General features: G+C 66.9%; 55 protein-coding genes, 1 tRNA gene and 2 pseudogenes (2 of these 58 cut by a window edge). 37 read left to right on the top strand and 21 right to left on the bottom strand.

The annotated features are described in order from the left end of the window. From EAH84_RS11295 to EAH84_RS11280, 4 genes and pseudogenes are all read right to left on the bottom strand, one after another. Positions 1-219: pseudogene (locus tag EAH84_RS11295) on the bottom strand (JAB domain-containing protein) (its annotated part extends 75 nt beyond the left edge of the window); the annotation flags it as partial. A gap of 51 nt (positions 220-270) precedes the next feature. Next, positions 271-528 carry a DUF6953 family protein gene (locus EAH84_RS11290; protein WP_140871997.1) on the bottom strand — a complete coding sequence of 86 codons (258 nt, stop codon included), beginning with the start codon at positions 526-528 and terminating at the stop codon, positions 271-273. After that, positions 525-728, bottom strand: a complete 204-nt coding sequence (locus tag EAH84_RS11285; protein WP_140871995.1) for a YodC family protein — start codon at positions 726-728, stop codon at positions 525-527. The genes EAH84_RS11290 and EAH84_RS11285 overlap by 4 nt, the downstream gene beginning before the upstream one ends. A gap of 245 nt (positions 729-973) precedes the next feature. Next, positions 974-1,384, bottom strand: a pseudogene (locus EAH84_RS11280) (UPF0758 domain-containing protein); the annotation flags it as partial. Positions 1,385-1,422: 38 nt separating this feature from the next. On the opposite strand from EAH84_RS11280, the gene EAH84_RS11275 reads away from it, so the two are divergent. The 14 genes from EAH84_RS11275 (at position 1,423) to EAH84_RS11210 (ending at position 12,378) form a co-directional block, all read left to right on the top strand. After that, positions 1,423-4,635 (top strand): YdbH domain-containing protein, encoded by a 3,213-nt coding sequence (locus EAH84_RS11275; RefSeq protein WP_241656566.1) that lies wholly within the window; start codon positions 1,423-1,425, stop codon positions 4,633-4,635. Continuing rightward, on the top strand, positions 4,632-4,868 hold the full coding sequence (locus EAH84_RS11270; RefSeq protein WP_241656565.1) for a YnbE family lipoprotein: 237 nt from the start codon (positions 4,632-4,634) through the stop codon (positions 4,866-4,868). Before EAH84_RS11275 ends, EAH84_RS11270 begins: the two co-directional genes overlap by 4 nt. Further along, positions 4,868-5,242 carry a YdbL family protein gene (locus tag EAH84_RS11265; RefSeq protein WP_194150391.1) on the top strand — a complete coding sequence of 125 codons (375 nt, stop codon included), beginning with the start codon at positions 4,868-4,870 and terminating at the stop codon, positions 5,240-5,242. Before EAH84_RS11270 ends, EAH84_RS11265 begins: the two co-directional genes overlap by 1 nt. A gap of 171 nt (positions 5,243-5,413) precedes the next feature. Further along, positions 5,414-5,728 carry an AtpZ/AtpI family protein gene (locus EAH84_RS11260; protein WP_161978381.1) on the top strand — a complete coding sequence of 105 codons (315 nt, stop codon included), beginning with the start codon at positions 5,414-5,416 and terminating at the stop codon, positions 5,726-5,728. Between the two features lie 10 nt (positions 5,729-5,738). Continuing rightward, entirely contained in the window at positions 5,739-6,488 is a 750-nt protein-coding gene (locus EAH84_RS11255) for a F0F1 ATP synthase subunit A (protein ID WP_170209860.1), read from the top strand. Positions 6,489-6,510: 22 nt separating this feature from the next. After that, positions 6,511-6,735, top strand: a complete 225-nt coding sequence (locus tag EAH84_RS11250; RefSeq protein ID WP_140871989.1) for a F0F1 ATP synthase subunit C — start codon at positions 6,511-6,513, stop codon at positions 6,733-6,735. A gap of 24 nt (positions 6,736-6,759) precedes the next feature. Continuing rightward, complete coding sequence (locus tag EAH84_RS11245) at positions 6,760-7,242, top strand: ATPase (RefSeq protein WP_140871987.1); 483 nt, start codon at positions 6,760-6,762, stop codon at positions 7,240-7,242. A 10-nt stretch (positions 7,243-7,252) separates the two neighbouring features. Further along, complete coding sequence (locus tag EAH84_RS11240) at positions 7,253-7,846, top strand: hypothetical protein (protein WP_140871985.1); 594 nt, start codon at positions 7,253-7,255, stop codon at positions 7,844-7,846. A gap of 71 nt (positions 7,847-7,917) precedes the next feature. Then, on the top strand, positions 7,918-8,403 hold the full coding sequence (locus EAH84_RS11235) for a hypothetical protein (protein WP_140871983.1): 486 nt from the start codon (positions 7,918-7,920) through the stop codon (positions 8,401-8,403). A 252-nt stretch (positions 8,404-8,655) separates the two neighbouring features. Beyond that, positions 8,656-10,005 carry a TldD/PmbA family protein gene (locus tag EAH84_RS11230; RefSeq protein ID WP_140871981.1) on the top strand — a complete coding sequence of 450 codons (1,350 nt, stop codon included), beginning with the start codon at positions 8,656-8,658 and terminating at the stop codon, positions 10,003-10,005. Then, positions 9,998-10,783, top strand: coding sequence for a 3'(2'),5'-bisphosphate nucleotidase CysQ (locus EAH84_RS11225; RefSeq protein WP_140871979.1), 786 nt, complete (start codon positions 9,998-10,000; stop codon positions 10,781-10,783). The genes EAH84_RS11230 and EAH84_RS11225 overlap by 8 nt, the downstream gene beginning before the upstream one ends. Before the next feature lie 88 nt (positions 10,784-10,871). After that, a complete protein-coding gene (gene dapB, locus EAH84_RS11220; RefSeq protein ID WP_140871977.1) occupies positions 10,872-11,600 on the top strand; it encodes a 4-hydroxy-tetrahydrodipicolinate reductase in 729 nt (242 codons plus the stop codon). Between the two features lie 10 nt (positions 11,601-11,610). Beyond that, the gene (nth, locus tag EAH84_RS11215) at positions 11,611-12,258 is read left to right on the top strand and encodes an endonuclease III (protein ID WP_140871975.1); all 648 of its coding nucleotides are present in this window, start codon (positions 11,611-11,613) and stop codon (positions 12,256-12,258) included. A gap of 43 nt (positions 12,259-12,301) precedes the next feature. Further along, positions 12,302-12,378, top strand: a tRNA-Arg gene (locus EAH84_RS11210). A gap of 57 nt (positions 12,379-12,435) precedes the next feature. Here the strand turns inward: EAH84_RS11210 and EAH84_RS11205 are convergent. Then, positions 12,436-12,714: a hypothetical protein gene (locus EAH84_RS11205; RefSeq protein ID WP_140871973.1), complete on the bottom strand. Its 279-nt coding sequence runs from the start codon at positions 12,712-12,714 to the stop codon at positions 12,436-12,438. Between the two features lie 251 nt (positions 12,715-12,965). Here EAH84_RS11205 and EAH84_RS11200 point away from each other — a divergent pair, with 251 nt between their 5' ends. The 4 genes from EAH84_RS11200 to EAH84_RS11185 all read left to right on the top strand — a co-directional run bounded on the left by EAH84_RS11200 (position 12,966) and on the right by EAH84_RS11185 (position 16,282). After that, complete coding sequence (locus EAH84_RS11200; RefSeq protein WP_140871971.1) at positions 12,966-13,646, top strand: pyrimidine 5'-nucleotidase; 681 nt, start codon at positions 12,966-12,968, stop codon at positions 13,644-13,646. Next, positions 13,643-14,470, top strand: a complete 828-nt coding sequence (gene dapD / locus EAH84_RS11195) for a 2,3,4,5-tetrahydropyridine-2,6-dicarboxylate N-succinyltransferase (protein ID WP_140871969.1) — start codon at positions 13,643-13,645, stop codon at positions 14,468-14,470. The genes EAH84_RS11200 and dapD overlap by 4 nt, the downstream gene beginning before the upstream one ends. A gap of 61 nt (positions 14,471-14,531) precedes the next feature. Next, positions 14,532-15,521 (top strand): class II fructose-bisphosphatase, encoded by a 990-nt coding sequence (glpX, locus tag EAH84_RS11190; RefSeq protein ID WP_140871967.1) that lies wholly within the window; start codon positions 14,532-14,534, stop codon positions 15,519-15,521. Next, the gene (locus EAH84_RS11185) at positions 15,518-16,282 is read left to right on the top strand and encodes a CPBP family intramembrane glutamic endopeptidase (protein ID WP_140871965.1); all 765 of its coding nucleotides are present in this window, start codon (positions 15,518-15,520) and stop codon (positions 16,280-16,282) included. Before glpX ends, EAH84_RS11185 begins: the two co-directional genes overlap by 4 nt. Here the strand turns inward: EAH84_RS11185 and EAH84_RS11180 are convergent. The 5 genes from EAH84_RS11180 to EAH84_RS11160 all read right to left on the bottom strand — a co-directional run bounded on the left by EAH84_RS11180 (position 16,254) and on the right by EAH84_RS11160 (position 22,965). Beyond that, a complete protein-coding gene (locus tag EAH84_RS11180; protein ID WP_140871963.1) occupies positions 16,254-17,015 on the bottom strand; it encodes an ABC transporter permease in 762 nt (253 codons plus the stop codon). The two genes, EAH84_RS11185 and EAH84_RS11180, sit on opposite strands and share 29 nt — an antisense overlap. A 79-nt stretch (positions 17,016-17,094) precedes the next feature. Then, positions 17,095-18,030, bottom strand: a complete 936-nt coding sequence (locus EAH84_RS11175; protein WP_140871961.1) for an ABC transporter ATP-binding protein — start codon at positions 18,028-18,030, stop codon at positions 17,095-17,097. Positions 18,031-18,095: 65 nt separating this feature from the next. Continuing rightward, positions 18,096-18,809 carry a DsbA family protein gene (locus EAH84_RS11170; protein ID WP_140871959.1) on the bottom strand — a complete coding sequence of 238 codons (714 nt, stop codon included), beginning with the start codon at positions 18,807-18,809 and terminating at the stop codon, positions 18,096-18,098. Beyond that, positions 18,806-20,161, bottom strand: coding sequence for a M48 family metalloprotease (locus tag EAH84_RS11165; protein ID WP_140871957.1), 1,356 nt, complete (start codon positions 20,159-20,161; stop codon positions 18,806-18,808). The genes EAH84_RS11170 and EAH84_RS11165 overlap by 4 nt, the downstream gene beginning before the upstream one ends. Before the next feature lie 116 nt (positions 20,162-20,277). After that, positions 20,278-22,965: an Rne/Rng family ribonuclease gene (locus EAH84_RS11160; protein ID WP_140872021.1), complete on the bottom strand. Its 2,688-nt coding sequence runs from the start codon at positions 22,963-22,965 to the stop codon at positions 20,278-20,280. A gap of 514 nt (positions 22,966-23,479) precedes the next feature. Here EAH84_RS11160 and EAH84_RS11155 point away from each other — a divergent pair. From EAH84_RS11155 to EAH84_RS11130, 6 genes are all read left to right on the top strand, one after another. Continuing rightward, entirely contained in the window at positions 23,480-24,733 is a 1,254-nt protein-coding gene (locus EAH84_RS11155; protein WP_140871955.1) for an N-acetylmuramoyl-L-alanine amidase family protein, read from the top strand. A gap of 84 nt (positions 24,734-24,817) precedes the next feature. Continuing rightward, positions 24,818-25,198 (top strand): VOC family protein, encoded by a 381-nt coding sequence (locus tag EAH84_RS11150; protein WP_161978380.1) that lies wholly within the window; start codon positions 24,818-24,820, stop codon positions 25,196-25,198. Then, positions 25,198-25,893: a helix-turn-helix transcriptional regulator gene (locus EAH84_RS11145; RefSeq protein ID WP_140871951.1), complete on the top strand. Its 696-nt coding sequence runs from the start codon at positions 25,198-25,200 to the stop codon at positions 25,891-25,893. Before EAH84_RS11150 ends, EAH84_RS11145 begins: the two co-directional genes overlap by 1 nt. A 222-nt stretch (positions 25,894-26,115) precedes the next feature. Beyond that, positions 26,116-28,650 carry a penicillin-binding protein 1A gene (locus EAH84_RS11140; RefSeq protein ID WP_140871949.1) on the top strand — a complete coding sequence of 845 codons (2,535 nt, stop codon included), beginning with the start codon at positions 26,116-26,118 and terminating at the stop codon, positions 28,648-28,650. Positions 28,651-28,700: 50 nt separating this feature from the next. Then, a complete protein-coding gene (prfB, locus tag EAH84_RS11135; protein ID WP_140871947.1) occupies positions 28,701-29,828 on the top strand; it encodes a peptide chain release factor 2 in 1,128 nt (375 codons plus the stop codon). Continuing rightward, positions 29,825-30,547 carry a class I SAM-dependent methyltransferase gene (locus EAH84_RS11130; protein WP_140871945.1) on the top strand — a complete coding sequence of 241 codons (723 nt, stop codon included), beginning with the start codon at positions 29,825-29,827 and terminating at the stop codon, positions 30,545-30,547. Before prfB ends, EAH84_RS11130 begins: the two co-directional genes overlap by 4 nt. Before the next feature lie 149 nt (positions 30,548-30,696). Here the strand turns inward: EAH84_RS11130 and EAH84_RS11125 are convergent, their stop codons facing one another. Beyond that, the gene (locus EAH84_RS11125; RefSeq protein WP_140871943.1) at positions 30,697-31,080 is read right to left on the bottom strand and encodes a JAB domain-containing protein; all 384 of its coding nucleotides are present in this window, start codon (positions 31,078-31,080) and stop codon (positions 30,697-30,699) included. Positions 31,081-31,174: 94 nt separating this feature from the next. Here EAH84_RS11125 and EAH84_RS11120 point away from each other — a divergent pair, with 94 nt between their 5' ends. The 7 genes from EAH84_RS11120 to EAH84_RS11090 all read left to right on the top strand — a co-directional run bounded on the left by EAH84_RS11120 (position 31,175) and on the right by EAH84_RS11090 (position 38,117). Further along, on the top strand, positions 31,175-31,969 hold the full coding sequence (locus EAH84_RS11120; protein ID WP_140872019.1) for a thymidylate synthase: 795 nt from the start codon (positions 31,175-31,177) through the stop codon (positions 31,967-31,969). Between the two features lie 75 nt (positions 31,970-32,044). After that, the gene (locus tag EAH84_RS11115; RefSeq protein WP_140871941.1) at positions 32,045-32,584 is read left to right on the top strand and encodes a hemerythrin domain-containing protein; all 540 of its coding nucleotides are present in this window, start codon (positions 32,045-32,047) and stop codon (positions 32,582-32,584) included. 41 nt (positions 32,585-32,625) lie between these two features. Next, positions 32,626-33,105 carry a dihydrofolate reductase gene (locus EAH84_RS11110; protein ID WP_140871939.1) on the top strand — a complete coding sequence of 160 codons (480 nt, stop codon included), beginning with the start codon at positions 32,626-32,628 and terminating at the stop codon, positions 33,103-33,105. Positions 33,106-33,153: 48 nt separating this feature from the next. Continuing rightward, positions 33,154-34,077, top strand: a complete 924-nt coding sequence (locus EAH84_RS11105) for a bifunctional riboflavin kinase/FAD synthetase (protein WP_140871937.1) — start codon at positions 33,154-33,156, stop codon at positions 34,075-34,077. Between the two features lie 201 nt (positions 34,078-34,278). After that, entirely contained in the window at positions 34,279-37,212 is a 2,934-nt protein-coding gene (gene ileS / locus EAH84_RS11100) for an isoleucine--tRNA ligase (protein WP_140871935.1), read from the top strand. Next, positions 37,205-37,714, top strand: a complete 510-nt coding sequence (gene lspA / locus EAH84_RS11095) for a signal peptidase II (protein ID WP_140871933.1) — start codon at positions 37,205-37,207, stop codon at positions 37,712-37,714. The genes ileS and lspA overlap by 8 nt, the downstream gene beginning before the upstream one ends. Beyond that, positions 37,707-38,117: a DUF3035 domain-containing protein gene (locus EAH84_RS11090; RefSeq protein WP_140871931.1), complete on the top strand. Its 411-nt coding sequence runs from the start codon at positions 37,707-37,709 to the stop codon at positions 38,115-38,117. Before lspA ends, EAH84_RS11090 begins: the two co-directional genes overlap by 8 nt. Positions 38,118-38,166: 49 nt before the next feature. Here EAH84_RS11090 and EAH84_RS11085 read toward each other — a convergent pair whose 3' ends face one another. From EAH84_RS11085 to EAH84_RS11065, 5 genes are all read right to left on the bottom strand, one after another. Beyond that, positions 38,167-38,982, bottom strand: coding sequence for a TorF family putative porin (locus tag EAH84_RS11085; RefSeq protein ID WP_161978379.1), 816 nt, complete (start codon positions 38,980-38,982; stop codon positions 38,167-38,169). A 197-nt stretch (positions 38,983-39,179) separates the two neighbouring features. Then, positions 39,180-40,460 (bottom strand): mechanosensitive ion channel family protein, encoded by a 1,281-nt coding sequence (locus EAH84_RS11080; protein WP_241656563.1) that lies wholly within the window; start codon positions 40,458-40,460, stop codon positions 39,180-39,182. Beyond that, entirely contained in the window at positions 40,457-41,671 is a 1,215-nt protein-coding gene (metC, locus tag EAH84_RS11075; RefSeq protein ID WP_140871927.1) for a cystathionine beta-lyase, read from the bottom strand. Before metC ends, EAH84_RS11080 begins: the two co-directional genes overlap by 4 nt. Before the next feature lie 104 nt (positions 41,672-41,775). Then, entirely contained in the window at positions 41,776-42,615 is an 840-nt protein-coding gene (sseA, locus tag EAH84_RS11070; protein WP_140871925.1) for a 3-mercaptopyruvate sulfurtransferase, read from the bottom strand. 30 nt (positions 42,616-42,645) lie between these two features. Next, positions 42,646-44,187 (bottom strand): cryptochrome/photolyase family protein, encoded by a 1,542-nt coding sequence (locus tag EAH84_RS11065; protein WP_140871923.1) that lies wholly within the window; start codon positions 44,185-44,187, stop codon positions 42,646-42,648. Between the two features lie 29 nt (positions 44,188-44,216). Between EAH84_RS11065 and queF the strand changes: the two genes are divergently transcribed. The 3 genes from queF (at position 44,217) to EAH84_RS11050 (ending at position 48,430) form a co-directional block, all read left to right on the top strand. After that, positions 44,217-44,663, top strand: a complete 447-nt coding sequence (gene queF, locus EAH84_RS11060) for a preQ(1) synthase (protein WP_140871921.1) — start codon at positions 44,217-44,219, stop codon at positions 44,661-44,663. 165 nt (positions 44,664-44,828) lie between these two features. Then, a complete protein-coding gene (locus EAH84_RS11055; RefSeq protein ID WP_140871919.1) occupies positions 44,829-47,099 on the top strand; it encodes a glycosyltransferase family 4 protein in 2,271 nt (756 codons plus the stop codon). 47 nt (positions 47,100-47,146) lie between these two features. After that, positions 47,147-48,430, top strand: a complete 1,284-nt coding sequence (locus EAH84_RS11050; RefSeq protein WP_140871917.1) for a glycoside hydrolase family 130 protein — start codon at positions 47,147-47,149, stop codon at positions 48,428-48,430. Between the two features lie 19 nt (positions 48,431-48,449). On the opposite strand, the gene EAH84_RS11045 is transcribed toward EAH84_RS11050, so the two are convergent. Further along, positions 48,450-50,441 carry an OPT family oligopeptide transporter gene (locus EAH84_RS11045; protein ID WP_140872015.1) on the bottom strand — a complete coding sequence of 664 codons (1,992 nt, stop codon included), beginning with the start codon at positions 50,439-50,441 and terminating at the stop codon, positions 48,450-48,452. A 158-nt stretch (positions 50,442-50,599) separates the two neighbouring features. Here EAH84_RS11045 and EAH84_RS11040 point away from each other — a divergent pair, with 158 nt between their 5' ends. Then, the gene (locus tag EAH84_RS11040) at positions 50,600-51,391 is read left to right on the top strand and encodes a DUF2189 domain-containing protein (RefSeq protein ID WP_140871915.1); all 792 of its coding nucleotides are present in this window, start codon (positions 50,600-50,602) and stop codon (positions 51,389-51,391) included. A gap of 49 nt (positions 51,392-51,440) precedes the next feature. Beyond that, a complete protein-coding gene (locus EAH84_RS11035; RefSeq protein WP_140871913.1) occupies positions 51,441-52,757 on the top strand; it encodes a homoserine dehydrogenase in 1,317 nt (438 codons plus the stop codon). 12 nt (positions 52,758-52,769) lie between these two features. Here the strand turns inward: EAH84_RS11035 and EAH84_RS11030 are convergent, their stop codons facing one another. The 4 genes from EAH84_RS11030 to EAH84_RS11015 form a co-directional block, all read right to left on the bottom strand. Then, the gene (locus tag EAH84_RS11030) at positions 52,770-53,270 is read right to left on the bottom strand and encodes a hypothetical protein (protein WP_140871911.1); all 501 of its coding nucleotides are present in this window, start codon (positions 53,268-53,270) and stop codon (positions 52,770-52,772) included. After that, positions 53,267-53,632, bottom strand: coding sequence for a hypothetical protein (locus EAH84_RS11025; RefSeq protein WP_194150390.1), 366 nt, complete (start codon positions 53,630-53,632; stop codon positions 53,267-53,269). Before EAH84_RS11025 ends, EAH84_RS11030 begins: the two co-directional genes overlap by 4 nt. 65 nt (positions 53,633-53,697) lie before the next feature. Then, the gene (locus EAH84_RS11020) at positions 53,698-54,138 is read right to left on the bottom strand and encodes a CoA-binding protein (RefSeq protein WP_140871909.1); all 441 of its coding nucleotides are present in this window, start codon (positions 54,136-54,138) and stop codon (positions 53,698-53,700) included. An 85-nt stretch (positions 54,139-54,223) separates the two neighbouring features. Next, positions 54,224-55,174, bottom strand: coding sequence for an Mrp/NBP35 family ATP-binding protein (locus tag EAH84_RS11015; protein ID WP_140871907.1), 951 nt, complete (start codon positions 55,172-55,174; stop codon positions 54,224-54,226). A gap of 69 nt (positions 55,175-55,243) precedes the next feature. On the opposite strand from EAH84_RS11015, the gene hflK reads away from it, so the two are divergent. Continuing rightward, on the top strand, positions 55,244-56,282 hold the 5' portion of the coding sequence (gene hflK, locus EAH84_RS11010; protein ID WP_140871905.1) for an FtsH protease activity modulator HflK. The gene runs 65 nt beyond the window's last position; the window shows 1,039 of its 1,104 coding nt (coding positions 1-1,039); the start codon lies at positions 55,244-55,246; its stop codon lies off the right edge, out of view.

Here is a 56,282-nt window from a genome sequence, read left to right as displayed (position 1 = left end):
GAGCCGCTTGCCTGCCTCCGCGATCGCGCGCGTGATCTCGATGTCGGCGCGGCTGGGGGACGGGTCGCCCGAGGGGTGGTTGTGGACCAGGATGATCGCCGCCGAGCCGAGGTCGATCGCGCGGCGGATCACCTCGCGGACATGGACCGCGGCCTGGTCGATCGATCCCTCGCTCATCACCTCGTCGCGGATCAGCCGGTTGCGGGTGTTCAGCCGCAAACAGGTTGTGCTAACTGCGAAAAATATCGCGGTTCGGCGGTTTAGTAGCCTTTACTGCTGGCGGCCCGGCTGATCCGAGGGTAATCGGTCGCGCCAGAACTTCTGCGCGCGCTCGTAAACTGCGTTCGGCGTCAGCTTATTGAAGCTGGCCAGCACCGCCTTTCCGACGCAGACGTTTCCATTAGCATCATAGTAGGCGAGGGCGGTGTCGTGTAGGTGAAGCAGATGCGAAGCGGCCTCTTCTTGATAGAGAAACCGCTTCGCTTCAAACTCCGCCAGCATCCACTTAGCAGCCTGATCGAGTGTCATTTTGCCGGGGGCGCATAAGCGATTAGCATATGTTCGCCAAACGAGCCGTGATCCGGCGAGGCGCCTTTGAACCAGCGGCACCAGTATTCGTCTGGTTTTTGCTGATAATGCCCTTTGCCACCGGGGACAGCATCGATGGTCATTGGCGGACCACCAGAAACAACCTGAACCACATCACCCTTTTTGAATTTGCTCGCCATTCCAGACCCCTGTTATTAACGGTTGCGACATGGGGAGCGATGTCGCTTGCTACAAGCTATGGGCGACCTCGTGGTTTAACGATATTGGACGGCTGCCTAAAGCAGATCGTCGCTATTTGGCGTACTCTACTTTCAGGAAATTGCGCCCGAAATCCATTCATCGCGATTTGGTATGTTCAACGTAATCTAAGTCACTGAACAACAATGGATATTTCCGTCCGTCGCGTTGAACGGGACGGCATTTAGGTATTGAGATGGAGGACGCGAAACCGCTCGATGCCGTGGTGCGCCATATCGGCGCGGAGGTAATCGAGCAGCGCCTGCCAGTTGGCGAGGACGGGCTTGTCCTGCGTCTCCGCCTTCAGCAGCCGGATCGCGGCGGCATGCGCGATCTTGATCGCCGCGATCGAGGTGTCGCCCATGCCCTTGACGCGTGCGAGCGCGTCCGCATCGGCGGTCAGCACCCCACCGATCCCGCCGAATTCGCGCAGCAACGCCTTCGCCAGCGGCTTGGTATCGCGGCGCGGGATCGCGAGCGCGAGGAGATATTCGACGAGTTCGTAATCCTGCAGCGCGTCGCCACCGCCGTCGAGCAACCGCTGGCGCAGCCGTGCGCGGTGGCCGGCGGTGTCGTCGGGGGGCGGGGCATCGGCCATGGCGGGCCGAGGCTAGGCGCGCCGATCGACGCGCGCAATTGCGCGCGGGCGAGCGCCGTGCCTATGGTCGGATGATGGTGGCGTATGGTGTCGATGATGATGACGAGGCACCGCCGCGCCGTAGGCCCCGGCGCGGGTTGGGGCGCGGGTTGGGGCGCGGGTTGGGCCGCGGCGCGCGCATTGCGTCGGGCGTCGCGCTGGTGCTGCTGGTCGCACTCGCCGCGCTGTGGCTCGCGCGCAAGCCGATCGCGAGCGGCGTCATCGCCCGGACGTTGGCGGCAAAGGGCGTGCCCGCGCGCTACGGGATCGCGAATCTGGGGTTCGGTCGCCAACGGCTGACGCATGTCGTCATCGGCGATCCCGCGCATCCCGATCTCGTCGCCGACTGGGTCGAGACGCGTACCAGCGTCGGCCTGTCGGGTGCGTCGGTCACCGGCGTCCGCGCGGGGCATGTCCGGTTGCGCGGTACGCTGGTCGACGGCAAGCTGTCACTCGGCGCGATCGACAAGCTGTTGCCGCCGCCCTCGGGCAAACCCTTCGCACTCCCCAAGCTCGACGTCGCGGTCGATGATGCGCGGATGCGGCTCGCGACGCCCGCCGGCGTGGTCGGGCTCAAACTCAGCGGATCGGGGCGGCTCGACGACGGGTTTTCGGGGCAACTCGCCGCGGTGGCGAACCGGCTGACCCCCGGCGGGTGCGCGGTGGAGCAACCGCGCGCGGCAGTAGCGGTGACGATCACCCGCGAATCGCCGCACCTCGTCGGCCCGGTCCGCGCGGCGCAAGTCTCATGCACCGCGGCGACCGTCCGCGCGCTCGCGGCGAATGTCGACGCGACACTCTCCCCCGCGCTCGATCGCTGGCGCGGGAACGTCGACCTCGTCACCGGCGTGGCGGGTGGCGCGGGGATCTCGGCGGCGGCGGTGCGCGGAACGGTTGCGTTCGCGGGGACCGCCGCCAAGACCAACGGGACGCTCGATATCGCAGCTGCCAAGGTGCGGACGCCGCGCGGCACCGCACAGCGCGTGGCGCTCGACGGCGCGTATGAGGTCGGCGACGCGAGCGGGTTTGAGGGGCGCGTCGGGGTCGAGCATGCCGCGATCGCCCCGACGATGCTCGCCATACTCACGAGCCTCAATGTCGGCGCAGGGACACCGATCGCGCCACTCGCCACCAAGCTCCGCGGCGCGATGACCGCAGCGGCGCGCGATGTGTCGGGGCACGGCACGATCGCGGTGCATCTCGCGGGTCAGCGCGGCGCGGCGCGGGTGTCGGCCTTGTCGCTCACGTCGGCGAGCGGCGCGGTTGTCGCGGCGTCGGGGGCAAGCGGCATCGCCTACGGCTGGCCCAACGGCGGGGTGCGGATCGACACCGACCTCGCGCTGTCGGGCGGCGGCTTGCCCGACGCGCGGGTCGCGCTGCGCCAGCCGCGGGCGGGCGCGCCAGTGACTGGTCGCGCGATCATTGCGCCCTATGCCGCGGGGGCTGCGCGACTGGCGCTCGCCGCGGTCGATTTCACCGCGACCCCGGGCGGGGCAACGCGGATCACGACTCGCGCGACGCTGTCGGGGCCGCTCGGCACGGGCAGCGTCGATGCGCTGTCGGTGCCGATCGACGCGCGCTGGAACGGGCGCGGCGTGCTCGTCGTCGATCCTGCCTGCGCGCCGGTATCGTTTCGGCACTTGTCGATCGCGGGGCTGACGCTGGATCCCGGGGGGCTGACGCTATGCCCGACCGGCGGCGCGCTCGTCCGCATCGCGGGCGGCGGTGTCGATGGCGGCGCGCGGATCGCCGCTGCGCACCTGACGGGGCGGCTCGGCACGACCCCGGTCACGCTCGCGGCGCGCGGCGCTGGGGTGACGATCGGCCAGCGCGGCTTCACATTGTCGGGGGTCGCGACCCGGATCGGCAGCCCCGATCGCGTGACCCGGCTCGATTTCGTTACGATCACAGGCAGGCTGGCGGGCGGCGCGGTGACCGGCAATTTCGCGGGCGGCTCCGGGCAGATCGCCAACGTCCCGCTGCTGCTTGCCGACGCCGGAGGGAACTGGACGCTGCGCAACGGTGCGCTGCGGCTCACCGGCGCGCTCGGCGTCAGCGATGCGCAGGCCGATGCGCCCCGCTTCAAGCCGATGGCGGCGCACGACGTCGCGCTGTCGCTCGTGGGCGGGCGAATCGCCGCGACGGGCACGCTGTTCGAACCGACGCAGCAGGTCAAGGTCGCCGACGTCACGATCCGTCACGATCTCGCCAGGGGCAGCGGCGATGCCGACCTCGCGGTGCCGGGGATCACCTTCGCCAAGGATTTCCAGCCCGACCTGCTGACCCCGGTCACTTTCGGCGTCATCGCCGACGTCGCCGGGACGGTGACGGGTAGCGGCCATATCGTCTGGTCGCCCGCCGGTGTCACCTCCACCGGCGCCTTCTCGACCGATTCGACCGATCTCGCCGCCGCGTTCGGTCCGGTGACGGGGCTGAAGGGAACGATCCGGTTCACCGATCTGCTGAATCTCGAAAGTGCGTCGGGGCAGGTCGCGACGGTCGCGTCGATCAACCCCGGCATCCCGGTCACCGACGGGCGGATCGTGTACCAAACCTATCGGGGCAGCCGCGTGCTCGTCGACAGCGGCACCTGGCCGTTCGCGGGGGGCACGCTGACGCTCGATCCGACGCTGCTCGATTTTTCGGCGCCGAACGCGCGGCATCTCACGTTCCGCGTCAAGGGCATGGCGGCGGACCAGTTTCTCCAGCAGTTCGATTTCAAGAATCTCGATGCGACGGGTATTTTCGACGGCGTGATGCCGATGGTATTCGACGAGAAGGGCGGCAATATCGTCGACGGTCATCTGACCGTCCGCGACGGCGGCGGGTCGATTCGCTATGTCGGCGATATCAGCCAGAAGGACCTGGGCTTCTGGGCGAACCTCGCCTTCGGGGCGCTCAAATCGCTGAAATATCGCAGCCTCGACATCGTGATGAACGGGCCGCTCGCGGGCGAGATGGTGACCGAGGTCCATTTCGCCGGGATCAGCCAGGGCGAAGGCGCGAAGACCAACTTCATCATCCGCCGCCTGCAGAAACTGCCGTTCGTCTTCAACATCCGGATCAAGGCGCCGTTTCGCGGGCTGCTCGATTCGGCGCAATCGTTCTACGATCCCAAACGGCTGATCGAACGCAACCTGCCGCAGCTGATCGAGCAGCAGCAGAAGAAGACAAACCCCGTTCAGACCCCCGACAGCAGGATTGTGCCATGACCGTAACCGGATTGACGAACCAGCAAAGGATCACGACCTATCCGATGATGAGACGGACGATCACGGCGGGCCTGGCGCTCGCGATGACCGTAGCCCCCAGCGGCTGCATCAACGTCACCGCGCCCGACAAGCCGATCGAGATCAACCTGAACATCAATGTGACCCAGGAAGTGGTCTATCGCCTCGACGGCGATGCGAAGTCGTTGATCAAGCAGAACCCGGGGATTTTTTGATGAAGACGATGCTCACGGCCCTCGCGGCCCTATCGATCGCAACGGTATCGACCGCGGCGCTGGCGCAGCGCGATCCGGCCTATGCCGCGGCGCGGTCGGCGGGTGAGGTCGGCGAACAGCCCGACGGCTATCTCGGTGTCGTCGGCGGCGGCACGCCCGCGCTCAAGGCGCTGGTCAGCAACATCAACATCCAGCGCAAATCGGCCTATACCCAAAAGGCATCGTCGAGCGGCGCGACGGTCGAACAGATGGCGTTCACCAGCGGCTGCAACCTGATCGCGCAGACCGACCCGGGCGAAAAGTACAAGGCGCCCGACGGCACGTGGAAGACGCGCACCGCCGCCGCCCCCGAGCGCGATTCGCGCTGCATCTGATGTGATGCCGCGGTGATCGGCGCCCCTCCCCGTAGGGGGGCGGGACGCACCGGTTGACTTGGCTTGCCCCCTTTTCTAAACGGGCGCCGCAATCGAAGGGTCTCGCTCTTCGCAGCCCTTCGCGTCGTCGGCTCGTTTCCGACGGCGTTTCTTTATCAGGATGTTTTCGCGTTGGCCGATGACCGCCACAACGGACCCGATGACCTCGACGCCCGCATCGCGCGCGCGCAGGCCGAGCATGATACGGGTGCGACGCGGGCCGAGGCGCGCGCGGAAAGCCGCGGCTGGGCGGTCGGAATCGAATTCGTCGGCGTGGTCCTGGTCTCGGCTGCGATCGGCTGGGGCATCGACAATTATGCCGGACTGGGCACCAAGCCCTGGGCGATGATCGCGATGCTGGTGCTCGGCTTCGTCGCGGGTGTCTATCGCGCGATGCAGACCACCGCGCAGTTCGACGCCGATCCCTCCACCGGCAGCAGGAAGTAAGGCGAGCGTTATGGCCGGCCCGATGGAACAGTTCGCGATCAAGGTGTACAAGCCGATCAACGCCGGCGGGTACGACGTGTCGTTCACCAATTCGTCGACGTGGATGGCGGTCGCGCTCGTTGCGATCGCGATCTTCCTCTATGTCGGCACCGCGCGTCCGCAGCTCGTCCCCGGGCGCTGGCAGGCGGCGGTGGAGTATGTCTACGACTTCATCACCACGATGCTCGACGACAATGTCGGGCCGGAGGGGCGCGCGTTCGCGCCGTTGCTGTTCGCGGTCTTCATCTTCGTGCTGGCGTGCAACCTGTTGGGGCTGCTGCCGTGGATCGGCGCCTTCACCCCCACCAGCCATATCGCGGTGACGTTGGGGCTGGCGGTGCTGGTGTTCGGGATCGTGTGCGTCGTCGGCTTCTGGAAGCACGGGCTGCATTTCTTTACGCTGTTCTGGCCCAAGGATACCTTCTTCCTGCTCGCCGCGTTCGTCGCGCTGATCGAGTTACTGTCGTTCCTCAGCCGCCCGTTCACGCTGGCGATCCGGCTGTTCGCGAACATGACCGCGGGTCACGTGCTGCTCAAGGTGTTCGGCACGTTTGTCGTCGCGCTCGGGTCGTTCGGCGCGCTGCCTTATGTCTTTGGGGTACTGCCGCTCGCGGTGAACGTCGCGCTGTCGGCACTCGAAGTCCTCATCGCGGTGGTGCAGGCCTATGTCTTCGCGCTGCTCGCCTCGATCTATCTCAACGACGCCATCAACCTCCACTAAATCAAGACAAGGGAAATAGACCATGGATCCTCAGGCATATCGCGTCATCGGCGCCGGGCTCGCCGCGATCGGTGCGGGCCTCGCCGCGATCGGCGTCGGCAACATCTTCGGCATGTACCTCAACGGTGCGCTGCGTAACCCCGAGGCCGACGCCAAGATGGGCGGCCGCCTGATCTTCGGCTTCGCGGTGACCGAGGCGCTCGGGCTGATCGCGGCGGTCGTCGCGCTCGCGCTCGCCTTCTCGTAAGACCGGGATAGCAGGCGCCAGCCGATGCCTCAGTTCGAGATCGCCAACTTCGTACCGCAGCTGTTTTGGCTCGCGATCTTTTTCGCGATCCTGTACTTCGCGGTCGTTCGTCCGACCCTGCCCAAGCTCGGGCGGGTGATCGACGCGCGCGAAACCCAGGTGACCGGCGATCTCGACACTGCCGCCAATGCCAAGGCGCAGGCGGACCGGATGGCGTCCGACTATGACGAAGGCGTCGCCGCAGCGCAGGGCGATGCGCGCGCCCGCGTCGTCGCGGCGCAGGCGTCGGCGGCGAAGCAGCTCGAAGCCAAGCTCGCCGAATCGAATGCGGTGATTGCGGTACGCACTGCGGCTGCGGAGGCCGACATCGCCGCTGCACGCCAGCATGCGATGGCCGAGATCGAGGGTGTCGCTGCGGACGCCGCGGGCGATATCGTCGAGAAGCTGACGGGCACGCGTCCCGATCCGTCGCAGACCGCCACCGCCGCGCGCACGGCGCTGGGCTGAGGAATAGGGCATGGCCATCAGCAGCTTCATCCTGACAGCGGGGCCGATCGCGTCGGGCAACGACAATGCGGTCGCGTTGACCCAGGCCGACGGTACCCATGGCGAAGGCCCGACGCTGCTCGGGCTTGGCGCGGAAGGGTGGGTCTATGTGGGCCTCACCATCTTCCTGCTGCTCGCGATCTTCGTGGCGAAGGCACCCAAGCGCGTCGCCGAGATCCTCGACCAGCGGATCGCGGATACCCATCGCCAGCTCGACGAAGCGAAGCAGATCCGTGCCGAGGCCGAAGCACTCCTCGTCGAGGCCAAGCGTCGCCAGGCGGCGAGCGCGGGCGACGCCGAGGCGATCGTCGCACATGCCGAGGCGGAGGCCAGTGCCTTGCTCGCCAAGGCCGAAACCGATGCGGCCACGCTGATCGAACGTCGCGGCAAGATGGCCGAGGATAAGATCGCCGCCGCCGAGCGCGCCGCGCTGGTCGCGGTGCGCGCCAGGACCGCCGAGGCCGCGACCACCGCCGCCGCATCGATCATTGCCGAGCGCCACGGCGCGGACGCCGACAAGCGGCTGATCGATCGCACCATCGCCGGGCTCGGCCGCGTCAACTGACCGGTGGCGCTCTGGTGAGTGCCGACGAATAGCGGTAAGGCTCGCCGCGTTCATCAGCGCGAGTACCGCCCATGTCCGTGTTCCTGATTCTCGCAATCGTCACGAGCGCGCCGCAACAGCCCACCGATAGCCAGCGATCCGCGAAGGACGCCGCGGCGGCATTCACGCTCGATTCGGTCGCCCCGCCGCCGGGCGATGCCACGACGACAGCCGACGATACGGCTGCCGCGCCGCCCGCGGCCGACGAGCCCGCAGCCCCGCCATCGCCGTCTCCTAAACCAGCGAAATTCGTGGCAAGCCCGACGTCGCCATCATGGCTCGATATTCCCATCGCCTCGCTGATCGCGAATCCGACAATCAAAGCAGTGCTCGATCGCGACCTGCCGGGGCTCACCGCCGACGAAAACCTGGCGAAGTTCGAGGGCAAGAGCTTGCGCGAATTCCAGCCGCTGACCGGTGGGCAGCTGACCGATGCGTTGCTTGAAAAGGTCCAGGCGGACATTTCGGTTGCACCACCGCCGCCACCCCCGGCCAAAAATCACCGCAACGAACGGTAAGACGGGCGTCTTCGGCGCGGATTCCGATCGCCGCCCGCCTACGATCGTGACCGCAAGAATATGATGCGGTTGAATCGGTCAGTTTAGAACCGTTCGCCCTGCGCCTGACGGGTTCCCATGAAAGTAGTACTTTCATGGGACCGGGTCGAAGGTCGGTGAGTCTCACCGTGTTTCGACAAGCTCAGCACGAACGGCTTCAGGTAAAGTCAGCGCGCTCTAGCATCCCCGGCGCGCGCGCCCTAAATCGCGGCGATGCTTAATCCTGATCAGGCGCGTGATCGCGCCGCCGATATCGTTGCCCGTGCCACCCGCAGCGGTGCTGATGCCGCCGATGCGGTCTTCGCCGCCGACGCCTCGCTCGATGTGTCGGTCCGGCTCGGCGCGCTCGAGGATATCGGGCGGTCGGAAAGCGCCGAGCTGGGGCTGCGCGTGTTCGTCGGTAACCGCACTGCTAGCGTATCGACCTCCGATCTGTCGAACGACGCGCTCGACGCATTGGTCGACCGCGCGGTCGCGATGGCGCGGGAAGCTCCGGAGGATCGCTGGGCGGGGCTGGCCCCCCGCGAACGCCTGATGCACGGCGCGCCGCCGCTGCTCGATCTGGACGATGGTGGCGTCATCGCCCCCGCCGAATTGCGCGACGCCGCGCTCGCCGCGGAAGAGGCCGCACGCGGCGTCGCCGGGGTCACCAACAGCGAAGGCGGCGGCGCGAGTGCGAGCCGCATGGTCTGGGGCCTCGCGACCAGCCACGGCTTCGCGGGTGCCTATGCCGCGACCGGGTACGGGCTGTCGGCGAGTGTGATCGCGGGCACCGGCGATACCGGGATGGAGCGCGATTATGCGCATCACAGCGCGCGGCGCCGCGATCATCTCGAGGATCCCGCCGCGATCGGCCGCCGTGCGGGCGAACGCGCGGTCGCGCGGCTCCATCCAGGACGCGCGACGAGCGGCACGATGCCGGTCGTGTTCGATCCGCGCGTCGGTGCCTCGCTGCTCGGCCATCTGACCGGGGCGATCGGCGGCCAGTCGATCACCCGCAAGACCAGCTTCCTGCTCGATTCGCTCGGTACGCGCGTGTTCGGGGAGGGGGTCGTCATCCGTGACGATCCGCACCGCCCGCACGGGCTACGGTCGCGCCCGTTTGACGGCGAGGGGCTGCCGGTGTCGCCGACCGAGATCGTCGAAAATGGCATGCTTGAGACGTGGCTGCTCGACAGCGCCTCGGCGCGGCAGCTCGGGCTCGAGCCGACCGGCCACGCCGCGCGCGGGATCGGTGGCGGGCCGGGGGTGTCGACCAGCAACCTGTATCTTGCTGCGGGGCCAAGCCCGGTCGCAACGCTGATCGGCGACATCGACGACGGCGTGTTCGTCACGGAGGTGATCGGGCAGGGCGTCAACCTGGTGACCGGTGATTATAGCCGCGGTGCCGCGGGGTTCCGGATCGAACAGGGCAGACTGACCACGCCGATCGCCGAATTCACGATCGCGGGGAATTTGAAGGACATGTTCCTGAACCTCACCCCCGCCAGCGACCTGGAATTCCGCTATGGCACCAACGTGCCGACGTGCCGGGTCGACGGGATGACGGTGGCGAGTGGCTGACGCCGCGGCGCTGACCGAGGCGGTCGCGGGGATCGCGGCAGAGGCCGCGGCGATGGCGATGGCGCGCTGGCGCACCGATTTCAGGCGATGGGAGAAGGAACCGGGTAGCCCGGTGTGCGAGGTCGATCTCGACGTCGACCGGATGCTCCGCGCGCGGCTCGCGGGGCTGTTGCCCGACGCGGGGTGGCTGTCGGAGGAGACCGCGGACAATCCCGAACGGCTCGCGGACGACCGCGTCTGGGTGGTCGACCCGATCGACGGCACGCGCGACTATATCCGCGGGCGCGAAGGCTGGGCGGTATCGATCGCGCTGATCGAACACGGCCGTCCGATCGTGGCGGTGCTCGATGCCCCGGCGCGACGCGAACGCTGGCGCGCCACGATGGGCAAGGGCGCGTGGCGCAACGGCGTCACGCTGACGGCGGGCAACCGCACCGAACTCGCTGGTTCGCGCGTCCCGACCGACGCGCTGCCCAAGGCGGATCGCGATCTTGCCATCGTCGCCAAGCCCAACTCCATCGCGCTGCGGATTGCGATGGTCGCCGCCGACGAGGCCGATCTGGTCGCAACGCTGCGCTGGGGCAGCGAATGGGACACCGCCGCCGCGGTCCTGATCGCGAGCGAGGCGGGCGCGGTGGTATCGGATGCGCTCGGCGGCGCGCTGGCGTTCAACAAGCCCGATCCGCAGGCGTTCGGGGTGCTGGTATCGACCCCCGGCATCCACGCCGCCGCGGTCGCGCGGCTGGCCGATCGCGCGCGGGTGCTGAGCGCGGCTTAGCTTCACCCAACTACGCGATCCCAACCGGCTAGTCTCCACGCCCCGATTCGTGCGAAGATGCGGCGATGAACGAGAGGATTCCAAGGGCATGACCGCGATCGGCATCTATGGCAGCGCCGGCCGCATGGGCCGCGCGATCGTCGACGCGATCGAGGCGATCGGCGGTACGCTGGCGGGCGGGGTCGATGCGGGCGACGATCCGCTACCCTTGGCGCGTCAGGCGGATGTGCTCGTCGATTTCTCCGCCCAGAGCGCACTCGAATCGCACCTGCATGCCGCCCGCGCGGCGCGGACCCCGATCGTGATCGGCACCACCGGCCTGACCACCGCGCACCAAGCGGCGATCGATGACGCCGCCAGCGACATCGCGATCCTGCAGACCGGCAACACCTCGCTCGGGGTCACGCTGCTGTCGCTGCTGGTGCGCGACGCCGCGGCGCGGCTGGGGCCAGACTGGGACATCGAAATCGTCGAGATGCACCATCGCGACAAGGTCGACGCGCCATCGGGCACCGCGATCCTGCTCGGCGAGATGGCGGCGGCGGGGCGCTCGACCACGCTGGGTGAAGTGCGCGTCGATGGCCGCGCGGGGCTGACCGGCGTGCGCAGTGAAGGCACGATCGGCGTCTCCTCGCTCCGCGGCGGATCGGTGGTCGGCGATCACAGCGTCGTCTTCGCGACCGACGGCGAACGGATCGAATTGATCCACCGCGCCGACGACCGCAGCATCTTCGCGCGCGGCGCTGTGAAAGCCGCGCACTGGCTGGTCGATCAATCCCCCGGCCGGTACCGGATGGAAGACGTCCTCGGGCTATGACGCGCGCGCGATGAAAAGGGCGGATGTCGTCGACTTCTACGCGCGGCTCGCCGCCGACAATCCGCATCCCGAAACCGAGCTGGAATCGGGCAACGACTATCAATTGCTCGTCGCGGTCGTGCTGTCGGCGCAGGCGACCGACGTCGGGGTCAACAAGGCAACGCGTGCGTTGTTCGACGCGGTGACGACCCCCGCGGCGATGGTCGCGCTCGGCGAGGAGGAACTGCGCCGCCACATCCGCACGATTGGGCTGTTCAATACCAAGGCCAGGAACGTGATCGCGCTGTCCACCGCGCTGATCGCGGATCATGGCGGCGAGGTACCACGGACCCGCGCTGCGCTCGAGGCGCTACCCGGGGTCGGGCGCAAGACCGCGAACGTCGTCATGAATACCGCGTTCGGCGCCGAAACCTTCGCGGTCGACACCCATATCTTCCGCGTCGGCAACCGCACCGGGCTGGCGCGCGGCAAGACCCCGCTCGCGGTCGAGAAGGCGCTCGACCGGGCAACGCCCCAGCCGTTCCGGCGCCACGCGCATCACTGGCTGATCCTGCACGGCCGCTACGTCTGCAAGGCGCGGCGCCCCGAATGCTGGCGGTGCATCGTCGCCGACCTGTGCGCGTTCAAGCCCAAGACGCCCGCGCCCGCGGCGCGATAACCGCTGGCGCGCCGGGTGCCGCTTTGCTAAGCGCCTCGCCCAGGCACCCGTAGCTCAGCTGGATAGAGCGCTGCCCTCCGAAGGCAGAGGCCACAGGTTCGACTCCTGTCGGGTGCACCAATCCCGTTCAGCTGTGGGTACCCATGCTCCGGGCGTCTGTGATGCTGCAACGGCTCGTTAGAGCATCGCGTTTTGGCCAGAAATCCGGACATAGCGGTCGCCAACTTCCACGCGGTGGATCACTAGTTGGAGGTATTCGCGGCGAACCCTGGGCGCGTTCCCTTGCATCTTGCTGATCGGGAGCGGGTAAAATTTCGCGACGATGGCCGGGGGCACGCGACGATCGCCAGTATCAAGCTGCCGATCGAGTACCGCTCGGTCGACGATATGGTGGGCGGGTTGGGCGACGGTGGCGCTCTCCTCGTCGATCGTGCCGATGACAGTGACGCGATGCACGCCAAGCCGGCCCCGCGGGGGTGTCTGAGCCCGCGTCAAACCTACGCCGAAACGCAAGAATATCTCGGCGTTCGGCAGCGTCCTCGATTTTCATCGCAACGTCGACGAACGCTACAAAACAACCAATCACTTCCTAGCCGCCGCCATCCGTCACAGTAAAGGCAACGAAAACAGCCTTCTGGCCTTTGGCAAACTCGCCTCAATCCGTATCTGGTTGCGAGATAACGAGTCGGTGACCTAGAGCCTCCGCCATGTTTGCGCGCCTTGGCCATATCCGCAATTGGATCTTCGATCTCGACAACACGCTGTATCCGGCGGGAACCGACCTGTTTGCGCGGATCGAGGCCAGGATGACTGCCTATGTCGGGCGGACGCTGGGGATAGAAAGGGACGAGGCGTTTCGCGTTCAGAAGGGCTATTTCCATCGCTACGGCACCACGTTGACCGGGCTGATGGCGGATCACGGCGTCGATCCGCACGATTTCCTCGCCGAGGTTCACGACATCGAGATGGACGTGCTCGACCATGACGCACCGCTGGTCGCCGCGATCGCGCGGCTGCCGGGGCGCAAGCTGGTCTTCACCAACGGCGACACCCCCTATGCGCTGAAAGTGCTCGACCGACTCGGGCTGGGCGACAGTTTCGAGGGTATCCACGACATTCACGCGATGGGGCTGGTGCCGAAGCCCGATCCGTCGGCCTATGCTGGGCTCTGTGCGGCGTTCGACCTCGATCCGGCGGTCAGCCTGTTCGCCGAGGATATGGCGCGCAACCTGGCGCCCGCCAAGGCGATCGGGATGACGACCTTGTGGGTCGACAATGGTTCCGAACAGGGGGGATCCGAACAGGGGCCGGGTGCCGACCGCGATTTCATCGATTTCACCGTCCACGATCTGACGTCGTGGCTGCACGATATATTGGAGGCTTCATGACCGACCACCTCAGCCGCACGATCGATGCCGCGTGGGAGGATCGCGCGGCGATCGGGCTCGACACGCAGGGCGCGGTGCGCGACGCGGTCGATGCGGCGCTGGCGCTGCTCGATACGGGGGCCGCACGCGTGGCGGAGCCAGACGGCGCTGGCGGCTGGCGAGTGAATCAGTGGCTTAAGAAGGCGGTGCTGCTGTCGTTCCGGCTCAACGACAATGCGCTCGTCGACGGCGGCGCCGCGGGCGCGCCCGCGTTCGACAAGGTGCCGTCGAAATTCGCCGGGTGGGGCGATGCGGAATTTCGCGGCGCCGGGTTTCGCGTCGTGCCGGGCGCGGTCGCGCGGCACGGATCGTTCATCGGCCGGAACGCGATCCTGATGCCGAGCTTCGTCAACATCGGCGCGCATGTCGGCGAGGGGACGATGGTCGACACCTGGGCGACCGTCGGCAGCTGCGCGCAGATCGGCAAGAACGTCCACATCTCGGGCGGCGCGGGGATCGGCGGGGTGCTCGAACCGCTCCAGGCGGGGCCGGTGGTGATCGAGGACGGCGCGTTCATCGGCGCGCGGTCCGAGGTCGCCGAGGGCGTGATCGTGCGCGAGGGCGCGGTGCTGTCGATGGGGGTGTATCTGGGCGCGTCGACCAAGATCATCGATCGCGCGACCGGCGAGACGGTCCGCGGCGAGGTGCCGCCCTATGCGGTGGTCGTGCCGGGCAGCATCGGTGGCGGCGACGGCAAGCCCGCGCTGTATTGCGCGGTGATCGTCAAGCGCGTCGATGCGCAGACGCGCTCCAAGACGAGCGTCAACGAACTGCTGCGCGACTGATCGTCTCGACAGCGTCACCCGCGCCACCTATCGCGGCGACAAAGCCATTCGGAGAGTATGTATGACGCCCGCCACCCCATCGACGACCCCGACTCCGAGCAAGGTGCTCGACCGTGTTCTCGTCCTCGAAATGGTGCGCGTCACCGAGGCGGCGGCGATCGCGGCGTCGGCGCTTGTCGGGCGCGGTGACGAGAAGGCCGCCGACGCCGCCGCGGTCGAGGCGATGCGCGCCGCGCTCAACACGCTCGATATGGATGGCACCGTCGTGATCGGCGAGGGCGAGCGCGACGAGGCCCCGATGCTGTTCATCGGCGAGAAGGTCGGCACCGGCAACGGCCCCGCGATCGACATCGCGCTCGACCCGCTCGAGGGCACGACGATCACCGCCAAGGCGGGGCCGAACAGCCTGGCGGTGCTGGCGATCGCGGAGAAGGGCTGCCTGCTCAACGCGCCCGACGTCTATATGGACAAAATCGCGGTCGGGCCGGGCTATCCCGCAGGCGTCATCGATCTCGACAAGTCGGTGACCGAGAACATCACCGCGGTCGCCGCGGCCAAGGGCGTGAAACCGGGTGAACTGATCGTGTGCGTGCTGGATCGCCCGCGGCACGAGGCGCTGATCGCCGAGCTGCGCGGGCTCGGGTGCGGAGTGATGCTGATCGGCGACGGCGATGTCGCGGGCGTTATCGCGACCTCCGATCCCGACACCACGGTCGACGTCTATATGGGGTCGGGCGGCGCGCCCGAGGGCGTGCTCGCGGCAGCCGCGCTGCGCTGTGTCGGCGGGCAGTTCAAGGGGCGGCTGCTGTTCCGCAACGACGACGAGCGCGCGCGCGCCGCCAAATGGGGGGTGACCGACCTCGACAAGCAATATGACCTCAGCGAACTCGCGAAGGGCGACTGCATCTTCGCCGCGACCGGGGTCACCGACGGCTCGCTGCTCGACGGGGTGAAGCGCAAGCGCGGCGGGATCATGACCACCGAAAGCGTGGTGATGCGCTCGTCGTCGGGCACGGTACGCTGGGTCAAGGGCGAGCACCGGTTGGGGTGATCCCCGGCGTCGTCCTGCCGTTGGTCCTGCTGGCCGGGGCACTGGCGAGCTATTGGGCCTTTCTGCGCGGCGATTTTCAGTCGTGGCCGGTCGTCGCGCGGTGGTTGTGTGCGGGCACGCGGGTACGGTTCTTCGCGCTGTGGTGCGTTCGGGCGCTGGTGTTGTTCGGGCTGGTGGGCGTCGCCGGGCTCGTGCTGGCTGGACACGCGGGGGCGATCTGGACGCTGCCGCCAGATCTCGCACCAGCCCGTGCGATCGTGTTTGCTTGGATTGGCGATGGGCGCGACTTTCCGGTCGGCTGGATGATACTCGCGCTGTTCGGCGGCGGCGCGATCGGGGGGCTGGTCGATCGGCTGCGGCGCGGACGCAAGCCGTGGATGTTCGGCGACATCACGCGGGTGATGCCGCGGCACCGTGGCGAACTGGTCTGGGGAGCGGCGATGGCGATCGTCGCGGGGACGGCCGAGGAGATATTCTTTCGGCTGCTCGTGCCATTGCTGGTGACGCTGGTGACGGGGGAGCCGCTGGTGGGGTTCGCGGTGGCGATCGCGTTGTTCGCGGGCGCGCATCGCTATCAGGGGTGGCAGGGCGTCACAGCGACCGCGTTCGTCGGCCTGCTGTTGTCGGTGCTCTATCTGATGACCGGCGCGCTGTGGGTGGCGATGCTGGTCCATGTCGTGATCGACCTCAACGGGCTGGTGCTTCGCCCGATCATGGCGGGGGCGGGCGGCGTCAGTTCTTCAGCCGCCACCCGGTTTTGAAGATCCACGCGATGATGACCAGGCACAGCGCGAGAAAGCCCGCGGTGACGCCGAGGCTGACGCCGATCGCGACGTCGCCCTTGCCGAAGAAGCTCCAGCGGAACCCGCTGACCAGATAGACGACCGGGTTAAACAAGCTGACCGTCCGCCACGGCTGGGGCAGCATGTCGATCGAATAGAACGCGCCGCCTAGGAAGGTGAGCGGCGTGATCAACAGCGCAGGCACGAAGTTCAATTGTTCGAAATTACCCGCCCAGACCCCGATGATGAAGCCGAACAGGCTGAACGCGATCGCGGTGAGGAGCAGGAACGCGATCATCGCGCCGGGATGTTCGATCCTGAGCGGCACGAAGAACGCGGCGGTGGCAAGGATGATGAGCCCCAGCAGCACCGATTTGGTCGTCGCCGCGCCGACATAGCCGAGCACCATCTCCATCGCGCTGATCGGTGCGGACAGCAGCTCGTAGATCGTGCCAGTGAATTTGGGAAAATAAATGCCGATCGCGGCGTTGCTGATGCTTTGGGTCAGGAGCGAGAGCATGATCAGGCCGGGCACGATGAAGCTGCCGTAGTCGACCCCGCCGACATTCTGCATCCGGCTGCCGATCGCGCCGCCGAAGACGATGAAATAGAGGCTCGTCGTCAGGACGGGAGTGACGAGGCTCTGCCACAAGGTGCGCAGCGCGCGCGCCATTTCGAAGCGATAGATCGCCCAGATTCCATGGGTGTTCATGACGCGGTGACCGATGCGAAGTTGACGACATTTACACGGAATTGGTGTTTTGCGAGGGGGTGTACCGAGAAGCGCTGCATCACGCCGCCACCTTGTCGGCGACGAGATCGACGAAGATGTCCTCGAGGCTCGATTTGCTGGTTTCGAGATCCTTGAACCCGATGCCGAGATCGGCGAGCTTGCGGAGCAGCGAGGGGATGCCGGTGCGCTCCGCGGTCGCGTCGAAGACGTAGCGCAGGCGGCGGCCGTCCTCCGCGAGCGACACGTCCCATTCGGACAGCGCCGCGGGGATATCGGCCATCGGTTCGGAAAGCGTGATGTCCATTTCGCGCTTGCCGAGTTTCTGCATCAGCGCGTCCTTGTCGTCGACGAGCAGCAGCTTGCCCTGGTTGATCACCCCGACGCGGTCGGCCATTTCCTCGGCTTCCTCGATATAATGCGTGGTCAGGATGATCGTCGTGCCGCCCGCGCGCAGCTTGTGGACGAGTTTCCACATGTCGCGACGCAATGCGACGTCGACCCCCGCGGTGGGTTCGTCGAGGAACAGGATTTCGGGCTCGTGCGCGAGCGCCTTGGCGATCAGGACGCGGCGCTTCATGCCGCCCGACAGTTCCATGATCTTGGCCTTGCGCTTGTCCCAGAGCGACAGGTCGCGCAGCACTTGTTCGATATAGTCGCTATGCCCCGATCGCCCGAACAGGCGGCGGCTGAAGGTGACGGTGGCGAGCACGGTTTCGAACATGTCGACGTGGAGTTCCTGCGGCACCAGCCCGATCCGGCGGCGCGCCTGGCGCATCTCGCGAATCGCGTCGTGGCCGTCGACGGTGATCGTGCCGCTCGACGGCGTGACGATCCCGCAGATGATGTTGATCAGCGTCGTCTTGCCCGCGCCGTTGGGGCCGAGCAGCGCAAAGATTTCGCCGCGGTTGATCGCGAGATCGGTCGGCTGAAGCGCGACCGTGCCGCTGTCATAGGTCTTCGACACGCCTGCGACGGTGAGGATCGGTTCGGTCATGATGCCCCCTGCAAGACGCGCAAGTGGGGTTGGACGGTCAGCAATGGAAGGGGTGGCGGACGGGCTTATCCTTCGCGCGCGGCGGCGATCGCGCGGTTGAGTTCGTCGATCGGCATCGCGCCCGACAGGACGCGGTCGCCGATCACCCAACTCGGGGTGCCGGTGAGGCCGAGCTTCCTTGCGGTGTCCATATTCTTAGCGAGTTCGGCGTCGATCGCGGTGCTGTCGACATCGCCGATGTCGACTCCGGTCATGGCAGCGGTGGCGGCGATCGTCGCGGTGCTGACCGGCCCGGCAGCGTAGAGCGCGTCGTGGAACGCACGATACTTGCCCTGCTGCGCGGCGGCGAGGCTGGCCTGCGCCGCGTCGCGGCTAGAGGGCGCGAGGATCGGAAAATCGCGATACACCAGGCGGACGTTCGGATCGTCCTTCAGCAACTGCGCGACGACGGGCAGCGAGGCGCGGCAATAGCCGCAATTATAATCGAAATATTCGACCACGGTGACGTCGCCCTTGGGATTCCCCGCCCAGGCGCTGCCGAACGGTTCGGTGATCGCCGTGCGGTTGGCCGCGACGATCGAGCCGTTCTCACGATCCTGCAGGCGGCGCATCGCCTCGGGGATGATCTCGGGATGCGCCAGGACATAATCGTGGACGACGCCCTCGATCTGGGTGCGGCTGGCGCCGTCGGGCGCGGCGACGCGATCATAGCCGACCATCGCGGCGGCGCCGATCGCCGCCCCGGCGAGCGCGATGGCGGGCAGGATCCAGCGGTTCATTTCTTGCGCTTATATTTCTTGGGGTTGTCGTCCATCTCGTTTTGCGCGGCCATCGCGATGTCCTGCGCGCGGATCCAGTCGCTGGTGTTGGCGGGGATGTTCGCCAGCGCATAGCGCGCGCTCTGCATCGCGGTACGCTGATCGCCGGTCATGCTGGCGCGTTCGGCGGTGGCGAGCGCGGCGCGGGGGGCGTCGCCGGTCAGTTCGTACGCGGTACCGAGCTGGTACCAGGCGAAGGGGTTGTCGTCGTCGCGCCCCACCGCGACGCGGAGCACCTTGATCGCCTCGGGATAGTTCGCCTTGTCCTCGGTCGCGATCAGCGCGTGGCCGAAGGTGGTCGCGATCAGCGGGTTGTTGCCCGATCCCTGGGTCGCCGCGCGCAACGGGGCGAGCGCTTCCTTCGGTTTGCCCGCCTCAAGCAGAATCTGCCCTTGGATCTCCTGGAAATAGGGGTCGTTTGGGTCCGCCTTGATCAGCGCGGCGGCTTCGGCATCCGCCTGCTGCGGGTATCCCGCCTTGTGATAGGCATAGGCGCGCGCATAGTGCGCCTGGATCGACGTGTCGGTTTCGGGGAAGTCGCGCAAGGTGCGGGCGGGGTCCATCGAATAGCCCTCCAGCTTCGCCTTCACGCGGCGGAGGCGTTCATCGAGCCGCGGGTCGCGGGGCTTGTTCCACGCCGACGATGCTTCGAGATCGGCGGACATGTGCGCGATCCGTTCGCCCGACAACGGGTGGGTCTGCATGAACGGATCGATATTCTCGACGCCGTAGCGATATTCCTGCTGCTGCAGCTTTTTGAAGAAGGTCAACATGCCCTTGCCGGTGATCCCCGCGCTGGTCAGGTAGCGGACCGCGGCGGCGTCGGCGCTCGATTCGACCGTGCGCGAGAAGGCGAGATACTTGCCGAGCCCCGCCTGCTGCCCCGCTGCCATGATCCCCGCGCCCGCTTCGGCGCTGCCTGCCGCCATCGCGGCGATGCCGAGCACGAGCGACAGGAGCGTGATCCCCATCGCGGGCTTCAGCCCAGCATCGCCGAGGACGACATGGCCGTCGGCGATGTGACCGAGTTCGTGCGCGATCACCCCCTGAACCTCATTGGCGTTGTCGGCGGCCTGGAGCAGCCCCGCGTTGATGTAGACCGTCTGGCCGTCGATCACGAAGGCGTTGATCGAATCGTCGTTGACGAGGACGATGTCGACCGAGCGCGGCGACAGCCCCGCCGCGGTGATCAGCGGCGCGGCCATGTCACGGAACAGCGATTCGGTTTCGGCATCGCGCAGGATCGACTGCGCGGCGGCGGGTTGCGCCGACAGCAGGATCGTGGCGGTCGCGATGACGAGGAAACGCTTCATCGGGTGGTTATCGAGCAGTTGCGGAGCGCGCGCAATGCCGGGAAGCGGGTGAACGCGGGGTGAAGCGCCCTCACCCTTCCCATCATCGGTGGGAAGGGTGAGGGCGATCCGGGTTCCTAGGCGCCGAAGGTGCGCTGCCACCAGCCGCCACGACGCGGCACGGTGTCGGCGGTGTCGCCATCGGCATCGCCGGACTCATCGGGGGCGAGCGTGCCGTCCTGGCCGACCTCCATCGCTTCGGTCCGGTCGGGCACCGCCGCGGGGGCGGTGGGCTGTGCCGCGATCGCGTCTACCGCATCGGCGGCTGGCTTGCGCGACCGACGGCGCGGCTTGGGTGCGGCGTCCGCCTCGGGCGCGACCGCCGCTTCGGGCGCGTCGGTCGTGGTCGCCGCGGCCTTCTTGCGGGTGCGCTTGGGCTTGGCCGGGGGTTCGGCGACGACTTCGGCGCTGGGGTCGCTGGCGGCATCGGGCGCCGCACCGGTGGGGGCCGTGTCGGTCCCCAAGTCCTTGGTCTTGGCGCGCGCGCTAGGGCGACGCCGGGTCTTGGGCTTGGGTTCGTCGTCCTGCGCGACGGCGATGTCGAGCCCGGTGGTCACCGGGGCAGAATCGCCCTCGGCCACCGGCGCGTCGACCGCGGCGGTTTCCCCGCTGGCATCCGCCGTGCGCTCGGCGCCATCGCGGCGTCCGCCGCGGCGACCGCGACGACCGCGACGACGACGACCATCGCCGTTCGCCTGATCCGCCGTTGCATCCTCGGTGCGATCGGCTTCGGTGCGATCGGTGCCAGTGCGTTCGCTGTCGGCCGATTCCTCGGCGGCATCGGTGTCGGCGTCGTCCGCAGGGGCGTCGCCATTGTGCTGCGTCTCGCCCTCTTCGCGAGGATTGCGACCGCGGCCACGCCGACGGCGGCGGCGCTTGCCGCGGCCGCCTTCGCCATCCGCTTCGGCGCGATCGTCGCGCTGGCGTTCGCGACGCGGCGCGTCGGCCTCGGGTGCGTCTTCCTCCTCGACCTCATCCTCGATATCCTCGGGGATGTCGTCGTCCTCGTCTTCCTCGACGAGCGCCTCGAACTTGGGCGCATGCGCAGGCGGTGGCCCCGACGCATCGACCGACATCCGCGCGCCCTCTTCCTCGCGGTCGGCGAGGATGTCGACGTGGACGCCGTAGCGATCCTCGATCTCGGCGATGTCGGCGCGCTTCTTGTTTAGGACGTAGAAGGCGGCTTCCTGGCTGGCGCGGAGCGTCAGGACCGAGCCGCGACCCCGGGCGGCCTCATCCTCGATCAGGCGCAGCGCGCTGAGCCCCGCCGACGAGGCGGTGCGGACGAGCCCGGTGCCTTCGCAATGGGGGCAGGCGCGGGTCGAGGCTTCGAGCACGCCGGTGCGCAACCGCTGGCGGCTCATTTCCATGAGGCCGAACGACGAGATGCGCCCGACCTGGATGCGCGCGCGATCGTCCTTGAGCGCTTCCTTCATAGCCTTTTCGACTTTTCGCACGTTGGACCCGTTGTCCATGTCGATGAAGTCGATGACGACCAGGCCCGCCATGTCGCGCAGCCGGAGCTGGCGCGCGATTTCCTTGGCGGCTTCCAGATTGGTCTGGGTCGCGGTCTGTTCGATCGAATGTTCGCGGGTCGAGCGACCCGAGTTGATGTCGATCGAGACGAGCGCCTCGGTCGGGTTGATGACCAGATAGCCGCCCGATTTGAGCTGGACCACGGGGTGGTACATCGCGGCGAGCTGTTCCTCGACATGCGCGCGCTGATAGAGCGGGATCGCGTCGGCATATTGCTTCACGCGGCGGGCGTGGCTCGGCATCAGGAGCTTCATGAAGTCCTTGGCCTGGCGATAGCCCTCGTCGCCCTCGACGATGACCTCCTCGATATCCTTGTTGTAGATGTCGCGGATCGCGCGCTTGATCAGGTCGCTGTCGCCATAGACGACCGCGGGCGCGGCGGATTTCAGCGTCGTTTCGCGGATCCCGTCCCACAGCCGGGCGAGATAATCGAAATCGCGCTTGATCTCGACCTTGGTGCGTTGGAGCCCCGCGGTCCGCACGATGCAGCCCATCGACGGGGGCAGCTTCATGTCCGCCATGATCGATTTCAGCCGCTTGCGATCACCCGCATTGCTGATCTTGCGCGAGATCCCGCCGCCGTGCGAGGTGTTGGGCATCAGCACGCAATAGCGGCCCGCGAGCGACAGGTATGTCGTCAGCGCGGCACCCTTGTTGCCGCGTTCTTCCTTGACGACCTGGACCAATAGCACCTGGCGACGGTGGATCACGTCCTGGATCTTGTAGCGGCGGCGCAGGTTCAGGCGGCGCTGGCGGAGCGCTTCGACCTGGTCGTCCTTGGCACCGCGTGACCGTGCGGGCGCGGCCTCGCCATCTTCGTCGTCAAGATCGGCGTGATCCTCGTCGGGGCCGGACGAGGTGCCCTCGTCCTCGCCGCGCTCGACCACCTCGACACCGTCATCGGCATCGTCGTCATCGTCGAAATCGGCGCGTAGCGCGGCTTCCTCGGCGGCGTGTTCGGCCTCTTCGGCGAGCAGCGCGTCGCGATCTTCCTTGGGGATCTGATAGTAATCGGGGTGGATCTCGCTGAACGCGAGGAAGCCGTGGCGATTGCCGCCGTAATCGATGAACGCCGCCTGGAGCGACGGTTCGACCCGCGTGACCTTGGCTAGATAGATATTCCCTTTGAGCTGTTTGCGCTCGGCACTTTCGAAATCAAATTCCTCGATTCGATTTCCCTGGACGACGGCGACACGGGTTTCTTCCCGGTGGCGTGCGTCGATCAGCATACGCGTGGTCATGTGTTGGTCTCCACGCGCGTCCCACCCGGAGGGCCTGCGCCGGTCCGGGGGTCGCGCGACGATATGAGGCGCGGGGAAAGCCCGCGCGGTCTGGTGGCAAAGATGCGTCTGCTCGCGATGCATCGCGGACATCATGTCCGCCCCGATCGACCGCCCACCCGTCGGCCTGGGCCGATGGTTGGAGGGCGGTGAAGGAATGCATCATGCGAGCGTCAACCTGGTTCGAACCCGAACCCAGAAAGGGCCGGGGACCGGGGCGTCGCTGCGTATAAATCCGGGCGACGCACTGGTGCGTGGATGGGGGTAGCATCGCGCAACCCGTATCGCAACCGGCACGATCCTGCCGCACTACCGGCAAAACTATGCCGAACGGCAAATTAACCGGAACCCGCAACCACGCCTTGTCATCCGACGGCTACCCCTCTCCCCGGCGATCACGCTGATCGACCGGGGAAAAATACCGACAGACGTCGACGATCGAGCGTCGACCAAAGGGGGTGTGATGGCTTTTCACTGGACCTTCGCAGGGGTCGCGCGGCAAGGATGGCGGGTGTTTACGCTGATCGCCTTGATGCTGGGCTGGCTGGCGGGCGGACCCGCGTTGGCGGCGACCACGATCGAGAGCGTGGCGGCGGCGGGCGACCGGATCGTCATCCGCTTCGACGCGCCGGTCGACGATGCCACCGGTTATATGGTCAACGCGACCCGCCAGATCGTGGTCGATGTCGCGGGCGTCGTGCCGGGCGCGGCGGGGCGGATCGGGGGCGCGATCAGCGGCATCCGCCAGGTGCAGAGCGCGGCGGGAACCAAGCTGCTGTTCGACCTCGCCGACCCCGCGGTGATTCGCGACGGCCAGTTCGATTCGGACGGTCGTCGGCTGACGCTGTCGATCGCGCGCACCAATCCCGCGCAGTTCGCGGCGGCGAGCATGGCGGGCGTGATGGCGTTCTTCCCCGTCGACTTCGGCGACTGGGCGTCCAAGCCCGCGCCCAAGTACAAGATTGTCCAGGACGTCCCCCCCGCCACCAGGGGCGTGCCGCTGCCGCGGGTGAGCGGCGACGACGACCGCCCGCTGGTGGTGATCGATGCGGGGCATGGCGGGTTCGATCCGGGCGCGATCAATCCCCTGACCGGGCTGCGCGAAAAGGACGTGACGCTCAGGATCGCCAGGACGATCCGCGACGAACTGCTCGCCAGCGGGCGGGTGCGGGTGGCGCTGACCCGCGACACCGACAAATATCTGGTGCTGCGCGAACGCTACAACATCGCGCGGCGACTGCACGCGGACCTGTTCATCTCGATCCATTGCGACAGCGTCGCATCGGACGATGCGACCGGCGCGTCGGTCTATACGCTGTCCGAGGTCTCGTCCGACAAGGAAGCCGCGCGGCTCGCGGCGCGCGAGAACAAGGCCGATGTCATCAACGGGGTGAACCTCGACAACGCCAACGCCGACGTGTCGTCAATCCTGATCGACCTGACCCAGCGCGAGACGATGAACGCGAGCGCGGGGTTCGCGCGGTTGCTCGGGCGCGAAGCCAAGCCGCTGATCCCGACCAAGGCCGTGTTCCACCGGATGGCATCGCTGATGGTACTGAAAGCCCCCGACACGCCGTCGATCCTGTTCGAGACGGGGTATATCTCGAACCCCAGCGACGCCGCGTTCCTCGATTCAAGCGAAGGCCGCGACCGGATCGCGCAAAGCGTGACGCGCGCGGTCGAGGTGCATTTCGCACGGCGATTCGCGGCGCGGTGACGCTGTCGCGGGATGGTTGCTGACAACACGCTGTCAGCAGGGGTATGGCAGAGGACGCTTGTTCACAGCGAAAGGAACAAGCCCATGACAACCGCCCAACACCGACAGATCGTCTTCACCGAAATCCCGGTCGTCGACCCCGGTCGAGCGCGCCAATTCTACGAATTGCTGTTGGAGGGGCCGCTGATCGAGGATAATGGTGGACCCAACCCGATTTGGGTATTTCCCCACGCGGAAGGCGTTTCCGCCGCCGCAGGTCATCTCTATCCGGGCAAGCCAGCGAAAGACGGAGAAGGCATGACCGCCCATTTCGCCGTGACCGAAGAGCTGACCGCGGTGATGGACCGCGTGAAATCCGCTGGCGGCGACGTCGTCTCCGACGTGCTCGACATTTACCCAGGCTCGTTCTTTTACGCCAAGGACACCGAGGGCGACTCGCTCGGCATCTTCAAATATAACCGCTGATGCGCCGTGCCGACCGCCTCTTTCAGATCGTGCAATATCTCAGGGGCGGTCGGCTTGTCACCGCGCGGGCGCTGGCCGAACGGCTGGAGGTGTCCGACCGGACGATCTATCGCGACATCGCCGACCTGCAATCCACCGGCGTCCCCATCGATGGGGAGGCCGGGGTCGGCTACATCATGCGCAGCGGCTATGACCTGCCACCATTGATGTTTACCCGCGAGGAGATTGTTGCGCTGGTCACGGGCATCCGCATGGTGAAATCCTGGGGCGGGATGGACATGGCGCGCGCCGCCGCCGAAGCATTAGTGAAGATCGAGCTTGTCTTGCCCGAAGCCGAGCGCGCCCGGGTCGCAAATGCAAACGTCTTTGCGCCGCCAATGGAATTGACCGACGAGGTGCGCGCACTGATCGACGTGGTTGAAACCGCGATCGAGTCGCGCGCCATCCTGCGGTTCGGCTATGCGGATCGACAGGGCGCGACGACGGAACGCCGTGTTCATCCGCTTGGCCTGTGGTTTTGGGGCAAGGTTTGGACTTTGGTGGCGTGGTGCGAAATGCGCCACGATTTCCGGATGTTTCGCCTCGATCGCACGACCGGGATGGCGATCACGGGTGAGCAGTTTCGTCCCGCCGCGGCTCGTTCGCTCGCCGAATGCCTGCGCCAATATGAGGAACGATACGGACCGCAGGATTGAGCGAAATCGTGCGTCCCGGCGAGCTCCGCGGCACTGAGCGAACCGACACGCTCGGTTTGACTTGCGGAGTAGCACGACGAATGCGGCGCATTTCACGCGGCGTTTTCGCGGCGCAGATGTGACGACAGCGGCGTCGCCGACGGCTCCACGCATTCCACCCCCAGCGCTTCGCCGCGAGAGTGACTGGCAAGCCGCGGCGAACCTGCTAAACGGCGCAGGTCCATGGCGTCCGATCCTCCCTCCACCACCACCCGCTTCAGGCTGACCCGCGATGGTGACGGGCTGCGGCGCGGCGCGGCGCGCGCGTGGGGGCGGTGGTGGGTCAAGGCGCTGGTCGCGCTCGCGGGGCTCGCGCTTATCGCTTATATCGTGCTGTGGTTCGCGATCATTCGCGGGCTACCCTCGGTCGATACGCTCAAGACCTATGAACCGCCGTTGCCGACCAATGTGCGCGGCAGCGATGGCGTACCGATCCAATCCTATGCGCGCGAACGCCGGGTCGAACTGAGCTACGCCGAATATCCCAAATTGCTCGTCGGCGCGTTCCTGTCGGCGGAGGACAAGACGTTCTTCGAACACCATGGGGTCGATTATCCCGGGCTCGCGGGCGCGGTGATCGACTATGCGCGCAAGTTCGGCACCGGGGTGCGCGCCAAGGGCGGATCGACGATCACGCAACAGGTCGCCAAGAACCTGCTGATCGGCAACGCCTATTCGCCGACCCGCAAGATCAAGGAGGCGATCCTCGCCTATCGGATCGAGGACGCGCTGACCAAGCCGCAGATCCTGGAACTGTACCTCAACCAGATCGCGCTGGGGCGCAACGCGTTCGGGGTCGAGGCGGCCAGCCATGCCTATTTCGACAAGGAGCTGACCGAGCTGACGCTGCCGCAGCTCGCCTATCTCGCGATCCTGCCCAAAGGGCCGTCGAACTACGATCCGGTACGCAACACCGACCGTGCGATGACGCGGCGCAACTATGTGCTCGGCGAAATGCTCAAGAACGAGTTCATCACCCAGGCGCAGCATGACGAGGCGGTCGTCGCGCCACTCGGCGCGGTGCTGCGGCGGACGCCGAAATACGAGGCGGTCGGCGGCTATTTCGTCGAGGAAGTGCGCCGCGAACTGATCGACCGGTTCGGCGAGACCGCGAGTGACGGGCCGTTCAGCGTCTATGAGGGCGGGCTGTGGGTGCGCAGCTCGCTCGACACCCGGCTGCAAGGGCTGGCGACCGAGGCGCTGCGCGACGGGCTGGTCCGGTTCGACGCGGGGCGCGGGTGGAACGGCGCGATGCGGCATGTCGATCTAGAGGCGAACGATGCGGGCGAGGTGAAGTGGCAACAGGCGTTGCTCAACACCAATGTCGCGCTCGATTACAAGGATTGGCGCGCGGCGATCGCGATCGCGTCGGACAGTGGCGACTGGTCGATTGGCTTCGCCGACGGATCGACCGGCACGTTGCCGCGGTCGGGCGCGGCGATGCCGGTGCGCGGCAAGGGTGGCAACGCGTACAGCGCGATCAAGCCCGGCGACATCATCGCGGTCGCGCCGAACGGGGCGAACTTCGCGTTGCGCGCGATGCCGAAGATTTCGGGTGGGTTCCTGGTCGAAGAACCCGCGACGGGCCGCATCCTGGCGATGCAGGGCGGGTTCGATGCGCGGGTCCAGTCGTTCAACCGCGCCACCCAGGCGATGCGCCAGCCGGGATCGACGATCAAGCCGATCGTCTATTCCGCCGCGCTGGAAAACGGGATGACCCCCGCAACGATCATCCAGGACGCGCCCTATTGCGTGTATCAGGGCGCGCGGCTGGGGCAGAAATGCTTTTCGAACTTCGCCCATGAAGGCGGATCGGGCGCGCACACGATGCGCTGGGGCATCGAACAGTCGCGCAACCTGATGACGGTGCGCGCCGCGGCGCAGACGGGGATGCCCCAGGTCGTCGGGATGATGAAGCGGATGGGGGTCGGCACCTATCCGCCCTATCTGTCGTTTGCGCTGGGCGCGGGCGAGACGACGGTCGAGCGGATGGTCAACGCCTATGCGACGCTGATCAACCACGGCCGCGCGCATGAGCCGACCGTCATCGATTTCGTCCAGGACCGCCACGGGAAGGTGATCTGGCCCGAGAATTGGCACGCCTGCGACGGCTGCAACGCGCCCGACTGGAACGGGAAGCCGATGCCGCGCCCGGGCGGTCGCGCGCGCCAGGTGCTCGACCCGCTGACCGCGTTTCAGATGGTCCACATCACCGAAGGCGTCGTCCAGCGCGGCACCGCGGTCGTGCTGCGCGACCTCGACCGGCCGATGATGGGCAAGACGGGGACGACGACCGGGCCGACCGACGTCTGGTTCATCGGCGGCACCCCGCAGTTCATCGGCGGGCTCTATCTCGGCTACGACACGCCGGTGAGCCTGGGCGGCTACGCGCAGGGCGGGCGGATCAGCGCGCCGATCTTCAAGGCATTCGCGCTGAAAGCCTATGAGGGCATGCCGAAGGAACTGTTCCGCGCGCCTGCCGGAATCCGGATGGTGCGGATCGATCGCTCGTCCGGTCGCCCGGTTTTTGGCGCGTGGCCGACCGACGACCCCAAGGCCTCGGTGATCTGGGAAGCGTTCAAGCCTGAAAGCGAACCACGCCGCACCGCGCGCACCAGCGCGCCGGCCGCGACCGCCAAGCCGACGACCGCCGCGCCGACCCAGGCCGCGCGCCCGCGCGACAGCGATTTCTTGCAAAGGGAAGGCGGAATCTACTAGCCGCCCTATATCGGCGGACGACCCCGCCCACAGAATACCGGAGAATCCCGATGCGCGCCGAAGCGCAGGCCCATGTCGACACCATCAACGAGGCGCTGGCGCTGCTCCGCCGCTTCCTCGACTGGGACCGTGCGCTCCGTCGGCTCGACGAGCTCAATGCGCGCGTCGAGGACCAGGATCTGTGGAACGACCCCAAGGCCGCACAGGTGGTGATGCGCGAGCGTCGCCGCCTCGACGAGGCGATCAGCGCGACGCGCGCGATCCAGAGCGAGGTCAGCGATACCGTCGAATTGATCGAGATGGCCGAGGCCGAGGGCGATACCGCGATGGAGGCCGACGGCGTCGAGGCGCTGGCCGCGCTCGCCAAGCGTGCCGACCGCGACAAGATCCAGGCATTGTTGGCGGGCGAGGCCGACGGCAACGACACCTATATCGAGGTGAACGCGGGCGCGGGGGGGACCGAGAGCCAGGATTGGGCGGGGATGCTCAGCCGGATGTACACCCGCTGGGCCGAACGCCGCGGCATGAAGGTCGAGCTGATCGACCAGCATTCGGGCGAACAGGCGGGGATCAAGTCCGCGACGCTGCTGCTCAAGGGCGAGAACGCCTACGGTTATGCCAAGACCGAAAGCGGGGTCCATCGGCTCGTGCGGATCAGCCCGTACGACAGCGCGGCGCGGCGGCACACGAGCTTTGCAAGCGTGTGGGTGTACCCGGTCGTCGACGATAATATCGAGGTCGAATATAGCGAGAGCGACCTGCGCATCGACACCTATCGCGCATCCGGCGCGGGCGGGCAGCACATCAACACCACCGATTCGGCGGTGCGGATCACGCATATCCCGACCGGAATCGTCGTCCAGTGCCAGAACCAGCGATCGCAGCACAAGAACAAGGCCGAAGCGTACAACCAGCTGCGCGCGCGGCTGTACGAACGCGAACTCCAGATCCGCGAGGCGGCGGCGAATGCGGAGAATGCGGGCAAGACCGACATCGGCTGGGGCCACCAGATCCGCAGCTATGTGCTCCAGCCGTACCAGATGGTGAAGGACCTGCGCACCGGGGTGGTCTCGACCGCGCCGTCGGATGTGCTCGACGGCGACCTCGACGATTTCATGGCGGCGGCGCTGTCGCAACGCGTGACGGGCGAGGCGGTCGAGGTGGAGGACGTCGATTGAGGCGCGCGGCGATCCACGGTGCCGCACTCTTGACGTTGCTGCTCGCGGCATGCGACGGATCGAAGCCGCTGATCCCGCACGCGGCCAAGCAACCTGGGCCGTTCCCCGCCGCGGATCGCCCGGTCGCGCGAATCGTGTCGCCGCGCTGGTCGAACGAGGAAGCGCGCGACCGGCTGAACGAGGCGGGCGAAGTGATGGACAAGGCGGGGATCGCGCCGGGGATGACCGTCGCCGACATCGGCGCGGGCGAGGGCTATTATACGGTCCGGCTGGCGCAACGGGTCGGCAAGACCGGGCGCGTCCTTGCCGAGGATATCGTCGCGAGCGTCCGTGATACGCTGGCCGACCGGGTCGCGCGCCAGCGGCTCGATAATGTCAGCGTCCGGCTGGGTGAACCCGCCGATGCCAAGCTGCCCCCGGCGAGTTTCGACCGGGTAATCATGGTCCACATGTATCACGAGATCGAGCAGCCGTATGAATTCCTGTGGCGGCTGCGTCCGTCGCTGAAGCCAGACGGGCTGGTCGTCGTCGTCGATGCGAACCGCCCGACGCAGAGTCACGGCACCCCGCCCGCATTGCTCAAATGCGAATTCGCCGCAGTGGGATACAGCCAGGTGTCGACCAGCGAGATGCCCTCCGCGGGTGGGTACCTCGCGACCTTCCGCGCGGTCGGGCCACGGCCCGAACCACAGGTGATCAAGCCCTGCCGATTGGGGTGAGCCTTCACGGCGCGCTCGAGTCCCCCCGGGGCTTACACACAGCCGTTCGTGCTGAACTTGTCGAAGCACGGAGAGTCCCACCGCCCTTCGACAAGCTCAGGGCGAACGGTTCGGGGTCTGGTCGACTGATCGCATCAAAACTTGCGCGTTCAGAGCAGCCCTCGCTGCTTGAACGACATCGTTGCCGTGCGGGTGACGATCAGGTGATCCGCCAGCGGCATTTCCAACAGCAGCAGCGTATCGGCGAGGCGGCGGGTGAAGATCAGGTCGGCGTCGCTCGGCTCTGGGTCGCCGCTTGGGTGGTTGTGCGCCATCACGACATAATGCGCGCCCGCCACGAACCCCGCCACGACGAGCTGACGGACAGGTAATGTGACTGCGTCGAGCCCGCCGACGAAGCGCTGCCGTCCACAAAGCCTCCATTTCGGATCAAGATAGAGCGCCTCCGCGATCTCGACCGGTTCGTCCGCGAGCCACGCGACGAGCGCGGGCGCGGCGGCGAGATCGGTGATCAAGGGGGCAGCGGGCGGCATCGGCCATCGTGCCGCCGCGATCCGCGCGACGCATCGTCAATCGCGTCCGCTTCGGCGGCTTGGCACGTCGCGAGCCGCGCGCTACGCCATTGCGATGCGCCAATATCTCGACCTGATGGACCGCGTGCTGACCACCGGCACCAAACAGGTGGACCGCACCGGCACCGGCACGCTGTCGGTGTTCGGTGAGCAGATGCGGTTCGATCTCGCACAGGGCTTCCCCGTCCTCACCACCAAGCAGCTCCACCTGCGCTCGATCATCGTTGAACTGCTGTGGTTCCTGCGCGGCGACACCAACGTCGCGTGGCTGCGCGACCGCAAGGTGAGCATCTGGGACGAATGGGCGGATGAGGCGGGCGATCTTGGCCCGGTGTACGGCAAGCAATGGCGTGATTGGGAAACCGCGGATGGGCGGCACATCGACCAGATCGCCGAGCTGATCGACCAGATCAAGACACAGCCCGCCAGCCGTCGCCAGATCGTGAGCGCGTGGAACCCGGGCGATTTGCACGCGATGGCGTTGGCGCCGTGCCACTGCCTGTTCCAGACGCATGTCGCCGACGGCAAGCTGTCGCTCCAGCTCTACCAGCGCTCGGCGGACATCTTCCTCGGCGTGCCGTTCAACATCGCGAGCTATGCGCTGCTGACGCATCTCTTGGCGCAGCAATGCGGCCTCGCGGTCGGCGACTTGGTGTGGACCGGGGGCGATTGCCATTTGTATGCGAATCATCTCGACCAGGCGCGCCTGCAGTTGACGCGCGATCCGGGGCCGTTGCCGCGGCTCGAGATCCTGCGCCAAGCGCCGTCGATCGACGCCTATGAATATGAGGATTTCGCGCTCCACGGGTACGAGGCGCAGCCGCACATCAAGGCGCCGGTCGCGGTCTGACGCGCGAGCGAATCGCAAGTGGAACCGCGGCGCGGCCCCGCGCGATTACGTCCAAGAACTCGCGAAAGGGCCATCATGGACATCACCCACCTCATCATGGACGAACACCAGCAACAGCGCCGGCTGTTCGCGCAGATCGACGACATCGATCCGGGCGACACCGAAGCGCTGTCGGCGCTGTGGACGCGGCTCAAGAACCTGCTCGACGCGCATGCCGAGGCGGAGGAGCAGTTCTTCTACCCACGGCTGATGGAGATCGGGAAGGGTGGCAACGACGCGCCATCGGCCGAGGAAGAGACCGAGGACGCGATCGACGACCATAATGACATCCGCGACACCGGCGAGGCGGTCGACAAGTGCGCGGTCGGATCGAAGCAGTGGTTCGCCGCGGTCGGCAAGTGCAACAAGGCCAACAGCGACCACATGGCCGAGGAGGAACGCCAGGGCCTGACCGATTTTCGCAAGCAGGCAACGCTCCAGGAACGGCACGACCTGGGCGTCAAGTTCGCCGCGTTCGAGGCGCAGCATCTCGACGGGGTGAAGGTCGTCGACAAGGATGTCGATGCGTATCTCGCGAACCCGCGCGGCTATATGAAGGAACATGCGTCGAGCTGACGCCCCTCGCGTTTCGGCGCGGGCGCGGGCAAGACGGCGCGATGATCACCTTCATCCTCGCGCGCGCCGACAACGGCGTCATTGGCGCCGACGGCCAACTGCCATGGCGGCTGCCCGCCGACCTCCGCCGGTTCAAGGCGCTGACGATGGGCAAGCCGATGGTGATGGGGCGCAAGACGTTCGAGAGTTTCCCCGCACCGCTGCCGGGGCGGCGGCATATCGTCCTGACCCGCGACCGCACCTGGGCGGCGGCGGGGGCGGAGGTGGTCCATTCGGTGGCCGAAGCGCTGGCGCTGGCGGGGAACGATGTCGCCGTCATCGGCGGCGCGGATATTTTTTCACTGTTCCTGGATCGCGCGGATCGGATCGAACTGACCGAGGTCCACGCCGCTCCCGTCGGCGACGCCGTGGTGCCGCCCTTCGTTGGCTGGGAGGAGGTAGCGCGCGAGGATCATGCGGCGGAGGGGGAGCGCCCTGCTCATAGCTTCGTGACGCTCGTGGCGGCGGCGTCCCGCGCGTGATCCGCGCGGGGATTGTCCCGGTGCGGGTGGCCCCGTAAGGCCAGCGCCATGCAGCGGCTCGACGGCGGCTCGCCGATTCCGCCGGAGTTCGCGCGGGGGATCGTCGCGCTCGGCAATTTTGACGGATTCCATCTCGGCCACCAGGCGGTGGTCGGGCGAGCGGTGGCACGCGCGCGGGCGGAGGGGCGGCCCGCGCTGGTCGCGACCTTCGATCCGCACCCGGTGCGGCTGTTCCGCCCCAAAACGCCGCCGTTCCGGCTGACGACACTCGACCAGCGCGAGGCGTTGTTTGGCGCGGCGGGGGTCGATGCGATGATCGTGTTCCATTTCGATCGCGCGCTAGCGGCGCTGACCGCGGAAGAATTCGTCGTGCAGCGATTGGTCGATGCGCTGCGCGTCGGCGGCGTGGTAACCGGCGAGGACTTCACCTTCGGCAAGGGCAAGAGCGGCGATGTCGCGACGCTGGCGCGCGCAGGGGCGGCACATGGCTTTTCGGCGGAAACGGTCGGGCCGGTGACGCTGGACGGCGAGACGGTGTCGTCGACGTCCATCCGCGCCGCGCTGCGCACCGGCGATACCGCGACCGCGACGCGGCTGTTGACGCGACCGTTCGCGATCCACGGCGTCGTCCAGCATGGCGACAAGGTGGGGCGGACGATCGGCTATCCGACCGCGAACATCGATCTCGGCAATTACCTGCGCCCGGCATACGGCATCTATGCGGTGTCCGGTCGGCTGGCGGACGGGCGGATGCTGAAAGGCGCGGCCAACCTCGGCGTCAGGCCGACCTTCGATCCGCCGAAGGAATTGCTCGAGCCGCATTTCTTCGATTTCGACGGCGATTTATATGGGCAGGAGATCGAGGTGGCGCTGGTCGCCTACCTGCGGCCCGAAGCGAAATTCAACAGCCTCGAGGCGCTGACCGCGCAGATGGACGCCGACTGCACGCGGGCGCGGGTGATCCTCGGCTAGAAGACTGGTTCGCGCAGAGGCGCAGAGGACGCAGAGGTTTTTGGGTGTATCGTCCGCGCCAGCGGAATGTATTCTCTGACGATCGTTTGGCATGAGGGCCGCTGCGCGGCAGGCGGGACACCTCTGCGTCCTCTGCGCCTCTGCGCGATCCATCTTCGCTATTTGTGTAACCCCGACACCGCCGCTACAGCGCGCGGACCTATGACCGACGCCACCGACTATAAAGACACCGTCTTCCTGCCGAAGACCGATTTCCCCATGAAGGCGGGGCTCGCCGCGAAGGAGCCGGCGATCCTGGAGCGCTGGGCGCGGCTCGGGATCTACGATCGGCTGCGCGAACAGCGTGCGGGGCGCGAGCGGTTCATCCTGCATGATGGCCCGCCCTACGCCAATGGCGACATCCACATGGGTCATGCCATGAACAAGGTGCTCAAGGACATCATCGTCCGCAGCCAGTCGCTGCTCGGCAAGGATGCGCCTTATGTGCCCGGGTGGGATTGCCACGGCCTGCCGATCGAGTGGAAGGTCGAGGAACAATATCGCGCCAAGAAGCTCAACAAGGACGAGGTGCCCGTCGCGCAATTCCGCGAGGAATGCCGCGCCTATGCGCAGAAATGGGTCGATATCCAGCGCCCGCAGTTCGAGCGGCTGGGGGTGATGGGCGACTGGGCCGACCCGTATCTGACGATGAAGTTCGAGGCCGAGGCCGCGATCGTCGGGGAACTGCTGAAGTTCGCCGAAAGCGGGCAGCTGTATCGCGGTGCCAAGCCGGTGATGTGGTCGCCGGTAGAGAAGACCGCGCTCGCCGAGGCCGAGGTCGAATATGAGGACGTGGTCTCGACGCAGATCGACGTCGCGTTCGAGATCACGGAAGCGCCGAACGCGCCCGAACTGGTCGGCGCGCATGCGGTGATCTGGACGACGACGCCGTGGACGATCCCGGTGAACCAGGCGCTGAGCTATGGGGAGCGGATCGCCTACTCGCGCCTGCTCGCGAGTGATGGTCGGAAGTACGTTGTCGCATTCGACCTCGTTGAAACGTTCCTCAAGCGCACTGGCCTGACCCTCCGGGACGAACTGGGAATGCCTGAGGATGGCGACGGACTTCTCCGTCGCGGTCTGGCAAATACTTTTATTGGCTCGCAACTCGAAGGTGCCGTCGCCCGTCACCCGATGCACCATCTCGGTGGGTTCTTCGCGAAACCCCGTCCGTTCCTCCCCGGCGATTTCGTCACCACCGATGCGGGCACCGGGCTCGTTCACATGGCGCCCGACCATGGCGAGGACGATTTCCTGCTGTGCAAGCAGTACGGCATTGATCCGGTGTTCGCGGTCGATGGCGCAGGGATGTATCGCGCCGATTGGGCGTGGCTCGGCGGGCAGGGCAGCGTGATCAACAAGAAGTTCGTCGCTGCCGACGGGCCGATCTGTTCGGACCTGAGCGACGCGGGGGCGCTGATCGCCGCGTCGGACGATTTCGCGCACAGTTATCCGCATTCGTGGCGGTCGAAGGCGAAGGTGATCTTCCGCGCGACCCCGCAGTGGTTCATTCCGATGGACCGGGCGGAAGGCCCCTCTCCCCTTGTGGGAGAGGGAGGGGCCCGCTCGGCGTCAGCCGAGTGGGAGCGTGAGGGGGACGACTCGAGCCTCACTCCCCCTCACCCTTCCGGCGCTTCGCGCCTCCCTCCCTCTCCCACAGGGGGAGAGGGAAACGGCGCAACGCTGCGCGAAATCGCGCTCGATTCGATCGCGCGGACGCGGTGGGTGCCGGCGCGCAGCGAAAACCGGATTCGGTCGATGGTCGAGGGGCGGCCCGATTGGGTGATCTCGCGCCAGCGCGCGTGGGGGGTGCCGATCGCGCTCTACGTCAACCGCGCGAGCGGTGCGTATCTCAACGATCCCGCGGTCAACCAGCGGATCATCGGTGCGTTCAAGAACGGCGGGGCGGATGCGTGGTTCACCGCGGATCATGCCGAGCTGCTCGGCCCCGACTACGATCTCGCCGACTGGGTGCCGCAGCAGGACATCCTCGACGTGTGGTTCGATTCGGGGTCGACCCACGTCTTCGTGATCGAGGCGCGGTACGGCGAGGGCGTGCGCGCCAACCTGTATCTGGAGGGCTCCGACCAGCATCGCGGGTGGTTCCAGTCGTCGCTGCTCGAATCGTCGGGCACGCGCGGGCGCGCGCCGTATGATGCGGTGCTGACGCATGGCTTCGCGCTCGACGGGCAGGGGCGCAAAATGTCGAAGTCGCTCGGCAACGTCGTCGATCCGCTGAAAGTCATCCAGGAATCGGGCGCGGATATCCTGCGGATGTGGGTCGCGTCGACCGATTATTTCGACGATGTGAAGATCGGCAAGGAGGTGCTCGGCACCGCCAGCGACGCCTATCGAAAGCTGCGCAACACCTTCCGTTATCTGCTCGGCGCGCTCGACGGGTTCAGCGACGACGAGAAGGTCGCGGTCGCCGACATGCCCGAGCTGGAGCGCTATGTGCTCCACCGCTTGGCGATGATCGATACCGAGCTGCAGCAGGCCGCGACGGGGTATGAGTTCAACAAATATATCCGCCTGCTGACCGATTTCGCGCAGGACGATTTGTCGGCGTTCTTCTTCGATATCCGCAAGGATTCGCTCTATTGCGACGCGCCGTCGGACATGAAGCGGCGCGCGTATCGGACGGTGCTCGACCTGCTGTTCCACGCGCTGGTGCGTTACGCCGCGCCGATCCTGTGCTTCACCGCCGAGGAAGTGTGGCAGGCGCGGTTCCCCAGCGAGGACGGGTCGGTGCATTATCTTGAATGGCCCGAGCTGCCCGAGGTTACGGGTGGCACCGCCGCGGACTGGTCCGCAGTGCGGCGGCTGCGCGAGACGGTGACCGAGGCGATCGAGCCGCTGCGCCGCGAGAAGACCGTGCGATCGAGCCTGGAGGCGGAGGTGACGGTGCCGTCGCTGCCGATGGTGGCAGACGCGCTGGCGGAGGTGTTCATCGTGGCGAAAATATCCGCGGGCGATACGTTGACCGTGACCCGGACCGATTATCATAAATGCGGGCGCTGCTGGCGGCTGCTACCCGAGGTGACCGAAGACGGCAGGTTGTGCGATCGGTGTACGGAGGTGCTGGCTCATGCGTAACACACCGATGGCCGGGTTCATCACCGCCGCGATCCTGTTCGTCGCCGACCAGGCGAGCAAGCTGGGGATCACCCAGGGGCTGAAGCTCAGCGACCTGACCGACGTCATCCGGATCACGCCGTTCTTCAACCTGCGCTTCGTCGCGAATCATGGCGTGTCGCTGGGGCTGCTCCACGCCGATTCAGACCCGATGCGCTGGGCGCTGGTCGCGCTGACCGCCGCGATCGCGGCGGGCGTCGCGGTGTGGATTACCCGCGAAACCAAGCGTGCGGACCAGATCGCGCTCGGCGCCATCCTGGGTGGCGCGATCGGGAATATCATCGATCGCGTCCGGCTGGGCTATGTCGTCGACTTCGCCGATCTGCATATCGGCGACTGGCGACCGTTTCTGGTCTTCAATGTCGCCGACGCAGCGATTACACTGGGGGTGCTCGTGCTGCTTGTCCGCGCGCTCCTGATACGCGACAAGCATGACGACCTCACGGAGAATTCCCATGCGTAAGATTGTACCAATCGCCCTCGGTCTCGCCACCGTCGCGCTGCTCTCCGGCTGCGGCAAGCGCGGCTATGACCGCGCGCGGCCCGACGAATTCGCGGTCGCGCGACAGGCGCCGCTGGTGATCCCGCCCGATTTTGCGCTGGTGCCACCGCAGCCCGGCGTCGCGCGGGTCCAGGATTCGACCAGCCAGCAGCAGACGCTCGAGGCGCTGTTCGGCAGCAATACCGCGCGTAGTGCGGTGGAGAACGCGACGATCAACCAGGCTGGGGGCGACGCCGCCGATCCCGGGATCCGGTCGCTGGTCGGCGATGCGGCGACGAACGTCGTCGACAAGGGCGCCACCACCCGCGACATCGTCGCCGCGCCGCAGGGTGATGGCCAGGACGTGCGCGTCGGCGCGCAGTAGCCGTCGCCGTCGGGATCGGGGAGCGCCCGTGCGGCACTCCCCGTGCGGATCAGAAGCTCGCGCCGATATAGCCTAGCACCGTCGATCCGCGGCCCAGCTCGGACGCGAAGCCGTTCCGGCCGAATCCGGGCAAGCGGGTGTTCGAGATGTCGGTGTCGATATAGCTGACGCCGAGCTTGAACGGGCCGCGGACGGCCTCTGCGGTGAGCGACCAGTCGTAGTAATTATTGTCGTTGGAGCCCGGCGCGTTGACCGAGCCGAGCGACCCGCTCGAATAGCCAAGGTGTGCCTTGAGCGTGACCGGCGTCGTCGGAATGCCGACCGAACCTTCGCCGAAGACATAGATGTTATCGTCGTTGCCGCCCTTGACATCGAACCCCGCCAGCCCGCTCTGGCCGCCCCAGGCATAGGCGGCGCCGAGCTTGGTCGCGACCGGGCCGATCGTGTAGGTGAACGAGGCATAGGGTTCGAAGAAGTCGGTGTGCTGGCCGTCCACCCCGCCCGGATAATAATAATAGAGCAGCCCGACATCGGTACCGATGCCGTTCGACAGCGCTTTGGTGAAGCCGCCGTACAGATCGACCTCGGCATCGCCGTACCCGGTCAGCGCGGGAGTGCGGCCCGACCCATCGATGTTGGAGATGAAGGTGCCGATGTAGAACCCCGATTTATGGTTGATGTTGATCGTCGACTCGACCGCGACGTCGCCATCGGTCTGGGTGAGGCCGCGGAACCGATAATCGGTGAGCAACGTGACGCTGCCCGTCGCGGTGATCGCCTTGGGCGGGGCGGTGTCGTCCTGCGCGAACGCGGGGGCGGCGGTGGCGAGCGCGAAGCCGCCAAGGAGGAGAGTGGTGAAGCGCATCGTATCCCTTTCGAATCGGAAGGCCGATGTCCCCGCCTGCATGTGAAGGTGACCCTGTCTGCGGGCGCGATGGCCCGTGCACGATCTTCGCTTCGACGGGGTCACCATGCCAGTTCCTGCTGCATTGCACAAGAATTTGTTGCGCATTCGTGACGATCGCCGACCGATTGTTGCTTTCGCGCCGCAGGCCGGCACGATCATTGGTCCGACGGCGTCACGCTCGATCGAATGTGGACGTCGCGCTGCGGGAACGGGATTTCGATGCCATGTTCCTTGAACATCCACCACAGCCGGTTGAGCACGTCGGAGCGAACGTTGCCGACGCCGCTTTCGGGATCGGTGATCCACGCCAGGATTTCATGGTCGACCGAACTGTCGCCGAATCCCGATAGCCAGACGTTGGGCTTGGGGGTGTCGAGCACGCGCGGGCTGTCACTCGCGGCCTTGAGCATGAGTTCCTGCGCGAGCTTGAGGTCGCAATCGTAGGACACGCCGACCGGGATGCGGACGCGGACGTTGCGATCCGAATAGGACCAGTTTTCCACCTCCTGCGTCATCAGATTCTCGTTCGGAATCAGATGCTCCTTGCCGTCGCGCGTGACGACCGAGACCGCGCGGACGCCGATCTTGTTGACCCAGCCGAAGCTGTCGCCGACGACGATGACGTCGCCCGGCTTGATCGACCGGTCCATCAGCAGGATGATCCCGGCGATCAGGTTGCCGACGGTCTTCTGGAGACCGAACCCGACCGCCAGCCCGAGCGCGCCACCGAAGACCGCGAACGCGGTCAGATCGATGTTTAGCATGTCGATGCCGATGAAGAACGCCGCGATGATGACCGCGATCGAGGCGAGTTTCTGCGCGAGCAGTTTCTGTGTCGGATCGAACGCCTTGGAGCGGGTAATCGAGTGGCTGACCACGCGATTCGCCAGCCGGACCACCGCGATCAGCGCGACCCCGGTGATCAGGATCGTGACCAGCCAGAGCAGCGACAGCCGACGCTTGCCGACGTTGAAGCCGACCATATCGAGCGTGTTGGTGATCGCGTCGAGCCCGCCGACCGACCGGCTGAACAGCGCGACGAAGATGATCGCGGCGATGATCCACGCCATCCACCGCGCGATGCCGAGACCACGCAGCACCTGTTGTGCGAAGAGTGCGGCTGCAACGCCGAGCGCCAGCCCGATCGGCGCGCCCGCGATCGGGGGCCAGGGATAAGCGTTGACGATGATCGCGAGCAGGATCGCGGCGACCCCGTGGCGCACGATCTGGGTCATCCGCGGCCCGAGTCCCTCGCCGTGGCTGGCGACATGGGTCGCCCATAGGTCGGTGAACCGGGGGCCGATCTTGCGCCCCGCGAACACGCCGATCGCGAGCGCCAGCAAGACCAGCCCGCCCGCGATCGCGAGTTCGATCATGTTCTGTTGCGACGGCACGGTGAGGCCGTTGGTGGCGAACCAGCGGGTGATGTTGTTCATGCCATCGTCCCGCGGAATGCGGCCAAGCCGCGCTCGAGATCGGCGATCAGGTCGTCGGGATCCTCGAGTCCGATCTGGAGCCGGACGAGCGGCCCGGCGTCATCGCGCGCGGTCGCGCTGCGGTGGCGCGCGGGGTCGACCGGCAGCGCGAGGCTTTCGAACCCGCCCCAGCTATAGCCGATTCCGAACAGGTCGAGCGTGTCGATGAACGCGGCGCGCGCCGCGTCGTCGCCGCCTTGGAACACGAACGAGAACAACCCGCTCGATCCGGTGAAGTCGCGGACGAAATGGTCATGCCCGGGACACGAGGCGAAGGCCGGGTGAAGGATGCGCGCGACCTCTGGCCGGGTATCGAGCCACGTCGCGATCCGGAGCGCGCTCGCCTGGTGCTGCGCGAGACGCACCGCCATCGTTCGCAAGCCCCGGCTGGCGAGCCAGGCGTCGTCGGGGCTGACGCACTGGCCGAGCTGGAAACTAGTGTCGCGCAATTGCGCAAAATAATCGTCGGTCGCGGTCACCGACCCCATCATGACGTCGGAATGGCCGACGACATATTTGGTGCAGGCAAGAATCGTCAGGTCGATGCCGTGGTCGATCGCGCGAAAATAGAGCGGGGTCGCCCAGGTGTTGTCGAGCAGCGTGACGAGGCCGCGCGTCTTCGCCACCGCGACGATCGCGGGGATGTCCTGCACCTCGAAGGTCAGGCTGCCGGGGCTTTCGAGGAAGATGGCGCGGGTGTTGTCGCCGATCAGGTCGGCGATCCCTGCGCCGACCAGCGGATCGTAGAATCGCGTCGTGACGCCGAAACGCTTGAGCAGCGACAGCGCCATCGACCGCGTCGGGTCATAGGCGCTGTCGACGAGCAACAGTTCGTCACCGGGCGACAGCACCGCCATCAGCGCCGCGGCGATCGCGGCGACGCCTGATGGGTAGAGAAACGTCCCCGCCGCGCCGGGTTCGAGCGCGGTCAGCGCATCGGCGAGCGACCATTGGGTCGGCGTCCCCTTGCGCCCGTAGAACAGCCGATGCGGTTCGCCCTGGCGCGCGCCCGCGCGCAACGATGCGACATCGTCGTAGAGGATCGTCGAGGCACGCCAGACGGGTGGGTTGACGATCCCGCGGCCCTGGCCGTCATGCGTCCATTCCGCACGCCGACCGGCGGTGACGACGCGGGTCGCGTCGGCGATGGCTCGTGGAGGAACGTCAGCCATGTCCTTATTTCACCGCTCGCCCTGAGCTTGTCGCAGGGCGTTGCGCGCCCCAGCGTGCTTCGACAGGCTCAGCACGAACAGAAAGCTGGGGCGGCGGCATCCTCTCATGCGGTGCCCGTCACCTTCGGCGTCGAACGATCGGCGCCCCATTCGGACCAACTGCCGTCGTACAGCGCAGCGTCGTTGCCGAGCAGGTGGAGCCCGAAGGCGAGCACCGACCCGGTGATTCCAGATCCACAGGTCGTTACAATCGGCTTTTCCATATCAACCCCCGCCTCGGCGAACGCCGACGCCAGCGCGTCGCCGGTCTTCCACGTGGCATCGGCGTTGAAGAGCCGATCATACGGGAGGTTCTTCGATCCCGGGATGTGGCCGGCGTGGGTCGCGGGGCGAGGGTCGGGCTCCTCGCCGGTGAAGCGCGCCGCCGAGCGCGCGTCGACGACCTGTTCGGCGCCGCTGCCGATGTTCGTCTTCATCTGGTCGAGCGTCCGGACGCCCTTGTCGTCGGCCCACACGGTGAAGTGACGGTGGCGCAGCTGCTCCTTGCCCGAAGCGGTGTCGCGCCCCTCCGCCTGCCATTTGGCGAGCCCGCCATCGAGGATCGCGACATCGTGCGCGCCGAAAGTGCGCAGCATCCACCACGCGCGCGCCGCAGTGTGCCAGGGCGAGCTGTCGTAGATGACGATGCGGCTGCCGTCGCCGAGCCCGAGGGTCTGCATCCGGCTCGCGAATTTCTCCGCGGTCGGCAGCATCATCGGCAGATCGCTGTCGGTGTCGCGCAATTCGGCGAGGTTCATGAATACCGCGCCGGGAATGTGCGCCGCCTCATAGTCCGCCGCCGGGTCGCGACCCAGCGCGGGGTCGAGATACGTCGCATCGACGATCCGCAAGTCGCTCGCCGCCAGTTCGCCTGCCAGCCATTCGGTCGTCACCAACGCGTCCATGACATCTTCCTCCTCGGGTTATGCCGCGTCCTAGCCAGCCGCGCCGTCGGCGTCGAGTGATGTCAGGAACGCCGCGGCCTGCGCGCGGGTTGCGCGGCGCTCCGCGTCCGGCTGCTTCGCCCAGTTGCGATAGGGCAGCGCGAGCCGCGGGTTGGCACCGAGCTTGTCCGCGTGCCGCGCAAGAAAATCCCAATACAGCGCGTTGAACGGGCAGGCGTTCTCACCGACCCGCTGTTTCACGTCGTAGCGGCAATGCCCGCAATAATCGGACATCCGGTTGATGTACGCGCCGGACGAGATGTACGGCTTGGTGCCGACGATGCCGCCGTCGCCGAACTGGCTCATCCCCAGCGTGTTGGGCAGTTCGACCCATTCATAGGCGTCGAGGTAGATTTCGAGATACCAGCGGTGGACCGCGGCGGGATCGGTGCCGATCAATAGCGCGAAATTGCCGGTGACCATCAGCCGCTGGATATGGTGAGCGTGCGCGGTCTCGAGCGTCTGGCCGATCGCCTGCGCCAGGCAATGCATATCGGTCTCGCCGGTCCAGTACCAGTCGGGGAGGGGGCGGTGATGATCGAGGAAGTTGCGCTCGACGTAAGCGGGGCCTTCGCGCCAATACACCCCGCGCATGAATTCGCGCCACCCGATGATCTGGCGGATATAACCCTCGACCGAATTGAGCGGCGCGCGCCCGGCGCTATATGCCGCCTCGGCGCGGCGACACAGGTCGAGCGGATCGAGCAGCCCCGAATTGAGATAGGGCGACAGGATCGAATGCCACAGATTCGGCTCGCCGGTGAGCATCGCGTCCTCGTACGCGCCGAAATCGGCGAGCGCGTGCGCGAAGAACGCGTCGGCCTGGCGTGCGGCATCGGCGGCGGTGACGCCCCAGGCGAAACCGTCGAGCGTGCCGGGGTGGTCCGCGAACCGATCGGCGACCAGCGCGAGCACGCCGCGCGTCGTATCGTCCGGATCGAAGCGAAGCGGGCGGGGCATCATCAGGTCGCGCTTGGCGGGCTTGCGGTTGTCCTTGTCGAAGTTCCAGCGCCCGCCGACCGGATCGTTGCCGTCCATCAACAGTCCGGTCTTGCGGCGCATGTCGCGGTAGAAAAATTCCATCGTCAGCGTCTTGCGCCCGTCCGCCCAGGCGTCGAATTCGGCGTGGTCGGCGACGAAGCGGCGATCGGCGCGAATGTCGACGGGGATCCCGAACAGCGTTTCCCACGCGTCGATCATCGCGGCGACGCGCCATTCGCCCGCTTCGGTCACCACGATGCGGTCGGGCAAGTGGCGTTCGATCGCGCGCCCGATCTCGCCGGTGAAGCTGCCGCTGTTGTCAACGTCGTCAAGCGCGACGTAATCGATCTTCCACCCCAGATCGCGCAGGTGCGCGGCATGATGGCGCATTGCCGAGAGAATATAGGCGAGCTTTTGCTGGTGGTGGCGGACATAGGTCGTCTCGTCGGCGACCTCCATCATCAGCACGATTGTATCCGCGTGGGCCGCGCCGTCGAGCGCGCTGATCGTCGGGGTGAGTTGATCGCCGAGAATGGGGACGAGCGTTTTCATTGCTGCACTGCCGTTATAAGGGACACGCCATGACCCCGAAATTTCTTGGCCAGTCGGCGCCCCTGCCTGCCTCTCCCGACGAAGCGACGCTCGATTATGTTCCCAATCCACGGATCGGGACCACGTATCTGGTGCGGTTCGCGGTGCCCGAATTCACCTCGCTCTGCCCGGTCACCGGCCAGCCCGATTTCGCGCATCTGGTGATCGATTACGTCCCCGGCGAGACGATCGTCGAATCGAAATCGCTCAAGCTGTTCCTGGGCAGTTTCCGCAACCATTGCGCGTTTCACGAGGATTGCACAGTCGGAATCGGGCAGCGGTTGGCGGCCGAGATGATGCCGGCGTGGCTGCGAATCGGCGGCTATTGGTATCCGCGCGGTGGCATCCCGATTGACGTGTTCTGGCAGTCGGGCGCGCCGCCTGAAGACCTGTGGTTGCCCGATCAGGGGGTGACCCCCTACCGCGGTCGCGGCTGAGGTCGGGACCGCCTCCGGCCACCGGGGGTTCGCCGTCGAGTTGATCTCGCTCAGCGCATTTTCTCTATTGCACTGCAGCATTCGCGCAACCATCTTGGCCATTATCGGTTCGTTCAGGTGTGGACAGCGGCCCGTCGTCGCTCCCGCACACGCGAAGGAACTCACATGGCGAAACCGCATACCCTGGCCCCCATCACGCATCTGGCGATGATCGGCAATTTCCTGCCCCGCCAGTGCGGCATCGCGACCTTCACGACCGACGTCTATCAGGCGATGCGCAATCGGTGCCCCGATATCCAGGTCGACGTCTATGCGATGGACGATCACCCCGGGCGCTATGACTATCCCGCGGCGGTCGTCGGCGCGATCCCGCAGGACGACCTGTCCGCCTATGTCGACACCGCGCGCACGATCGAGAACAGCGGCGCGCAGGCGATCTGGCTCCAGCACGAATATGGCATCTTCGGCGGCGCGGCGGGGGATCACATCCTGACGCTGCTCGATCGCACGACGCTGCCGCTGGTGGTGACGCTCCACACCGTGCTCGAAAAGCCGTCCGCCGACGAACGCCGCGTGCTGGAAGGGCTGTTGCGTCGCGCCGCGAAGATCGTCGTGATGGCGGAGCGTGGGCGCGAAATCCTGGCGCGGGTCTATGGGGCGAGCGGCAAGCAGATCGTGATGATCCCGCACGGCGTGCCCGATCGCGCGTTCGTCGATCCCGACACGTTGAAGGACCAGTTCGGCTGGGCCGGGCGCGAGGTGATCCTGACATTCGGCCTGCTCGCACCCGGCAAAGGCATCGAGACGATGATCGAGGCGCTGCCCACGGTGAAGGCGATGCACCCGACCCTGCTCTACGTCGTGCTCGGCGCGACCCACCCCAATCTGGTGGCGCAAGAGGGCGAGAAATATCGCGACCGGTTGAAGGCGCAGGCAGCCGAATTGGGGGTCGCGGACAATATCGAATTCATCGACGCCTTCGTCGAACACAACGAATTGCTCGACTACCTCCAGGCGTCGGACATCTACGCGACGCCGTATCTCAACCCCGCGCAGATCACGAGCGGGACGCTGTCGTACGCGGTCGGGGTCGGCAAGGCGGTGATCTCGACGCCGTATGTTCACGCGACCGAAATCCTCGCCGACGGGCATGGCGTTCTGGTGCCGTTCCGCGACAGCGCTGCGTTCGCGCGCGAGATCGAGACGCTGCTGTCGAGCCCGCGCGATCGTAAGCGGCTGTCGGAGCGCGCGTATGTGCGTGGCCGCACGATGATCTGGCCGCGGCTGGTCGAGGCGACGCTGGCCGAGACCAAGATCGCGGTCGCCGCCAAGCCGCGGCGAATCGCGCTGCCCGATGTCGCGCAGACCGTTCTTGCCCCTGATATCGCCGCGGTCGAGCGGATGAGCGACGCGACGGGCATGCTCCAGCATTCGATCTATTCGGTTCCCGACCGCCGTCACGGCTATTGCATCGACGATAATGCCCGCGCGCTGATGCTGATGAGCGCGGTGCCCGATCTCGATCCCGAGCGGCGCGACAAGTGGATGACGATCTATGCCTCGTTCGTCCAATATGCCTGGAATCCCGAGGCGCGGCGGTTCCGCAATTTCATGAATTTTGACCGGACCTGGTGTGAGGATGTTGGGTCCGAGGATTCGAACGGCCGCGCGATCTGGGCGTTGGGTGTGACCGCGCGCGATGCGCAGGACAAGAAACATCGCGACTGGGCGATGCGGTTCTTCGATGAAACTGCCAGCCTGGCGCTCGACCTGGGATCCCTGCGCGCGCAATCATTTGCGATGCTCGGCGCGGCGGCGATGCTGGAGGCGCGCCCCGGTCACGATCTGGCGCTATCGATCCTGAAGCGGTTTCCCGACGACCATCTCGCGTTGCTCGCCGAGGCGCGGCGTCCCGATTGGCACTGGTTCGAAATCGTGCTGGCGTATGACAATGCCCGGCTGCCCGAAGCCTTGATCCGCGCGGGCGGTGCGCTCGAACGGCAGGATTTGGTCGATTGCGGGCTGGCGACGCTGGGGTGGATCGTCGAGAAGCAGACCTCGCCGCACGGGCGGTTCCGGGCGGTCGGCACCGAGACCTTCCATCGGCCCTATGCCGAGCCGTTGAAGTTCGACCAGCAGCCGCTCGAAGCGCAGGCGACGGTCGACGCGTGCCTCGCGGCGTTTGCCGCTACCGGCGATCCGCACTGGTCGGTCGAGGCACAGCGCGCCTATGCCTGGTATCTCGGCGCGAACGACCTGGGGCTGCCGCTGGCGACCGCGACGGATGGTGGTTGTTTCGACGGTCTGATGCCGACCGGTTTGAACCGCAATCAGGGTGCCGAGTCGATTTTGGCGCTGCAATTGGCAAGCTGTGCCATTTCTGGGGTTTCAACTTCGGGTCAAGGCGTGGCAGGGACAGACCGCGCCGTCGCTTGAGAAGTTAACGGCGTCCGGACTCGAGCGACGAAACGGACCCGTTTGCGATGGAAGAATATACCCACCGGCTGAAGCTGCACGCCGATCCGTCGCGCGTCGTCGTGCGGCCGTTTCATCTCGCCTGGGTGAGCAACGGCAGCGGCCCGAGCCGTACCCAGCGGCTGGTCGCCGAGGTGATGGAGATGTCCGACGCGGAAGCGCGCGACGGGCTCGAGGACGTGCTCAAGGATTTCGAGGCCCGCCACTGGCAGACCCGGCGGGTGTTCATGACCCGGTACGACGAAATCGAGGATCTGCTGGCGCTCAATGGCGCCGATATCGGTGATGTGAAGCGCCAGTTGATCGGTGCCTATTTCTGCCACGAATATAGCTATGCCGCAGCCGCGCTGATGAACCCCAGCGCGGTCCCGCATTTCGATCAGTCGGGGATGCCTAAGGGATCGATGCGGATCCTGATGAGCCTGCGCGCGGTGGGGGAGGGGCACATCTCGTCGGTCGCGTTCCGCGAAGGCATCATCACCGACAAATCGCAGTTGAAGCTCGCCACCGAACCGCCGTTCGCGACCGCGACCGACGTCATCGGGCGCAGCGAGGATCATGTCCCGACCGGCGCGGTGACGGTCTATCGCCATCGCGATTCGACGCTATCGGGCACCGTGATCTTCCCGATCACCGAAGCGCAGTCGAAAGGGCTGGAGGATTTGCGCCTCGTCCAGTTCACGCATGACGACGGCACCGTCGAATGGATCGGCACCTACACCGCGTACAACGGATCGGTGATCCAGTCCGAGCTGATGCGGACCCGGGATTTCCGCGCGTTCGACCTGGTGCCGATGACCGGCGGCGCGGCGCGCAACAAGGGCATGGCGCTGTTCCCGCGCAAGGTCGGCGGGCAATATATGATGATCGGGCGATCGGACGGCGAGAACCTGTTCCTGCTCAAATCCGACAGCCTCGACCATTGGGAGGACGGCGAAAAGATCCTGACCCCGGTGTACCCGTGGGAGCTCGTCCAGATCGGCAATTGCGGGCCGCCGATCGAGCTCGACGAGGGCTGGCTGCTGCTGACCCACGGCGTCGGCGCGATGCGCAAATATTCGATCGGCGCGGTGCTGCTCGACAAGGACGATCCCTCGAAGGTGCTACGCCGTACCCGCGAACCGATCCTGTCGGCGAAGGATCAGGACCGCGAGGGCTATGTCCCCAACGTCGTCTATTCGTGCGGCGCGATCAAGCACGGCGACCTGTTGTTCCTGCCCTATGGCATCGCGGACAGTTCGGTCGGGTTCGCGTTCGTGCCGATCAGCGAGATGCTCGCCGCGATGGAGTGACGAGCGGTGGCGGGGAGACTTATCCCGCCATCACCGTGCGCCGGGTGAAGCGGTACAGCCCCCATAGCAGCGCGAGGAACGCGAGTGTCCCGCCGATCAGCGCGGGCGTCGCGAAGCCTTCACCGACCAGCGCGAGCGGGGCGTCGCTGCCCGAGAGATAGACGATCACCGCGAAGCCGACGCCCCACAGGCTTTCGCCGACGATCATGCCGGTCGCGGTCAGCACGCCCATCCGCCGGGCATATTCGGGGTCGCCGGTCCGATTGGCCCAGCGATCGTAGAACGACCCGATCACCGCGCCGATGACCACGGGCAGCGTCACCGCCATCGGCAGATAAACGCCGAGCCCGACGCCGAGCGGAGGCAGCCGGAGCTTGCCCGCCCGGCCCAGCGTTTCGTCGGTCGCGATCACGCCTGCGCCGATCAGCGCGCCGATGCCGATCATATTCCAGTTGAGATCGCCGCCGAGCACGCCCTTGGCCAGCGCGGAGATCAGCGCCGCCTGCGGTGCGGCGAGCGCGTTGGGGCCGGCGCCGGGGGCGCCCTGAAAACCCAGCGTGGTCGCGAGCAGCTGGAGAACGGGGGGTACGACAAGGCTGCCGAAGATCACGCCGAAGATCAGCGCGACCTGCTGTTTCCATGGCGTCGCACCGACCAACTGCCCGGTCTTGAGATCCTGGAGGTTGTCGTTCGAGATCGTCGCGACACCGAACACGATGCCGGTCACGATCAGCGCATAGGCGACCAGCGCCTGGGTCGTTTCAGGCGGGGTGCCGCGCCCGAACAATCCCACCAGCATCAGGCTGGCGGCGAGCACCGCAAGGATGCCGATCCCCGATACCGGGCTGTTCGATGCGCCGATCAGCCCCGCCATGTAGCCGCACACCGCCGCGATCACGAGCCCGAGGACGAGGACGAAGACGAGCGCCCCCGCGATCAGCGGGATCGCCATCGGCTGGAGCGGACCGCCCGCAATCTCCGCCCACAACAGGCCGGCGATCGGCACCAGGATCGCGAGGCTGACCGCGACGACGATGCCGATCGACAGGTCGCGTTCGCCGACCGCAACGATCGCGCCATCGCGCTTCGCCTGGCTCGCCGCGATCGAGGAGCGGATGCCGCCCATCACCGGGCCGATGATCTTGAGCAACGTCCAGATCGCGGCTACCCCGATCACGCCTGCACCGAGAAAGCGCACGTCGGTGCGGAAGACGCCAGATGCCCACGCCTCGACGCCGACGCCCGCCAGCGCAGGCGCGTGCGCAGTCAGGATCGGCAGCGCAATCCACCAGCCGATGACGACGCCCGCGAACATCGCGAGGCCGACCGACAGTCCGACCAGATGCCCCGCGCCGATCAGCGCGAACGACAACCCGCCCGAAATGCCGGTCGCGCCTGCACCGACGCGGAAATACTGCGCGGCCTCAGCGACGACGATCCGGGTCTGGGTCAGAATCGCGAACCCCATCGAGGCGACCGCGTTGACGACGATGAGCTTCAGCCCGCGCCCGCTCTCCGCCTCGCCCTCGCGGCTCCCCGCGCCGACCTTGAGCACCTCGGCAGCGGCGCGGCCTTCGGGATAGGGCAGGTCGGTGTCGACCACGAGCGCGCGGCGCAACGGAACCGAGAACATCACGCCGAGAATTCCGCCTGTCGCGGTGATCCCCGCGGTGAGCAGATAGGGGAACCCCTGCCACCACCCGATCATGACTAGTCCTGGCAGCACGAAGATGATCGCCGCCAGCGTTCCCGCGGCGCTCGCGACGGTCTGGACGATGTTGTTTTCGAGGATCGTCGCGCCCGGCAGGTAGCGCAGCACCGCCATCGAGATCACCGCCGCGGGGATCGAGGTCGCGAAGGTCAGCCCGACCTTGAGCCCCAGATACACGTTCGCCGCGGTGAACAGCAGCGTGATGAGACCGCCGAGAATGATACCGCGGACCGTGAGTTCGGCGATCGGGGCGAGGGGGGAAGCCGGGGGCGTATCGCGCGGCGCGGGGGTGGTTGCCATGCCCCGATGATGGCGCATCGCGCGCTGTCGTGACAGCGCAAATTTATACCGTTGCAGGCTCGTGATGCAGGCTTGGGAAAGTTCATGGCCGGGTGTAGCATCGCGCTACCCATCCAAAACCGAAGCGAGACGACGACCACAGCATCAGGAGACAACCGATGACCACCCAGAGTGCGGCGGCGATGCCGATCGCCAGTGAAGTGCCCGAAATCCGCCAGTTATCTTCTGCGGATCTCGATTGGGCGTTGCGACGGGGTTGGAAGGATTTCACCGAACGGCGCGGCGACCTGCTGTTCATCGGGCTGCTGTATTCGCTCGTCTGCCTGCTTGCGGTGTACGTCGCGCTCAACCAGCCGCTGTTGCCGCTGCTCTTCCCGCTCGTCGCGGGGCTCTCGATCGCGGGGCCTGCAGTGGCTTCGGGCTTCTACGAGATCGCGCGGCGTGCCGAGGAAGGACGCGAGGCGAACTGGTGGCATTTCATCGATCCGCTCAACGGGCGGTCGCGCACCCCGCTTGCGGCGCTGACGTCGGGACTGGCGCTGCTATTCCTCGGCTGGCTGCTGGTGGCGTATGTCATCTATGCCTCGACGCTGGGAACCGACGGCGCGCCCAACGTGAGCGATTTCTTGGCGCGGCTGTTTTCGACGCGCGAGGGCTGGACGATGATCATCCTCGGCAACCTCGCCGGGCTCGGCTTCGCGGTCGCGACCCTGGTCTTCACCTGGGTGTCGTTCCCGATGGTCGTCGATACCTCGGTCGATGCGGGGGTTGCGGTTCGGACCTCGGTGAAGGCGTTCCGCGCCAACCCGCACGCGGCGATCGGCTGGGGGCTGCGCGTCGCGGCGCTGCTGGCGCTCGGCACGCTGCCGTTAGGGATCGGCCTCGCGATCGTGCTGCCGTGGCTCGGCTATTCCACGTGGCATCTGTACACCGCGATGGTGGTGCGCTGAGGGCACCGCTCGCTCGACAGCCCGGGTCCGCGTCCGCTAGGCGGCGGCGATGACTAGCACCGAACCGTTGCGCGTGGCGCTTGCCGGCCTGGGGACCGTCGGGGGCGGGGTGATCCGCCTGCTCGACGCGAACCGCGACCTGATCACCCGGCGCGCGGGGCGCGAAATCGAGGTCGTCGCGGTCTCCGCGCGCGATCGGACCAAGGATCGCGGCTTTGACGCCACGCGCTTTGCCTGGGTGGACGACACGTCCGCGTTGGCGAACCACCAGGGCGCCGACGTGGTGGTCGAGCTGATCGGCGGGTCCGACGGCCCCGCGCTGACGCTGGCGCGCGCGACGCTGGGCGCGGGCAAGGGCTTCGTCACCGCGAACAAGGCGATGCTGGCGCACCACGGATTGGAACTCGCGCGCGCGGCCGAAGCCGCGGGGGTGCCGCTGAAGTTCGAGGCCGCGGTCGCAGGCGGCATCCCGGTCGTGAAGGGGCTGCGCGAGGGCGCGGCGGCGAACGAGATCGCGCGCGTCTATGGCATCCTCAACGGCACCTGCAATTTCATCCTGAGCAAGATGGAAATGCCCGATGAAAAAGGGAGGGCGCGCGATTTCGCCGACGTCCTCGCCGAAGCGCAGGCGCTGGGCTATGCCGAGGCAGATCCGACCTTCGACATCGACGGCATCGATGCCGCGCACAAGCTGTCGCTGCTCGCGAGCCTCGCGTTCGGAACGACGCCCGCGTTCGACGACGTCGACGCGCACGGTATCCGCCAGGTGATCGCCGCCGACATCGCCGAGGCGGCGGCGCTGGGTTACAAGGTGCGGCTGGTCGGGGTTGCCGAAGCGGGCGCGCACGGGTTGTTTCAGCGCGTCCACCCGCATCTGGTGCCGATCGACCATCCGCTCGCGCACGTCACCGGATCGCTCAACGCGGTCGTCGCCGAGGGCAATTTCGTCGGGCGGCTATTCTTCCAGGGCGCGGGCGCGGGTGACGGGCCGACCGCCAGCGCGGTGGTCGCCGACCTGATCGATATCGCGCGCGGCGAATTCGGCCCCGCGTTCGCGATGCCCGCCGATTCGCTCGATGTCGCCAGCAAAGCCGATAGCGGCGAGCGGCGGGGGCGCGCGTATCTGCGCTTCACGGTCGAGGACCGCGTTGGCGTGCTGGCCGAGATTGCCGCGGCGATGCGCGATGCGGGGGTGTCGATCGAATCGCTGATCCAGCGTGGGGGGCATGGCGACGACGCCGGCGCCGTGCTCGTCGCGATCGTGACGCACGACGGCCCCGAACGATGCGTTGCGCAGGCGCTGGAGAAACTGCGCGGGTCGTCGAGTCTCGCGGGCGCGCCGCTGTGGATGCACATCCTGGAGTAAGCGTCGCGCGGCTCAGGGCTGGAGCGGTGGCGGCGGCGGGTCGTCGAGCGGGATATCGATGCGGCCGGACTTGTCGGGTTTTTTGGCGAACATCGCCTTGATGCCGCGCACGCCATCGCGGGCGAGCGCCATCGGATCGGTCGCTTCACCGGGCGCGCAGCAATCGTTGTTGGGGTTGATCAGCTTGGTGAGCAACCGCACGAGCACCACCGGGGGGCCGAGCACGTTGACGCCGACCTCGCATCCGCCCTGCAGCGTCGCGCATGGCGCGCCCGTGGCGGCGAGCGCGCCGACGCCGGTTCGATGGGGATTGCTCGGCAAGCCGCGATCCGGCGGCCCGCGATCGTTGGACAGCGGCAGGCGCGCACTGCCCTCCCTGACGCCGCAGACGACAATATCGGATTCGGGTGCCGCTGGTGCACACTCGGGAAACAGGATTGAGAATTTTTCGGACCCCGGGGGTACGGCGGTCGGCGCAGCCTGAAGCAGCGCGATCAGCCCCAGCGCGATCACGGCGCTAGCTTCCGCATGCCATCCACCGACGTTTGTCCCGCCTGCGGGCCGCCGATCGTGACTGCGGCCGACACCCCCGCCATCCCGGTCTCGACGAGGAAGGCGCTCATGTCCTCGATGCGGTTGGTGCGGTGGAGCAGGCGCGTACGTTCCGCCCAAACGGCTTCATGGCGACGATCACCTGGGTCGTGGACGACGATGGGTACCCGGTAGCGATCCGCCTGGCGCAGCCCGCATACCGTAATGTCGGTCGAATCGGACGAGAGGGTGCACCGCTGTTCGGCGGTGGTCATGGAGCGTGCGTTCGCCATCAAGGCATCGGCGTCCTGGACCGCGATCATCATCAACAGCACCGGCAGCATCGGCCGACTCCCATCCCGAATCGCCCGATCATGCGCGCATCGCGGCGCGTCGTAAAGGCGTGAAATCAGCCGGTTGCGGCCACGATCCGGGCGACGCCGAGCCGCGGGATGTCGATCGCGGGGCAACGATCCATCACGACCTTCAGCCCTGCGGCCTCGGCGCGCGCGGCGGCTTGCGCGTTCACCACGCCGAGCTGCATCCACACCGCCTTCGCGCCGATCGTGATCGCCTGGTCGACCGCCTCGCCCGCTGCCTCCGGTCGGCGGAAGATGTCGACGATGTCGATCGGATCGCCGAGCTGGGCGAGCTCGCGGAACACGAATTCGCCATGGACATGTTCACCGGTGATCTGCGGATTGACCGGAATGACGCGATAGCCATGCGCCTGGAGCTTCGCCATGACGCCGTAGCTCGGGCGATCGGCGCGATCCGACGCGCCGACCATCGCGATCGTCCGCGCGCTCTCGAGCAGGTCCTTGATCTCGGCGTCGGTGGTCAGCGGCATCGGTCTTCCTCCGTTCGTGCTGAACTTGTCGGCGCACCGTTGCGCCTGATGCCGTTCGACAGGCTCAGGGCGAACAGACGACGCGTCAGCGTTCCTTGAGCCACGCGTCGACCCGCGCGGCTATGGCATGAAACGCCGCCGCATCGGCGCCGTTCCCCGCCGCGGGGGGCTCGCCCGCGTCCGAGGCGGTGCGGATCGCGATCGTCAGTGGGATGCGCCCGAGGAACGGAATGTTGAGGCGCGCCGCTGCGGCCTCCGCGCCGCCGTTGCCGAACGGGTCGGACGATTCGCCGCAATGCGGACAGACATAGCCCGCCATGTTCTCGACCAGACCGATGATCGGCACGCCCGCCTTGTCGAACAGGTCGATCGCGCGGGTCGCGTCGATCAGCGCGAGATCCTGCGGGGTCGACACGATCACCGCGCCGGCGGCTTTGTATTTCTGGACCATCGTCAGCTGGACGTCGCCGGTGCCCGGCGGCAGATCGAGCACCAGCGTATCGGTCGCGCCCCAATCCGCCTCGACAAGCTGGCCAAGCGCGCCCGCCGCCATCGGCCCTCGCCACGCGAGCGCGCGGCCCGGATCGACAAGCTGCCCCATCGACAGCAGCGGCACGCCATAGGGGGTGGGGACCGGGTCGAGCACCTTGTCGTTGGCGGTCGGGCGGGTGCCTTCGACCTGCATCAGTCGCGGTTGCGACGGGCCATAGATGTCGGCGTCGACCAGCCCGACGCGGCGACCCGCCTTGGCCAGCGCGATCGCGAGGTTGGCGGCGAGCGTCGATTTGCCGACCCCGCCCTTGCCGCTGGCGACCGCGACCAGCTGGCGCGCGACCCGCTCGGCGGTCACCACGACGCGCACCTCGTCGACGCCGGGCAGCGCCGCCGCGTCGCGCACCGCGGCCTCCAGCGCATCGCGCGCGGTGGGGGTCAAGCCGGTCGCGTCGAGCACGATCCCGGCACGTGCGCCCTCCATCCTGACGGTGGCGCGATTCCCCGCGACGGCAGCGACGGCGTCCTTCACTTTGTCGTTCATCGGGGCGAGATAGGGCTAGCGCGGGCGCTTGCCACTGTTTTTCCGCGGACGCGCTCCTATAAAGGACGTATGACGATCTTGCCGGCCTGGCTCCGACGCCCTCCCTTCCTTGCCATCGAACGACCCAAGGGCCCCTGGGGCGGGGGCGACGATTCGTCGGGCGAGCCGCGCAACCCCTGGGCGACGCCGTCGGGAGGCCGCAAGCCGACCGGCGCACCGAGCGCGCTCGACGATTTCCTGCGCAAGGCGCGGGGCGGTGGTGGCGGTGGTGGTGGCGGTGGCTTCAGCGGCTTGCCGACCGGGCCGAACGCGCGGCGGCTATGGATCATCGGCGCGGGGATTATCCTGCTAGTGTGGATCGCGTTCACCTCGATCCATCCGATCGCGCCGCAGCAGCGCGGCGTCGTCACCAATTTCGGGCGCTACACCGGCACGCTGCAGCCGGGCGTCCAGTTCACGCTGCCCGCGCCGTTCGCGACCGTGACCAAGGTCGACGTCCAGAACATCCGCACCGAGGATTTCCCCGACGGTGGCGGCGAGAATCTGATGCTGACCGGCGACCAGAATATCATCAACCTAGCCTATTCGGTGCGGTGGAAGATCGCGAGCCCCGAAGATTACGTCTTCCAGATCGACAAGCCGCGCGAGACCGTGCGTGCCACCGCCGAAGCGGCGATGCGCGAGGTGGTCGCCAATGTGTCGCTGGACCAAGCCCTGGGGCCTGGCCGCACGTTCATCGAGAACCAAGTCCAGGAGCGGATGGAGACGATCCTGCGCGATTATAATTCGGGCATCGTCGTCCAGGGCGTCGCGATCAAACAGGCCGATCCCCCCGAGCGCGTCAACGATGCGTTCAAGGATGTGACTGCGGCGCAGCAGGATTCGCAGGCGTATCGCAACCAGGCGCAATCCTATGCGCAGCAGGTGCTTGCAGCCGCGCAGGGCGAGGCCGCGCAGTTCGACAAGGTGTTCGAACAATATAAGCTCGCCCCCGAGGTGACGCGCCGCCGGATGTATTACGAGACGATGGAGGCGGTGCTGGCGAAATCCGATAAGACGGTCGTCGAGACCCCGGGCGTCGTGCCCTATCTGCCGCTCGATCGCGCGC

The sequence above is a fragment of the Sphingomonas oligophenolica genome (genome assembly GCF_006438955.1).
In the GTDB taxonomy this organism is placed as follows: domain Bacteria; phylum Pseudomonadota; class Alphaproteobacteria; order Sphingomonadales; family Sphingomonadaceae; genus Sphingomonas; species Sphingomonas oligophenolica_A.
Note: the sequence above shows the minus strand (reverse complement) of the source record. Positions and strands in the feature narration are given on the sequence as shown.

Excerpts from the sequence above, each read along its gene's own strand:
- EAH84_RS11025 (WP_194150390.1), bottom strand. The coding sequence starts at position 53,632 with ATGCTGCCGGTGCTGTTGATGATGATCGCGGTCCAGGACGCCGATGCC.
- EAH84_RS11160 (WP_140872021.1), bottom strand. The coding sequence starts at position 22,965 with ATGCTGATCGACGCACGCCACCGGGAAGAAACCCGTGTCGCCGTCGTC.
- EAH84_RS11155 (WP_140871955.1), top strand. The coding sequence starts at position 23,480 with ATGGCTTTTCACTGGACCTTCGCAGGGGTCGCGCGGCAAGGATGGCGG.
- EAH84_RS11055 (WP_140871919.1), top strand. The coding sequence starts at position 44,829 with ATGGCGAAACCGCATACCCTGGCCCCCATCACGCATCTGGCGATGATC.
- EAH84_RS11015 (WP_140871907.1), bottom strand. The coding sequence starts at position 55,174 with ATGAACGACAAAGTGAAGGACGCCGTCGCTGCCGTCGCGGGGAATCGC.
- lspA (WP_140871933.1), top strand. The coding sequence starts at position 37,205 with ATGCGTAACACACCGATGGCCGGGTTCATCACCGCCGCGATCCTGTTC.
- queF (WP_140871921.1), top strand. The coding sequence starts at position 44,217 with ATGACCCCGAAATTTCTTGGCCAGTCGGCGCCCCTGCCTGCCTCTCCC.
- EAH84_RS11230 (WP_140871981.1), top strand. The coding sequence starts at position 8,656 with ATGCTTAATCCTGATCAGGCGCGTGATCGCGCCGCCGATATCGTTGCC.
- EAH84_RS11265 (WP_194150391.1), top strand. The coding sequence starts at position 4,868 with ATGAAGACGATGCTCACGGCCCTCGCGGCCCTATCGATCGCAACGGTA.
- nth (WP_140871975.1), top strand. The coding sequence starts at position 11,611 with ATGAAAAGGGCGGATGTCGTCGACTTCTACGCGCGGCTCGCCGCCGAC.
- EAH84_RS11180 (WP_140871963.1), bottom strand. The coding sequence starts at position 17,015 with ATGAACACCCATGGAATCTGGGCGATCTATCGCTTCGAAATGGCGCGC.
- EAH84_RS11085 (WP_161978379.1), bottom strand. The coding sequence starts at position 38,982 with ATGCGCTTCACCACTCTCCTCCTTGGCGGCTTCGCGCTCGCCACCGCC.
- EAH84_RS11240 (WP_140871985.1), top strand. The coding sequence starts at position 7,253 with ATGGCCATCAGCAGCTTCATCCTGACAGCGGGGCCGATCGCGTCGGGC.
- EAH84_RS11110 (WP_140871939.1), top strand. The coding sequence starts at position 32,626 with ATGATCACCTTCATCCTCGCGCGCGCCGACAACGGCGTCATTGGCGCC.
- EAH84_RS11050 (WP_140871917.1), top strand. The coding sequence starts at position 47,147 with ATGGAAGAATATACCCACCGGCTGAAGCTGCACGCCGATCCGTCGCGC.
- EAH84_RS11040 (WP_140871915.1), top strand. The coding sequence starts at position 50,600 with ATGACCACCCAGAGTGCGGCGGCGATGCCGATCGCCAGTGAAGTGCCC.
- EAH84_RS11285 (WP_140871995.1), bottom strand. The coding sequence starts at position 728 with ATGGCGAGCAAATTCAAAAAGGGTGATGTGGTTCAGGTTGTTTCTGGT.
- EAH84_RS11140 (WP_140871949.1), top strand. The coding sequence starts at position 26,116 with ATGGCGTCCGATCCTCCCTCCACCACCACCCGCTTCAGGCTGACCCGC.
- glpX (WP_140871967.1), top strand. The coding sequence starts at position 14,532 with ATGACGCCCGCCACCCCATCGACGACCCCGACTCCGAGCAAGGTGCTC.
- EAH84_RS11065 (WP_140871923.1), bottom strand. The coding sequence starts at position 44,187 with ATGAAAACGCTCGTCCCCATTCTCGGCGATCAACTCACCCCGACGATC.
- EAH84_RS11175 (WP_140871961.1), bottom strand. The coding sequence starts at position 18,030 with ATGACCGAACCGATCCTCACCGTCGCAGGCGTGTCGAAGACCTATGAC.
- EAH84_RS11090 (WP_140871931.1), top strand. The coding sequence starts at position 37,707 with ATGCGTAAGATTGTACCAATCGCCCTCGGTCTCGCCACCGTCGCGCTG.
- EAH84_RS11255 (WP_170209860.1), top strand. The coding sequence starts at position 5,739 with ATGGCCGGCCCGATGGAACAGTTCGCGATCAAGGTGTACAAGCCGATC.
- EAH84_RS11080 (WP_241656563.1), bottom strand. The coding sequence starts at position 40,460 with ATGAACAACATCACCCGCTGGTTCGCCACCAACGGCCTCACCGTGCCG.
- EAH84_RS11250 (WP_140871989.1), top strand. The coding sequence starts at position 6,511 with ATGGATCCTCAGGCATATCGCGTCATCGGCGCCGGGCTCGCCGCGATC.
- EAH84_RS11235 (WP_140871983.1), top strand. The coding sequence starts at position 7,918 with ATGTCCGTGTTCCTGATTCTCGCAATCGTCACGAGCGCGCCGCAACAG.
- EAH84_RS11045 (WP_140872015.1), bottom strand. The coding sequence starts at position 50,441 with ATGGCAACCACCCCCGCGCCGCGCGATACGCCCCCGGCTTCCCCCCTC.
- EAH84_RS11105 (WP_140871937.1), top strand. The coding sequence starts at position 33,154 with ATGCAGCGGCTCGACGGCGGCTCGCCGATTCCGCCGGAGTTCGCGCGG.
- EAH84_RS11150 (WP_161978380.1), top strand. The coding sequence starts at position 24,818 with ATGACAACCGCCCAACACCGACAGATCGTCTTCACCGAAATCCCGGTC.
- dapD (WP_140871969.1), top strand. The coding sequence starts at position 13,643 with ATGACCGACCACCTCAGCCGCACGATCGATGCCGCGTGGGAGGATCGC.
- EAH84_RS11115 (WP_140871941.1), top strand. The coding sequence starts at position 32,045 with ATGGACATCACCCACCTCATCATGGACGAACACCAGCAACAGCGCCGG.
- prfB (WP_140871947.1), top strand. The coding sequence starts at position 28,701 with ATGCGCGCCGAAGCGCAGGCCCATGTCGACACCATCAACGAGGCGCTG.
- EAH84_RS11035 (WP_140871913.1), top strand. The coding sequence starts at position 51,441 with ATGACTAGCACCGAACCGTTGCGCGTGGCGCTTGCCGGCCTGGGGACC.
- EAH84_RS11200 (WP_140871971.1), top strand. The coding sequence starts at position 12,966 with ATGTTTGCGCGCCTTGGCCATATCCGCAATTGGATCTTCGATCTCGAC.
- EAH84_RS11120 (WP_140872019.1), top strand. The coding sequence starts at position 31,175 with ATGCGCCAATATCTCGACCTGATGGACCGCGTGCTGACCACCGGCACC.
- metC (WP_140871927.1), bottom strand. The coding sequence starts at position 41,671 with ATGGCTGACGTTCCTCCACGAGCCATCGCCGACGCGACCCGCGTCGTC.
- EAH84_RS11270 (WP_241656565.1), top strand. The coding sequence starts at position 4,632 with ATGACCGTAACCGGATTGACGAACCAGCAAAGGATCACGACCTATCCG.
- EAH84_RS11170 (WP_140871959.1), bottom strand. The coding sequence starts at position 18,809 with ATGAACCGCTGGATCCTGCCCGCCATCGCGCTCGCCGGGGCGGCGATC.
- EAH84_RS11125 (WP_140871943.1), bottom strand. The coding sequence starts at position 31,080 with ATGCCGCCCGCTGCCCCCTTGATCACCGATCTCGCCGCCGCGCCCGCG.
- ileS (WP_140871935.1), top strand. The coding sequence starts at position 34,279 with ATGACCGACGCCACCGACTATAAAGACACCGTCTTCCTGCCGAAGACC.
- EAH84_RS11290 (WP_140871997.1), bottom strand. The coding sequence starts at position 528 with ATGACACTCGATCAGGCTGCTAAGTGGATGCTGGCGGAGTTTGAAGCG.
- EAH84_RS11020 (WP_140871909.1), bottom strand. The coding sequence starts at position 54,138 with ATGCCGCTGACCACCGACGCCGAGATCAAGGACCTGCTCGAGAGCGCG.
- dapB (WP_140871977.1), top strand. The coding sequence starts at position 10,872 with ATGACCGCGATCGGCATCTATGGCAGCGCCGGCCGCATGGGCCGCGCG.
- EAH84_RS11145 (WP_140871951.1), top strand. The coding sequence starts at position 25,198 with ATGCGCCGTGCCGACCGCCTCTTTCAGATCGTGCAATATCTCAGGGGC.
- EAH84_RS11165 (WP_140871957.1), bottom strand. The coding sequence starts at position 20,161 with ATGAAGCGTTTCCTCGTCATCGCGACCGCCACGATCCTGCTGTCGGCG.
- sseA (WP_140871925.1), bottom strand. The coding sequence starts at position 42,615 with ATGGACGCGTTGGTGACGACCGAATGGCTGGCAGGCGAACTGGCGGCG.
- EAH84_RS11245 (WP_140871987.1), top strand. The coding sequence starts at position 6,760 with ATGCCTCAGTTCGAGATCGCCAACTTCGTACCGCAGCTGTTTTGGCTC.